The sequence below is a fragment of the Streptomyces sp. NPDC060000 genome, from assembly GCF_042737375.1.
Taxonomy (GTDB): Bacteria; Actinomycetota; Actinomycetes; order Streptomycetales; family Streptomycetaceae; genus Streptomyces.
This window is the reverse complement of sequence record NZ_JBHWUU010000043.1, coordinates 1-42,926: the sequence shown is the minus strand read 5'-3', so window position 1 is coordinate 42,926 and position 42,926 is coordinate 1. Positions and strand designations below refer to the sequence as shown.

Genomic DNA, 42,926 nt, shown 5'->3' with positions numbered 1-42,926 from the left:
GTGCTCCGCCAACTTCGCCCGACCCCCGTCGGGAGACGTCAGCACCAACGGCCCCTCCTCCGTCAACGCGACCGAATGCTCCCAGTGCGAGGACCAGGTCCCATCAGTGGTGATGACCGTCCACTCGTCCTCGAGGACTTCGGTGCGGGGAGTGCCCAGGGAGACCATCGGCTCGATGGCCAGGCAGAAGCCGGGAACCAGCTTCGGGCCCTTGCCACGCCTGCGGTCGACGTAGTTCAGCAGGTGCGGGTCCATGTGCATCTCGGTGCCGATGCCATGGCCGCCGTAGTCCTCGATGATGCCGTAGCGGCCGCCGCCGGGCTTGGGCTGACGGCGGATGTACGTCTCGATCGCGCGGGAGACGTCGACCAGGCGGTTGCCCAGCTTCATCGCGGCGATGCCGGCCCACATCGACTCCTCCGTCACCCGGGAGAGCTCGATCAGCTCCGGCGTGTGCCCCGAACCGACGAACGCCGTGTACGCCGCGTCGCCGTGCCAGCCGTCGACGATCGCGCCGCAGTCGATGGAGATGACGTCGCCGTCCTTGAGGGTGACCTCGTCGGAGGGGATGCCGTGCACCACCACGTCGTTCACCGAGGTGCAGATCGTCGCGGGGAAGCCGCCGTAGCCGAGGAAGTTGGACTTCGCGCCGTTCTCCGCCAGGACCTTGCGGGCGACGTCGTCCAGGTCCTTCGTCGTCGCCCCCGGCACCGCCGCTTCCCGCGTGGCCGCGTGGATGGCGGCGACGACCAGCCCCGCCGCCCGCATCTTGGCGATCTGCTCGGGGCTCTTGATCTGCACCATGGGGGGCCTGCGCTCTCCGTCACTCAGGTCGGTCGGGTTACGTATGTACACAACAGTACGGCCGTGGTGTCCGGAAGGACTCCACGGCCGTACGGGGAGCGACGACTACTGGTCGTCGCCCTCACGCTTCAGTGCGGCCAGCGCACGGGCGGTGACCTCTTCCACCGGGCCCATGGCCTCGATGGTCACTACCAGGCCCTGGGCCTTGTAGTAGTCGATGATCGGCTCGGTCTGCGTGTGGTAGACCTCGAGCCGCGTGCGGACCGTTTCCTCGGAGTCGTCGTCCCGCTGGTACAGCTCGCCGCCGCAGACGTCACAGACGCCTTCCTCGGCGGCCTTCTTGTACGTCACGTGGAAGACGTGCGAGGAGTCGTTACGGCAGATGCGCCGGCCGGCGATCCGCTTGACGACCTCCTCCTCCGGGGCCTCCAGGTCCAGTACCGCGTCCAGCTTGATGCCCTCGATGGTGAGGAGCTCGTCGAGCGCCTCGGCCTGCGAGACGTTGCGCGGGAAACCGTCCAGCAGGAAACCGCGCTCGGCGTCCGGCTGCTCCATGCGGTCCTTGGCCATGGCGATGGTGACCTCGTCGGGGACGAGGTTGCCGGCGTCCATGTAGGACTTCGCGAGTTTCCCGAGCTCCGTCTGCTGGCTGATGTTGGCGCGGAACAGGTCGCCCGTGGAGATGTGGGGAACGCGCAGCTTCTCGGCCAGACGTGTGGCCTGCGTTCCCTTTCCGGCGCCCGGCGGCCCGACGAGGACGATACGCATCAGCGGAGGAACCCTTCGTAATTGCGCTGCTGGAGCTGGCTCTCAATTTGCTTCACCGTCTCGAGACCGACACCCACGATGATCAGGATGCTGGTACCACCGAACGGGAAGTTCTGGCTTGCCCCGAAGCCAACCAACGCCATCGTCGGTACAAGAGCGATCAGACCCAGATACAGCGAACCCGGCCAGGTGATCCGGTTGAGCACGTACGAGAGGTACTCAGCGGTCGGTCGGCCAGCCCGGATGCCCGGGATGAAGCCACCATACTTCTTCATGTTGTCGGCTACTTCCTCGGGGTTGAAGGAGATAGCCACGTAGAAGAACGCGAAGAAAACGATCAGCAGGAAGTACATGCTGATGTAGATCGGGTGGTCGCCCTTGGTCAGGTTGGTCTCGATCCAGGTCTTCCAGCTGGAGGTTCCGCTGGAGAACTGGGCGACGAGAGCCGGGATGTAGAGCAGCGACGAGGCGAAGATGACCGGGATCACACCGGCCTGGTTCACCTTCAGCGGGATGTACGTCGAGGTACCGCCGTAGGACCGGCGGCCGATCATGCGCTTCGCGTACTGCACGGGGATACGGCGCTGGGCCTGCTCGACGAAGACCACCAGACCGACCATGACCAGGCCGACCAGGATGACGGTGCCGAACTCGATCCAGCCGCCCGCGAGCGTGCCCTGCTTCTTGATGGCCCACAGGGCCGAGGGGAAGGTCGCCGCGATCGAGATGAACATCAGGATCGACATGCCGTTGCCGATGCCGCGGTCGGTGATGAGCTCACCGAGCCACATGACCATGGCCGTACCGGCGGTCATGCAGATGACCATCGTGATGGTGGTGAAGATCGCCTGGTCCGGGACGATGCTCGAGGCGACCGAGCAACCGGAGAACAGGGCGCCGCTGCGGGCCGTGGCCACCAGGCCGGTGCCCTGGAGAATGGCGAGCGCCACCGTCAGGTAGCGGGTGTACTGCGTGATCTTCGCGGTGCCGGCCTGGCCCTCCTTCTTGAGGGCTTCGAGACGCGGGATGACCACGGTCAGCAGCTGAAGGATGATGCTCGCCGTGATGTACGGCATGATGCCCAGCGCGAAGATGGTGATCTGCAGCAGAGCGCCGCCGCTGAACATGTTCACCAGACCGAAGAGGCCCTGGTTGCCGGACGCCTCGTCCACACAGCGCTGAACGGATGTGTAGTCGACACCGGGGATCGGAATGTGGGTACCGAGCCGGTAGATCACGATGATGGCGAGCGTGAAGAGCAGCTTCTTGCGCAGGTCGGGCGTCCTGAACGCCCGGGCGAACGCGGTGAGCACGGTGCCTCCTGCGACCCCCGCGCATCTGCGTCAAGGGTGACGGTCTTGAGGGTCCAATAAGAACGACGACAACGACATGTGTAACGGTCGACCGCCACTCAAGGTGCCCCATGGGAAGCATCTTGTGAAAGTAGGCAGTGGAGGTCACCTTACCGGCGAGAGTACCGCCCTAGGAACGACCAACCGGGGATACCCCATATGTGGGATATCCCCGGTCGGGATCGCTCAGGTCATCGAGACGCCTGTGGTGTTCAGACGAGCTCGGTGACGGTACCGCCGGCGGCGGTGATCTTCTCCTTGGCGGAGCCGGAGACGGCGTCGACCGTCACCTGCAGTGCCACGGAGATCTCGCCCTGGCCGAGCACCTTGACGAGGCTGTTCTTGCGAACGGCACCCTTGGCGACGAGACCCTCGACGGTGACCTCGCCACCCTCCGGGTACAGCGCGCCCAGCTTGTCGAGGTTCACGACCTGGAACTCGGTCTTGAACGGGTTCCTGAAGCCCTTGAGCTTCGGAAGACGCATGTGGAGGGGCATCTGCCCACCCTCGAAGCGCTCCGGAACCTGGTAACGGGCCTTCGTGCCCTTGGTACCACGACCGGCCGTCTTACCCTTCGACGCCTCACCACGACCGACACGGGTCTTCGCGGTCTTGGCGCCCGGGGCGGGACGGAGGTTGTGGATCTTGAGCGGGTTGTTCTCCGCCATGATCAGTCGACCTCCTCAACCGTCACGAGGTGGCGGACGGTGTGCACCATTCCGCGGAACTCGGGGCGGTCCTCCTTGACGACCACGTCGTTCAGGCGCTTGAGCCCGAGCGAACGCAGAGTGTCACGGTGGTTCTGCTTGCTGCCGATGTACGACTTCGTCTGCGTGATCTTGAGGCGAGCCATTACGCACCAGCCCCGGCACGCGCACGAAGCAGAGCCGCGGGGGCGACGTCCTCGAGGGGCAGACCACGGCGAGCCGCGATCTCCTCGGGACGCTGCAGGCCCTTGAGGGCCGCCACGGTCGCGTGCACGATGTTGATCGCGTTCGACGAGCCGAGCGACTTCGACAGGATGTCGTGAACGCCGGCGCACTCGAGCACTGCACGCACCGGGCCACCGGCGATAACGCCGGTACCGGGGGAAGCAGGCTTGAGCAGGACGACGCCCGCGGCCTTCTCGCCCGTGATCGGGTGCGGGATGGTGCCCTGGATACGCGGGACCTTGAAGAAGTGCTTCTTGGCCTCTTCAACACCCTTGGCGATCGCGGCCGGCACCTCCTTGGCCTTGCCGTAACCGACACCGACGGTGCCGTCACCATCGCCCACCACGACCAGCGCGGTGAAGCTGAAGCGACGACCACCCTTCACAACCTTGGCGACGCGGTTGATCGCGACGACGCGCTCAACGTACGCGGTCTTCTCGGCAGCGCTGGCGCCACCGTCACGGCCCTTCCGGTCCCGCCGCTCGCCGCCACCGGCACCGCTTCCGCGGCGCTGGGGTCCAGCCATTGGATTACCTCTCTCTTTTTCCGCTAGCTACGCAGCGACCTAGGTCGCTAGCGCGACGGGCGACTCAGAACTTGAGTCCGGCTTCGCGGGCGGCGTCCGCCAGGGCGGCGATGCGCCCGGCGTACTGATTGCCGCCACGGTCGAACACGACAGCCTCGACTCCGGCGGCCTTGGCGCGCTCGGCGACCAGGGCGCCGACCGACTTGGCCTGCGCGGACTTGTCGCCCTCGCCGCCGCGGATCGTCGTGTCCAGGGTCGACGCCGACGCCAGGGTGTGACCCTTGATGTCGTCGATGACCTGGGCCACGATGTGGCGGTTCGAACGCGTCACGACCAGACGCGGACGCTCAGCCGTACCCGAGATGTGCTTACGGATCCGGATGTGGCGACGCTTGATCGCGGCACGCTTGTAAGCGTCGCCCTTGAGGATCTTCTGTCCGTATGCCATGGCTTACTTACCCGCCTTTCCGACCTTGCGGCGGATGACTTCGCCCTCGTACTTGACGCCCTTGGCCTTGTACGGGTCGGGCTTGCGCAGCTTGCGGATGTTGGCCGCAACCTCGCCGACCTTCTGCTTGTCGATGCCCTCGACCGAGAACCGGGTGGGGTTCTCGACCTTGAAGGAGATTCCCTCGGGGGCCTCGACGGTGATCGGGTGGCTGTAACCGAGCGCGAACTCGAGGTTCGAGCCCTTCGCGGTCACGCGGTAACCGACACCACTGATCTCGAGCTTCTTCACGTAACCCTGGGTCACGCCGGTGATCATGTTCGCCACCAGCGTGCGGGACAGGCCGTGCAGGGCCTTGCTCTGACGCTCGTCGTTGGGGCGGGTGACGTTCAGAACGCCGTCCTCACCCTTGGCGATCTCGATCGGCGAAACGACGGTGTGGGTCAGCGCGCCCTTGGGGCCCTTGACCGAAACCGTCTGGCCGTCGATGGTGACGTCCACACCGGCGGGAACCGTGATAGGGAGCTTGCCAATACGCGACATAGCTGTTTCCTCCGTTCCCTTCCGCTACCAGACGTAGGCGAGAACTTCTCCGCCTACGCCCTTCTTGCCGGCCTGCTTGTCGGTGAGGAGACCGTGCGACGTGGAGATGATCGCCACGCCGAGGCCGCCCAGCACCTTGGGCAGGGAGGTGGACTTCGCGTAAACCCGGAGACCGGGCTTGGAGATCCGCTTGATGCCCGCGATGGAGCGTTCACGGTTCGGGCCGAACTTGAGCTCGAGGGTGAGGTTCTTGCCGACCTCGGCGTCCTCGACCTTCCAGCCCGTGATGAAGCCCTCCTGCTGGAGGATCTCCGCGATGTGAGACTTGATCTTGGACGCCGGCATCGTCACGGAATCGTGGTACGCCGAGTTCGCGTTCCGCAGACGCGTCAGCATGTCTGCGATCGGATCAGTCATGGTCATGAGTTGGCCTGTGGCCTCTCTCGCCGGGGTTTCCTGGTGCGCCATCCCTCTCCCCGATCCGAGACGGGGCGGGTGCGGCGCGGTGGACCTACGGCGTAGTAAGTCGTACGGGCTACCGTCAGGCGCCCAACCCTCCAAGCCTAAGCCATGAAGGGGTGGGCACCTGACACGCCCATTGCTTACCGAGAGCCTCTGGAACCCCTAAAAAGGGGGTTTACCAGGAGCTCTTGGTCACGCCCGGCAGTTCTCCACGGTGAGCCATCTCACGAAGGCACACACGGCAGAGGCCGAACTTGCGGTACACGGAGTGGGGACGGCCGCAACGCTGGCAGCGGTTGTACGCGCGCACAGCGAACTTAGGCTTACGAGCAGCCTTTGCGATCAGAGCCTTCTTCGCCATCTCGCTCACGCCTCCTTGAAGGGGAAGCCGAGGTGACGAAGGAGCGCACGGCCCTCAGCGTCGTTGGTCGCCGTGGTGACCACGGTGATGTCCATACCCCGGACACGGTCGATCTTGTCCTGGTCGATCTCGTGGAACATGACCTGCTCCGTGAGACCGAAGGTGTAGTTGCCACGGCCGTCGAACTGCTTGGGGGACAGACCACGGAAGTCGCGGATGCGCGGGAGCGCGAGCGACAGGGTGCGGTCCAGGAACTCCCACATGCGGTCGCCACGAAGCGTGACGTGGGCACCGATCGGCTGACCTTCACGCAGCTTGAACTGCGCGATGGACTTACGGGCCTTGGTGACGGCCGGCTTCTGACCGGTGATGGTGGTCAGGTCACGGACGGCACCGTCCATGAGCTTCGAGTCACGGGCGGCGTCGCCGACACCCATGTTGACCACGATCTTGACGAGACCGGGGATCTGCATGACGTTCTCGTAGGAGAACTCCTCACGCAGCTTGCCCGCGATCTCCTCGCGGTACTTCGTCTTGAGACGCGGAGTCGTGGTGGTAGTCATCAGATGTCCTCACCCGTCCGCTTGGCAACGCGGATCTTGTTGCCCTCGTCGTCGAAGCGGTAACCGACACGCGTGACGACCTTGTTGCCGTCCTTCTCCACGACCAGCTGGACGTTGGAGACGTGGATCGGCGCCTCGGTGGTGACGATGCCACCGGCCTGCGAACCGCTGGCGGTCGGGCCGGCCTTGGTGTGCTTCTTGACCCGGTTGACACCCTCGACCAGGACGCGGTCCTCGCGGGGGAAGGCCGCGATGACCTTGCCCTGCTTGCCCCTGTCCTTACCCGTGATGACCTGGACCAGGTCGCCCTTCTTGATCTTCATGCTTACAGCACCTCCGGAGCCAGCGAGATGATCTTCATGAACTTCTTCTCGCGCAGCTCCCGGCCGACCGGGCCGAAGATGCGGGTACCACGAGGGTCGCCGTCGTTCTTCAGAATGACAGCGGCGTTCTCGTCGAAGCGGATGTACGAGCCGTCCGGACGGCGGCGCTCCTTGACGGTGCGAACGATGACCGCCTTGATGACGTCACCCTTCTTCACGTTGCCGCCGGGGATCGCGTCCTTGACGGTGGCGACGATGACGTCACCGATGCCCGCGTAGCGGCGACCGGAGCCACCGAGCACACGGATGCAAAGGATTTCCTTCGCACCAGTGTTGTCGGCGACACGAAGTCGCGACTCCTGCTGGATCACGTCTATCTCCTGTGTGTCTGCCGGTTCCCGGCGAGCTCCGTAAGTGACTTACGGAGCTCGCCGAGCCTGGCGGAACTGTCCTGCGGGGATGCCCGCAGGAGAATTACTTGGCCTTCTCGAGGATCTCGACGACGCGCCAGCGCTTCGTCGCGGACAGCGGCCGGGTCTCCGCGAGGAGGACACGGTCGCCGACGCCCGCGGCGTTCTGCTCGTCGTGAGCCTTGAGCTTGTTCGTACGGCGGATGACCTTGCCGTACAGCGCGTGCTTCACACGGTCTTCGACAGCGACGACGACGGTCTTGTCCATCTTGTCGCTGACGACCAGACCCTCACGGGTCTTGCGGAAACCGCGCGCCTCGGGGGTGTTCTCAGTCACGTTGCTCTCGCTCATCAGGCGCTCTCCACCGTCTCGATGCCCAGCTCGCGCTCACGCATCAGGGTGTAGATCCGCGCGATGTCCTTACGGACGGCCTTGAGCCGACCGTGGTTCTCGAGCTGACCTGTCGCCGCCTGGAAGCGGAGGTTGAACAGCTCTTCCTTGGCTTCGCGGAGCTTGTTGAGAAGCTCCTCGTCACCCAGTTCGCGCAGCTCGGACGCCTTGGTACCGGCCGACATCACGCTTCACCTGCCTCGCGCTTGACGATCCGGCACTTCATCGGCAGCTTGTGGGCTGCGCGAGTGAGGGCCTCACGGGCGATCTTCTCGTTGGGGTAGGACAGTTCGAACATGACCCGGCCCGGGTGCACGTTCGCGATCCACCACTCCGGAGAACCCTTACCGGAACCCATGCGGGTCTCGGCAGGCTTCTTCGTGAGCGGGCGGTCCGGATAGATGTTGATCCAGACCTTGCCACCACGCTTGATGTGGCGGGTCATCGCGATACGGGCCGCCTCGATCTGGCGGTTGGTCACGTACGCCGGCGTGAGGGCCTGAATGCCGTACTCGCCGAACGAGACCGTCGTACCGCCCTTGGCCTGACCACGGCGCTTCGGGTGGTGCTGCTTGCGGTGCTTGACCCTACGGGGGATCAGCATTTCGGTCAGGCCTCCGTTCCGGTGCTCTCAGCCGGAGCGGCCGCCGGAGCCTCGGCCTTGGGGGCCTCGGCAGCGGGAGCCTGCTGCGGCTTGCGACCGCGACCGCCGCGCTCGCCACCACGGCCACCACGGGCCGGGCGGTCGGCGCCGCCGCCACCACCACGGGCCGGGCGGTTGCCGGCGCGGGCAGCGGCGTTCTCGGCGCGGACCTCGGCGATGTTCTTGACATCGCCCTTGTAGATCCAGACCTTCACGCCGATGCGGCCGAAGGTCGTCTTGGCCTCGAAGAAGCCGTAGTCCACGTTCGCGCGGAGCGTGTGCAGGGGCACACGGCCCTCGCGGTAGAACTCCGAGCGGGACATCTCGGCGCCACCGAGGCGGCCACCGCACTGGATCTTGATGCCCTTGGCGCCCGCCTTCATCGCCGACTGCATGCTCTTACGCATGGCACGACGGAAGGAGACGCGGGAGGAGAGCTGCTCGGCGACGGCCTGAGCCACCAGCTGAGCGTCGACCTCGGGGTTCTTGACCTCGAGGATGTTCAGCTGGACCTGCTTCTTGGTCAGCTTCTCCAGGTCGCCGCGGATACGGTCGGCCTCGGCGCCGCGGCGGCCGATGACGATGCCCGGGCGAGCGGTGTGGATGTCCACACGCACGCGGTCACGGGTGCGCTCGATCTCAACCTTCGAGATGCCGGCGCGCTCCATGCCGGACGTCATCATCCGACGGATGGCGACGTCTTCCCCGACGTATTCCTTGTACGACTTGTCGGCGTACCAACGGGACTTGAAGTCCGTGGTGATGCCGAGCCGGAACCCATGCGGGTTAACCTTCTGGCCCATTACCGGGATCCTTCCTTGCTGCTGAGGACCACGGTGATGTGGCTGGTCCGCTTGCGGATCCGGTATGCGCGGCCCTGGGCACGCGGACGGAACCGCTTCAGGGTCGGACCCTCGTCGACGTACGCCTCGGAGATGAAGAGGCTGTCGGCGTCAGTGTGGTCGTAGTTGTGCGCGGCGTTGGCGATGGCGCTGTCAAGCACCTTGCCGACCGGCACGCTCGCGGCCTGCGGGGCGAAACGCAGGACCGCCTGAGCCTCCGTGGCGTCCATGCCACGGATAAGGTCCACCACCCGGCGGGCCTTCATGGGCGTGACGCGGATGTACCGCGCCTGGGCCCTGGCTTCCATGGTTGTCCTTCCAGTGTCTGTCATGGTCATTCCACCCCGCGTTAGCGGCGCTTCGACTTCCGGTCGTCCTTGACGTGACCCCGGAAGGTGCGCGTCGGCGAGAACTCGCCGAGCTTGTGGCCGACCATCGACTCGGTGACAAACACCGGAATGTGGGTCTTGCCGTTGTGCACCGCGATCGTGTGACCCAGCATGGCCGGGATGATCATCGAGCGACGGGACCAGGTCTTGATGACGTTCTTGGAACCGGCTTCGTTCTGGGCGTCCACCTTCTTTACGAGGTGTCCGTCGACGAAGGGCCCCTTCTTGAGACTGCGCGGCATCTAAACCCGCTCCTAGCGCTTCTTGTTCGTCTTGCGGCGGCGGACGATGTACTTGTTCGAAGCCTTCTTCGGCGAACGAGTACGACCCTCCTTCTGACCCCAGGGGCTGACCGGGTGGCGACCACCGGAGGTCTTGCCCTCACCACCACCGTGGGGGTGGTCAACCGGGTTCATCGCCACACCGCGAACGGTCGGGCGGACGCCCAGCCAGCGCTTGCGCCCGGCCTTGCCCCAGTTGATGTTGCTCTGCTCGGCGTTGCCGACCTCGCCGACCGTGGCGCGGCAGCGCTGGTCGACCAGACGGATCTCACCGGACGGCATACGAAGGTGGGCCATCGTGCCCTCCTTCGCGAGCAGCTGCACGGAGGCACCGGCGGAGCGGGCGAACTTGGCGCCGCCACCCGGACGGATCTCGATCGCGTGGATCGTGGTACCGACCGGGATGTTGCGGAGCGCCAGGTTGTTGCCCGGCTTGATGTCGGCCCCGGGACCGTTCTCGACGCGGTCGCCCTGCTGCAGGTTGCGCGGGGCGAGGATGTAGCGCTTCTCGCCGTCCGCGTAGTGCAGCAGCGCGATGCGCGCGGTGCGGTTGGGGTCGTACTCGATGTGCGCGACCTTCGCCGGCACGCCGTCCTTGTCGTGACGACGGAAGTCGATCACTCGGTAGGCGCGCTTGTGTCCGCCACCTTGGTGGCGAACGGTCACACGACCGGCGTTGTTACGGCCGCCCTTGCTGTGCAGCGGGCGGACCAGCGACTTCTCCGGCGTGGACCGCGTGACCTCGACGAAGTCGGCGACGCTGGAGCCACGACGGCCCGGCGTAGTCGGCTTGTACTTGCGGATTCCCATTATTCAGTCCTCGTCCGATATCGGACGATCCGGACCGCCCTCAGGCGGTCGGACCGCCGAAGATGTCGATACGGTCGCCCTCGGCAAGGGTCACGATCGCGCGCTTCGTGCCGGCGCGCTGACCGAAACCGGTCTTGGTGCGCTTGCGCTTGCCGATGCGGTTGATCGTGTTGACCCCGGTGACCTTGACCGAGAAGACCGCCTGGACGGCCTGCTTGATCTGGGTCTTGTTGGCGTTCGGGGCGACGATGAACGTGTACTTGTTCTCGTCGAGGAGCGCGTAGCTCTTCTCCGACACGACCGGCTTCAGCAGAACGTCACGGAGGTCCGTGAACGCCTTGCTGGGCGCGGTGACGACGGTGTTCTTGCCTTCGGTGGCGTGGCGCTTCGCCTTGGCGACGCGCGCTGCCTTGGCGACCTTGGCCGCCTTGGAGGCGATGCTCGGGTGACGCGTAGCCATCAGGCGTCACTCCCTTCGGTGTCGTTGGCCTGCGGGCCGGCGACGAAGGACTCGAAAGCGGCCTGGGTGAAGACCACGTCGTCCGAGACGATCACGTCGTACGTGTTCAGCTGGCCCGGCTCCAGGATGTGCACCTGGGGCAGGTTGCGGGCGGACAGCCACGCGGCCTCGTCGGCGCGGTCGACGACCAGGAGCAGGTTCTTGCGCTCCGAGATCTTGCCGAACAGCGTGCGAGCGGCCTTCGTGGAGGGAGCCTCGCCCTCGATCACGCCGGTGACGACGTGGATGCGGTTGTGGCGGGCCCGGTCGGTGAGGGCGTGACGCAGAGCGGCAGCCTTCATCTTCTTCGGGGTCCGCTGCGAGTAGTCACGCGGCTGCGGGCCGTGGACGACGCCGCCGCCGACGAACTGCGGTGCGCGGGTCGAGCCCTGGCGTGCGCGGCCGGTGCCCTTCTGACGGTAAGGCTTCTTACCGCCACCGCGGACTTCACCGCGGCGCTTGGTCTTGTGCGTGCCCTGACGGGCAGCCGCGTTCTGCGCGACGACGACCTGGTGGATCAGCGGGATGCTGATCTTCTCCACGCCGAAGATCTCCGCGGGGAGCTCGACGCTACCGGTCTTCTCGCCTGCAGGCGAAAGGATGTCAACAGTGCTCATCGGTACCTCAGGCCCCCTTGGCCGCGGTGCGGACCAGGACGAGGCCGCCGTTCGGACCGGGGACAGCGCCCTTGATGAGCAGCAGACCCTTCTCCGCGTCAACGGCGTGGACGGTCAGGTTCTGGGTGGTGACACGCTCGTTGCCCATGCGACCCGCCATGCGGAGGCCCTTGAACACACGGCCCGGGGTGGCGCAGCCACCGATCGAACCGGGCGAGCGGTGCTTGCGCTGGGTGCCGTGTCCGGCGCCGAGGCCCTTGAAGTTGTGACGCTTCATGACACCGGCGAAGCCCTTGCCCTTGCTCTTGCCGGTCACGTCGACCTTCACGCCGGCCTCGAACACCTCAGCGGTGATCTCCTGGCCCAGCGTGTACTCGGAGGCGTCCGCGGTGCGGATCTCGACGAGGTGGCGACGGGGGGTGACGTCGGCCTTGGCGAAGTGACCCTTGAGGGGCTTGTTCACCTTGCGCGGGTCGATCTCGCCGAAGGCGATCTGGACCGACTCGTAGCCGTCACTGTCGTTCGTACGGACCTGGGTCACGACGTTGGGGCCGGCCTTGACGACGGTGACCGGAACAACACGGTTGTTCTCGTCCCACACCTGCGTCATGCCGAGCTTCTCGCCCAGGATGCCCTTGATCTGCTTAGCCATTCTTCAGATCACCGGCCCCTAGAGCTTGATCTCGATGTCGACACCGGCCGGAAGGTCGAGTCGCATCAGGGAGTCAACGGTCTTGGGCGTCGGGTCGAGAATGTCGATCAGACGCTTGTGCGTGCGCATCTCGAAGTGCTCGCGCGAGTCCTTGTACTTGTGCGGCGACTTGATGACGCAGTACACGTTCTTCTCAGTGGGCAGCGGCACCGGGCCCGCGACCGACGCACCAGTGCGCGTCACCGTCTCGACGATCTTCTTCGCCGAGGAGTCGATGACCTCGTGGTCGTAGGCCTTGAGCCGGATGCGGATCTTCTGTCCCGCCATGGCTACTCAGTAGTCCTGTCTCTTCTAACGCTCTGGAACCAAGTGGTCCGTTTACTTCGCTCCTCCGACCCACGCGGTCGGGTGTGTCGCGCTCCCGCCGACACAGATGCCCCTTGTTCGAACATCCCTGCCGGGAAAACACGGCCCTTCCGGAACCGCAAGCCGGGGACGAAAGGCCCACCGGGTGCCTGGTCGGCGCTGCACTGAAACTTCCCGAAAGATTCCCGTACGTCCGCCCCAGCGCTGCCATCAGGCAGTTAGGGCGACGAGTACTGTGGGACTCGCTTCCGGTCCTCCCGGCGGGAGGCGCACAGCATCAACACTCGACCGAGCAACTCCGACAGTCTGCCATATGGGGCACGTCCTCCGCCAATCGAGCCGGAGACAATACCCCGGGAGTGACGCAGGTCAAACGCCGAGCCGGTCGGACCCGGGCTTTCCCGGGCCGCGAGGTGAGGTCGGTCACCGTGAACCCGTTCGAGGGCTACGGGTAACAACGGGTGTACCCGACCGACGGCAGACCCGGAGACCGCGTGAACAGCCCCCCTGGCAGACATGACGAGGACGCCTCCGTCATAGCCCGCTCCCTGACCCGGCCCGAGCTCTTCGGCGAGGTCTACCACCGGTACGCGGCGGTGATCCACCGGTACGCGGCCCGGCGGCTGGGTGAGGACGCGGCCGAGGACCTCACCGCCGAGACCTTCCTGACCGCGTTCCGCACCCGGGGACGCTACGACGTGTCGCGCGCCAGTGCCCGGCCCTGGCTGTACGGAATCGCCGCCAACCTCATCGGCAAGCAGCGCCGTGCCGAGGTGCGGGCGCTCAGGGCCCTGGCCCGCACCGGTCACGACCCGGTGGCCGACTCCTGGGCCGACCGCAGCGACAGCCGGGTCACCGCCCAGGCCGCGCAGGGCCGCCTGGCCGGCGCGCTGGCCGGTCTCTCGCGCGGCGACCGGGACGTCCTGCTGCTGGTCGCCTGGGCGGACCTCGGCTACCAGGAGGTCGCCGAGGCGCTGTCCATCCCGGTGGGCACGGTGCGCTCCCGCCTCAACCGGGCCCGCAGGAAGGTCCGCCTCGCACTCGGCGGCGTGGACCCCATGTTCGTACCCGACGCCCCGGAGGTGATCAATCATGGCTGAACCGGCGATGGACGAGATGACAGCGGTCCGGCTGCTGCGCGCCGACGTTCCCGTGCCGGACCACGCCCGGCTCACCCCGGCCCGTCAGCGGCTGCTGGACGAGATCGCCGGGCAGCCCCGGCACGGACGGGCCGGATGGAAGCTCAGAACGGCCGGAGCGGTCGCCGCGGTGACGGCCGCGGCGCTCCTCTCCACCCTGACGCTGCGCGAGGACGACAGGACACCGACGCAGCCGGCCCCGACGGCGACCGCCCGGCCGACCTCCTGGGTGTACCACCATGTCCAGCTGGACGCTCTGGACTGCGGCGTCGGCAGGAGCACGCTCGACGGCGAGACCGGCCGGGTCAACCTGTCGCCCGGACAGGGACCGTGCGAAACGACCACGACGAGGCGGCTCGACGCGGACCGATGGATCCGCTACGACGGCATGTCCACGGCCATGCCGGACCAGAACACCAGCGATCCGGACGACGTGCAGGTGTGGAACGAGCCGGTTCAGCAGACCCTGGAGACGCTCCCGCCCCGGCAGGCGGACGCCCTGCTGGCCGCCCTGCCCGACGACCCGGACTCCGCGCTGCGGGCGATCCTCGAGAAGTCGGTGCCCACCCGCGTCACCAGCGCGTACCGGCTGACCCCGGCCCAGCGCGACTTCGACGAGGTGGTCGAGGTGCTCTCCGGAGCCTCCGCCGTCCCGGCCGACAAGGCCCGGACGATCTACCGGATCATCACGGGCCTGGAGGGAGCGACCGAGCCGGTGCAGGTGACCGACGGCGCCGGACGGGAGGTCCTGGCGATCGGTGTCGACGGCAACTTCCGTGACTACGCCTGGGAGCGCAACAGCCTGCAGGTGCTGCTCGACCCGCACACCTTCGCCTATCGCGGAGTCCGCTGGGTCGCCGGACTGGGCTACTACGTGGGCGGCAAGGCCTCCGGGGGCCCGTTCCTGACGAAGGGGACGGTCCTCGCCACGGCCACCCGCGTCGCCACGGTCGTCGTAGACAAGGCGGGCGAGCGCGACTGAGCCTCCCGGCCCCCTGACACGGGGGGCATACGAAAGGGCCCGTACGACCGAAGTCGTACGGGCCCTCTCAGGTGCTCAGCTCAAGCTGGAGCTACGGTGCTCAGCTCAAGCTGGAGCTACCAGGTCGATCAGCAAGAACTACTTGGTGATCTTGGTGACCTGGCCGGCGCCCACCGTACGACCACCCTCACGGATGGCGAACTTCAGGCCCTCTTCCATGGCGATGGGCTGGATGAGCTCCACCTTCATCTCGGTGTTGTCACCCGGCATCACCATCTCGGTGCCCTCGGGGAGGGTCACAACGCCCGTCACGTCCGTCGTACGGAAGTAGAACTGCGGACGGTAGTTGTTGAAGAACGGCGTGTGGCGGCCACCCTCGTCCTTGGACAGGATGTAGGCCTGGGCCTCGAAGTCGGTGTGCGGCGTGACCGAACCCGGCTTGATGATGACCTGGCCGCGCTCGACGTCCTCGCGCTTGATGCCGCGGAGCAGCAGACCGACGTTCTCACCGGCCTGGCCCTCGTCGAGCAGCTTGCGGAACATCTCGATGCCGGTGACCGTGGTGGTGGTCTTCTCCTGCTTGATGCCGATGATGTCAACGGTCTCGTTGACCTTCAGGACACCACGCTCGATACGGCCGGTGACGACCGTACCGCGACCGGTGATCGTGAAGACGTCCTCGACGGGCATGAGGAACGGCTTGTCGACGTCACGCTCGGGGGTCGGGATCGCCTCGTCGACGGCGGCCATGAGGTCGAGAACCGACTGACCCCACTCGGCGTCGCCCTCGAGCGCCTTGAGCGCCGAGACCTTGACGACCGGCAGGTCGTCGCCCGGGAACTCGTACTCGGAGAGGAGCTCACGCACCTCGAGCTCGACGAGCTCCAGGATCTCCTCGTCGTCCACCATGTCGGCCTTGTTCAGGGCGACGACGATGTACGGAACGCCGACCTGGCGGGCCAGGAGCACGTGCTCCTTGGTCTGCGGCATCGGGCCGTCGGTGGCGGCGACCACGAGGATCGCGCCGTCCATCTGCGCGGCACCGGTGATCATGTTCTTGATGTAGTCCGCGTGACCCGGGCAGTCGACGTGGGCGTAGTGACGGCCCTCCGTCTGGTACTCGACGTGCGCGATGGAGATGGTGATACCGCGCTGACGCTCTTCGGGAGCCTTGTCGATCTGGTCGAAGGCCGAGGCCTCGTTCAGGTCCGGGTACTTGTCGTGCAGCACCTTGGTAATGGCGGCCGTGAGGGTCGTCTTACCGTGGTCGATGTGACCGATGGTGCCGATGTTGACGTGCGGCTTAGTCCGCTCGAACTTCGCCTTCGCCACGGGGGTCCTCCTGGGAGTGGTTCTGGAACGCCTTGCTTCATCGGCGCCAGGTGATCTTTGCTGGAAAGCCCGGGTCCAGGGGGCAAACATCCGGCAATGCGGCTGTTTGCCCCTTGAGGCTCCGGAGTCAAGCCTACGGCGTGCAAACGGAGTGCGTTACTCGCCCTTGGCCTTCGCGATGATCTCCTCGGCGACGTTCCGCGGAACCTCGGCGTAGGAGTCGAACTGCATCGAGTAGCTTGCGCGACCCGACGTCTTGCTGCGGAGGTCGCCGACGTAGCCGAACATCTCCGACAGGGGCACCAGGCCCTTGACGACGCGGGCACCGGCCCGCTCCTCCATGGCCTGGATCTGGCCACGGCGGGAGTTGATGTCGCCGATGACCTCGCCCATGTAGTCCTCGGGCGTGGTGACCTCGACGGCCATCATCGGCTCGAGCAGCACGGGGCTGGCCTTGCGCGCGGCCTCCTTGAAGGCCTGCGAGCCGGCGATCTTGAACGCGAGCTCGGAGGAGTCCACCTCGTGGTAGCCACCGTCGAGCAGGGTGACGCGCACGCCGGTCATCTCGTAACCGGCGAGGATGCCGAACTGCATGGCCTCCTGCGCACCGGCGTCGACCGAAGGGATGTACTCCTTCGGGATACGACCACCGGTCACCTTGTTCACGAACTCGTACGAGGCGTCGCCGCCCTCGATCGGCTCGATCGCGATCTGCACCTTCGCGAACTGGCCGGTACCACCAGTCTGCTTCTTGTGCGTGTAGTCGACCCGGTCGACCGCCTTGCGGATGGTCTCGCGGTACGCGACCTGCGGCTTGCCGACGTTGGCCTCGACCTTGAACTCACGGCGCATACGGTCGACCAGCACCTCGAGGTGCAGCTCGCCCATGCCACCGATGATGGTCTGGCCGGTCTCCTCGTCCGAGTGGACCTGGAACGACGGGTCCTCCTCGGCCAGGCGCTGGATCGCGATGCCCAGCTTCTCCTGGTCGCCCTTCGACTTGGGCTCGATGGCGACCTGGATGACCGGGGCCGGGAAGTCCATGGACTCCAGGATCACCGGCTGCTTGTCGTCGCACAGCGTCTCACCGGTCGTGGTCTGCTTCAGACCCATGACGGCCACGATGTCGCCGGCGCCGACCGCCTCGATCTCCTCACGCTTGTTCGCGTGCATGCGGTAGATCTTGCCGATGCGCTCCTTCTTGCCCTTGACGGAGTTCAGCACGGCAGTGCCGGACACCAGGCGGCCCGAGTAGACCCGGACGAAGGTGAGCTTACCGAGGTGCGGGTCGCTCATGATCTTGAACGCAAGGGCGGACAGCGGCTCGTCGTCGGACGGCTTGCGCTTGACGACCAGCTCCGCGTCCTTGACGTCGTGGCCCTCGATGGCCTCGACGTCCAGGGGGGAGGGCAGGTAGCGCACGACCGCGTCGAGCAGGGGCTGGACGCCCTTGTTCTTGAACGCGGTGCCACAGAACACCGGGGTGACCGTGATGTCGTTGGACTTGCCGGACGCGATGGTGATGCGACGGATCGCGGCGTACAGCTGCTCCACCGAGGGCTCCTGGCCCTCCAGGTACAGCTCCATGATCTCGTCGTCGTTCTCCGCGACGGTCTCGACGAGCTTGCCGCGGTACTCCTCGGCAGCCTCGGTGTGGGTGGCCGGGATGTCGACAACGTCGTACATCTCGCCCTTCTCCGCCTCGGCGGACCACACGAAGGCCTTCATCGTGACCAGGTCGACGACGCCCTTGAAGTCGGCCTCGGCACCGATCGGGAGCTGCATGACGATCGGCGTCGCGCCAAGGCGGCTGCTGATCATGTCGACGCAGCGGTGGAACTCGGCACCGGTCCGGTCGAGCTTGTTGACGAAGCAGATACGCGGGACGCCGTAGCGGTCCGCCTGACGCCACACGGTCTCGGACTGGGGCTCCACACCCGCGACGCCGTCGAACACCGTCACGGCACCGTCGAGCACGCGAAGCGAACGCTCCACCTCGACGGTGAAGTCGACGTGGCCCGGGGTGTCGATGATGTTGATGGTGTGGTCGACGTCGGCCAGCGGCCAGTGACAGGTGGTGGCAGCAGAGGTGATCGTGATGCCACGCTCCTGCTCCTGCTCCATCCAGTCCATGGTCGCGGCGCCGTCGTGGACCTCACCGATCTTGTAGGAGACGCCGGTGTAGAACAGGATCCGCTCGGTGGTGGTCGTCTTGCCCGCGTCGATGTGGGCCATGATCCCGATGTTGCGGACCTTGGCCAGGTCAAGTGAAGTGGTAGCCATAAGGCCTTCGTCTTCTCTCGGTCTCGATGTGGGTAGCGACTACCAGCGGTAGTGCGCGAAGGCCTTGTTCGACTCGGCCATCTTGTGGGTGTCCTCGCGCTTCTTCACAGCGGCGCCGAGGCCGTTGGACGCGTCGAGAAGTTCGTTGAGGAGGCGCTCGGTCATGGTCTTCTCGCGACGGGCGCGGGAGTAACCGACGAGCCAGCGCAGCGCCAGGGTGCTCGCGCGACCCGGCTTGACCTCGATCGGGACCTGGTAGGTCGCGCCACCGACACGGCGGGACTTGACCTCGATGGTCGGCTTGATGTTCTCGAGAGCGCGCTTCAGCGTGATGACCGGGTCGTTGCCGGTCTTCTCGCGCAGGCCCTCCATGGCACCGTAGACGATGCGCTCGGCGGTGGAGCGCTTGCCGTTCAGCAGCACCTTGTTGATGAGCGACGTGACAAGAGGAGAACCGTAGACCGGGTCGATGATGACCGGGCGCTTCGGGGCAGGGCCCTTACGAGGCATTGTTTACTTCTCCTTCTTGGCGCCGTAGCGGCTGCGGGCCTGCTTGCGGTTCTTGACACCCTGGGTGTCAAGGGAACCGCGGATGATCTTGTAGCGAACACCGGGCAGGTCCTTCACACGGCCACCACGCACGAGCACGATGGAGTGCTCCTGCAGGTTGTGTCCCTCACCCGGAATGTAAGCAGTGACCTCGATCCCGCTGGTCAGACGCACACGCGCGACCTTACGCAGGGCCGAGTTCGGCTTCTTCGGGGTGGTCGTGAACACACGCGTGCAGACGCCGCGACGCTGGGGCGAACCCTCGAGTGCGGGCGTCTTGTTCTTCTCGACCTTGTCCTGCCGGCCCTTCCGGACCAGCTGCTGGATCGTAGGCACTACTTCTCCGGTTTCTGTGTGCCGAATGGTGAAGCTAACCTGGAACTTCGCCGACCCACGCGGTCGGGTGTGTCGGATCCGGCGGACTTCCGCCGCGAGGCGGGAAGAAGCACAGATCACAGCGGCCGCTTACTAGGCCCGTGTGCGGTTGAAGACACGCACGAGGGCCAGGGCACACCCCAGGCACAAGGTCTGAGCGTACCTAGCGCATTCACTCCGGTCAAAACAGAAGCCCCGCCCCCCGACACGCCGGAGGTTTACGAGCGCTGCCCCAGCCCCTGCGATACCGGCGCCGCAGGGTCCGCGGAGGCGCCCGGAGGCGACGCCGGGGACGGCACGGTCGGGTCGCCGCCGGCCCGGAACGGCCCCTTCGCGGCGTCCGCCGCCGTGTCGTGACCGATGAAGTACGTCGGACGGTTCTGTACGGCCGTGTAGATCCGGCCGACGTACTCGCCGAGCAGGCCGACGCAGACCAGCTGGACCGCGCCGATGAACAGCACGCCGATGAAGAGGGACGTCCAGCCGGGGACGGTGTGCTGGAAGGCGTGGGCGCTCAGGGTGTAGACCATCAGGCCCAGGCAGACCAGGAACGCGAAGCCGCCCAGCCAGGTGGCGATACGCAGCGGGGCCGCCGAGAAGCCCGTCACGCTGTCGACGGCCAGGCGGATCATCCGGCCGAGGGGGTACTTGCTCTGGCCGGCCGGCCGCGGGGCACGCTCATAGGTGACCTCGCCGCTGGGAAAGCCCAGCCAGGGCACGAGGAGGCGGTACACGCGCTGCTGGTCCGGCAGGGCCCTCAGGGCGTCCACGGCGGCCCGGCTCAGCAGCCGGAAGTCACCGGCCTGGGCCGGGACCGACGGTCCGGCGAGACGGCGCACGAGCCGGTAGTACAGACCCGCCGTCCACCGCTTGAAGCCGGTGTCGCTCGCCCGGTCGGCGCGGATGCCGTAGACGATGTCGAGACTCTCCGCACGGGCCAGCCCGACCATCTCGGGGATCTTCTCGGGCGGGTCCTGGAGATCGGCGTCGATGCTGACGACGTACGCACCGTGCGCCCGGTCCAGACCCGCGGTCAGGGCGGCCTGGTGTCCGGAGTTCCGGCGCAGACCGATGACCCGCAGCTGCGGCCAGCCGAGCCGGAAGGCGGCCAGCAGCTCGGCCGTGCGGTCGGTGCTGCCGTCGTCGACCGCCACGACCTCGTAGCCGACGCCGAGGTCCGCGAGGACCGGCCGCAGCCGGCTGACCAGCGCGGGCAGGACCTCTTCCTCGTTGTACATGGGTATGACGACCGACAAGACGGTCGCCGCCGCCGTGGTGTCCGGGGCTTCTGTCACCCGTCCTCCCCCAAGCTGTGGCCGCACATGTGCGACGCTGTTGCGATCTTATGACCGCACTCTTATGAGCAACTTCACGATCATCCGGACAGCGGTGCCGCCCTCAGGTGTCCGGCGATCGGCCGAGGGGGACCCCAGCCATGAGCACGGCTTCCAGCGACACGGCGACGGACCCCGCCGTGCCCGGCGAACACGCGCGCGGACCGCGCCGTCTCACCCTGCCCGACGGTGTACGACCGTACCTCGCCCCGCTGCTCCTGTACGGCGTCACGAAGCTCGTCGGCCTGAGTGTGTTCGGCTGGCTGCTGGAGTGGGCCGACGACTACCAGAAGAAGAACCCGCGCTTCGGCGGCGGCGCCCACTGGTGGGACGTCCTGGCCACCTGGGACGGCTGGTGGTACCTCCAGGTCGCCGAGAAGGGGTACGACCCCCGCCCGCTGGAGCAGCTCGCCCCGGGCGGACTCTTCACCGTCAAGCAGAACTCGGTCGCCTTCTTCCCGCTCTACCCGGGCCTGATCCGGGGCGTCTCCGAGACCACCGGGCTGGGGCTGTACGGCTCCGGGATGCTGGTCTCGGTCGTGGCCTCGTTCGTCGCGGCCGCCGGTGTCTACGCCGTGATCGCGATGCTCGCAGGGGTGCGGGCGGGCACGATCGCGGCCGGGCTGTGGGCGGTGGTGCCCGGCGCGGGCGTGGAGTGGGCGCTCTACTCGGAGTCGCTGTTCGTCGCCATCGCCTCCTGGTGCTGCTACTGCGTGATGAAGCGGCGGTGGGTCGCGGCGGGGCTGCTCGCCTTCGTGGCCGGGCTCAACCGGCCGACCTCCGCGGCGCTCATCGGCGCGGTCGGGCTCGCCGCCATCGTGACCCTGGCCCGGCGGGAGAGCAGGCGCGAGCACGGGGTGTCGGGGCCCCTGTACGCCATGTTCGCCGCGCCGCTCGGCCTGCTCACCTATGTCACCTGGGTCGGCCTCAGCATGGGCGACCTCACCGCGTACTTCACGCTCCAGCGCGAGGGGTGGGCGCACTACTTCGACTTCGGTTCGTACACCTTCGACGTGCTGGCTGACACGGCGGTCGGTCGCCACGACTATCTCTTCGCCTTCTCCGTCCCCGACCTCCTGGGCGTGCAGCTGGTGCTGGCGCTGCCCTTCCTGATCGCGCTGATGCTGCGCAGGAAGCCGCCGCTGGTGCTGGTCGCGTACACGCTGGCCAGCGTGATCACCGTGCTGGGCACCCAGCAGATGTTCGGCAACACGGGCCGGTACCTGCTGCCGGTCTTCCCGCTGCTGCTGGCCCCGGCGGCGGCGCTGAGCCGGCTGAAGTGGCCGAGCCTGGCGGTGTTCTTCGGGACGGCGGCCCTCGCGTCGGGGTGGTACGCGCATTACGTGATCTTCGAGTTGGGCATTCCGTAGGCCCGGTGCGGCGGTCCGGTGCGGCGGTCCGGTGCGGCGAAGGGGCCGGAGATCACCGGGCCCGGCGGGTTGCGCGTTCGGCGGCGAACACGTCCTCCAGCCGGAAGAGCTGGGCCCGCCCCGCCTTTCCGGCCGGTTCGAGATGCCCCAGCTGGACCCACTTGCGAATGGTGGCGGGGGCCACACCGACCTCCTGGGCCGCGAGAAGGCCGGGAATCAGGGTCGGGCGCCCGGCGGTGCGTCGGTCGGGGGTGCGTCGATCCGCGGTGCGTCGGTCGGCGGTGTGTCGGTCGGCGGTGCTCATGCGCGCGCCCACTCCCCCTCGTCCCAGGTGTGCCGGTAGGCCGGGTCGTCGTGGCAGCCGCAGTCCGGTTCCGGGCAGCGGCAGGCCGGATTGACGCAGAGGACGGCCGCGCGGTCGGGGAACGCGCGCAGGGAGACGGAGTCGCACCAGGGACAGCGGCCTGCGACCCGAACGACGGTCTCGGTGTCGCCCAGCGCGCGGGCGCAGCGGCGGGCCATCCGGCGGGTCTCGTCGCGCACATGCGCGGCCAGGACGGTGTCGGCGGCCACGCGGTCGAGGAGGGACGCGATCCGGCGCAGCCGCTCGGGCACGGAGGCGCGGCGCGGACGGGACAGTCCGAGCCGGTCGCGCACCGCCTCCTCCAGTTCGAGCACGCCGTCGGTGATGTCACGGATGGCGTCGGAGACATGCAGGCGGAGCGGGGCCGCGCCGTGGCCGGGCGCCACGAGGCCGTGCCGCTGCTGGAGCAGCAGCTGCTCCTCGCGCTCCTCGCGCAGGCGGGCGCCGAGATCGGCGGGAGGCCGCGACGCGGCGGGGCGGTGGGCGGGGGTCGTGCGGCCGGGGACCAGTTCCGTGGACAGTTCGGGGAACTGCTGGAGAAGGGTGCCGATCCAGAGGGCGGCCTGGGCGGTGGGGCGGTCCTCGCAGGCCTCAGCCACGGGTGCCGCCCTGGGCCGGGAGGTGGGCGAGGCCGACGGCCGGGGCGGGGGCCGACGGAAGGGGATGCGCGGGCACGGGGACCGGGCGGCCGGAGCGCCAGAGGCGGCCGCCGCAGACGCCGTCGAACCAGTTGTCGGCCGGTGCCACCGCCTCCTCGCAGGCCCGCCGCACGCGACAGTCGGCACAGGCCCGCAGCGCGGGGGCGGCGACCTTGGCCTTCTTGGAGAAGACGACCCGCGGGGAGAGCCCGGTACAGGCGGCCGCGGACTGCCAACCGGGAGCTGACGGGCAGGAACTCGTTTCGGGCATGGACATGGGACCCCCCTGGGTTCGTGAATGAGCCGTACTGGGTGAACGCCCCCCAGACTACAGATTGCGTGCGCGCCCGCAACGAAATTCGGGCGGGCCAGGGCGCGCGGCGTCCCCTCAATCTCCATGAACCGCACAAATTTTCCTCACTGCTTGCTCGAGAGCACGTAATTCCGCGCGCGCAAGCAAGCTAAACTCTTGCCCACCCCCGAAGGAAGAGAGAAAGACATGACCAACCAGGGCTTGGACGCATTCGCCGCGTGGGTCGAAGACCTCATGCGCGAACGCGGCTACGACATCGACAGTCCACGCGGCGGCGGCAAGTCGAGAATCGCGGACGAGGCCGGCGTGCATCGCGCCGCGGTCACCCGTCTGCTCCAGCGGCAGAGCATGCCGGACCTCGAGACCACCCGCAGGCTCGCCCGCGTGCTCGGGGTGCCGGTCCGCGACATGCTCATCCGCTCCGGCCGGCTGACCGCGGAGGAGCTGGCCGACCCGCACGACTACCTGGCCTCGCCCGCGCCCAGCGCGGATTTCGGCCGCCGCCCCACGCTGGAGGAGGTCGCGGACCTGCTGGGCGTGCCCGCCGACCGGCGCGAGATGTTCGTCAGGGTGGTGGAGCAGTTCCTGCCGAGCGAGGCCGAGGCCGAGGTGACGCAGGTGCGTGAGGGCCGGCGGGTCCTGGTGGAGTCGGCCGCGGCCGCACCCACCGCCGACTGACCGAGCCGGAACCACCGGTCACGCATGCCGTGCCGGTTCCGATCGAAGGGCGCCCGTGGGCCGACGGGAGCTCCGGTCGACGGCACTACGACTCGCACCCGCCCGCGCGACGACTGACGCCGGCACCACCCACGCACGACGGCTTGGCCCCGCAGCACCCATGCGCGACGGCTTGGCGCCGCACGACACCCGCACGAAGGCTTGGCCGGCACCGCGCCCGCGCGACGACTGACGTCGGCACCACCCCCGCACGACAGCTTGGCCTGCACCGCGCCTGCGCGACGACTTGAGCCCGCACCACAGCTCGCGCCCGCGCGAGGGCTGGCGCCCGCAGCACCCATGCGCGACGGCTTCCGTCCGCACCGCGCCCGCACCGCAGCTCCCGCCCGCACCACGCCTGCGCGACGACTGACGCCCGCACCTGCGCCTGCGCCACAGCTCGCGCCCGCAGCGGGGCTGGGGCCCGCACACGCACTCCCACTCGTGCCCGCGCCTCAGCTGCACCACGAGTGCCCTCCGCTCCCTCTCCCCTCTCCTCTCCGCTCCCTCTCCCCTCCCCTCTCCTCCCCCTCCTGACCTGCCCTCGCCCCTGCACCCCCCGCCCCTCCCGCACCTCGCCTCACATCTCCCCCGCCGATTTAGTTGCGTGCGCGCACGCTCGTCTGTCACAGTTGGTGCAGCGGCGGAGCTGTGACCGCGAGCCCCGAGCGGGCCGCACCCGCCGCCGTACGCCGGGCCGAGGCGCCGCGCGCCTCCCCTTCCCCGCCCCCGCGCGGCGCCCGCCCGGCGACTTCCCCTTCTTCCGGCGAGGTGACCCGGCATGACCACACCCACCCCACCGAGCGCCTTCCCCGACGTCGAGGCCCTAGTCGTCGACATCCTGGAGGCCGACTCGGCGCTCTCCACGGCGCTCGTCGCCGTCGAACCGCCCGCGAACTTCGACGGCACGACCGCCGCCGTCCTCGTCAACCGGCGCGGCGGCGCGTGGATCGGCGAACTGCACGTCGACCAGCCGCTGATCGAGCTGGAGGTGTACGGCCCGACCAAGCAGGCCGCGCACGTCCTGGCCAACTCGGCCCGCCGCGCGCTGCTGGCCGCGGCCGGCAACCGGTACGGCACCAACCTCATCACCGAGGTGGAGGAGCAGGACGGCCCGCGCTGGCTGCCCGACTACCTCTACCGCGCGGCCAACCGCTACGTGACCGTGATCAAGGTGTACCTGGACGTCTACTGACGGGCCCGCGCGGGCAGCCCGCCCGCCACCGCACCCCCACAGACCGAAGGCCCCGCCCTCGCATCCGCGAGACGGCGGGGCCTTCGCCGTACCCGGAACGGCCGGGAACGGCCCCCGCATCACCCCCTAGATAAGGAGATCCACCCATGGCAGGCACCAACTCCTCCGAGATCCGCATCGCCGGCGTCGGCCGCCTCTACGTCGGCGCCGCCGACACCAAGGTTCCGACGACCTTCTCCACCGACCCGTCCACCGACTGGGCCACCGGCTGGAAGAACCTCGGCTTCACCACCGGCGACGGCGTCACCTTCAGCAAGAAGGACAAGCTGGAGCCGGTCGACGTGTGGCAGGCCGTCAGCCCGGTGCACTTCGTGTACTCGGACCGCGACCTGACCCTGAAGTTCTCGCTGATGCAGTTCAACGAGGACACGCTGCCGCTCTTCATGGGCGGCGGCGCGGTCGAGGCCGTCACCGGCTCCACGGGCGTCTACAAGTACGAGATCGCCGACCGTCCGTACGCCGACGTGCGTGCCCTCGGCCTGGAGTTCACCGACGTCCGCGCGAGCGACGGGACCGCCGTGACCTACCGCTTCGGCATCCCGCGCGGCCAGGTCACGGCGGCGGACGACATCAAGCTGGCCCGCAAGTCGCCGGCCCAGCTCGGCATCACCTACACGGCGATGGCCGCCGCCGACGGTTCGGCGCTGGCCAGCTTCGTGATGAAGGACACCGCGTACGCCGCGTCCTGACGCGCCGGGGTGGGGCGGGCTCCCCGCCTGCCCCACCCCGGAGCCCCGTTCCTCTTCTCATCACGCTGCACGGACCCAAGGAGCACCCATCACCATGGCCCGTTTCGACGTCAACGCCGCCCGCGCCCAGCGCCTCGAAGCCCTCGGACGCACCTGGTCGTTCGAGCTCGACGGCGAGAGCTTCACCCTGCCCACGGAGCTGACCCGCGCCACCGCGAAGGCGCTGCGCAAGCTCGACGACAACGACGTGGACGGGCTGCTCGGCCTGCTCATGGGCGAGCAGCAGTTCGCCCGCTTCGAGCGGTACGAGGTGACCATGCAGGACATCGCCGCCATCCTGGAGGCCTACGGCTCGGAGACCGGGCTCGGCCTGGGGGAAGGCTGAGCCTCGTCGGGTTCGTCGACGAACACGCCGAGGCCCTCGAGGCGGACCTGCTCCGCTACTACAGCATCGACCTGCTCGACTGGCACCGCGACCACCTCTCGGCGCGGCGGCTCGCGGTGCTCATCAAGCATCTGCCGCGCGACAGCGCGCTCAACCGGGAGCTGCACGGCGAGGCCGCCGACTGGTCCGTGACCGACCATCTGCTGGCCGCCACCGTGGACCATCTGGCGGCCGCCAACTGGATGTTCGCCTGCGTCAACTCGGAGGAGGGGGACCAGCCGGACGCTCCGGCACCGGTACCTCGTCCGACGGAACGGGCCGAGAACGGCACCTACGGCGCGGGCGACGCGTACGAGGAGCTGGAGGATCACGAGGAGCACGAGGGAGCCGGCGAGCGTTCCGGGGGCGTCGGGCGGCCGGCCCCGGGGTCGGTCCCCACGGCGGACGGGTCGCGGGCGCCCGCGCCGGACGAGGCGCCGTCGGCGTTCCAACTGGCCCGCTTCTTCGGCTGATCCGCCCGGTCGCCCGGTTTCCCCGGTTCCCGGTCGCCCGCCGGACGGCCGGTCACGGCGTGTCCGTCGGCTCCGCTCAGCGGGAGCCCGACGGGCCGCTCTGCTCGTCCCGGCGCCGGCTGCCGGCCCGGCCCTCCAGTTCGTCCGCGAGGGCCCGGGCTTTGTCCGAAAGCAGCCGGGGCCGGGGTTCGTCGCGCACGCTCCGCGGCTCGACCGGCTCGTCGACCGGCTCGACCGGATCGACCGGTTCCGGCCGCTCGACGTCGTCTGTCTGGTTTGTCTGCTCGGGTCGCTCAGCCTGCTCGGGTCGCTCAGCCTGCTCGGGTCGCTCAGCCTGCTCGGGCCGCTCAGCCTGCTCGGGCCGCTCAGTCCGCTCCGGCCGCTCCCGCAGTGGCCTTTCCGCGGTCCCGGCGCCGTCCGGCCTGCGCGCCCTCTCCCGTCCGGTGGCTCCGATCTCGCCGGGCAGGGCCAGTGGGGGCACGCTCGGCCGGCCGTTGCGCCGGACCACCGGCCGCCGGTCGGAGGGCATGACGCGCTTCCCCCGCACCTCACGTGCGGAGAGCAGGATGTCCCCCTCGGCACCGGAGCCGGCCTTGGCCCCACCGCCCCCACCGGCCTCGCCCGCACCGCCGGCCTCGTCCTCGACGTCCCCGTCCTCCTCGTGCGGCCCACCGGCCGGGCTGCTCGCGCTCGTCGTCCCGGTCGCGCTCGTCGTCCCGACAACGTCGGCCGCGTCCGGATCGCCGTACGGAGTCTCCTCGCTCCCGTCCGTCTCCCCCGCCGGGGGAGGCGACGGCACCGGGGTCCCGTCCGCCACCGATCGTTCCCGTTCGCCGCGTTCCTCCACGCGCGTCCATGCGGAGGGAGGGCGCAGCAGTTCGACATAGGGAAGCGGAATGACCTCGCCGCCGCGCTCCCCCTCGGCCCGTCGGGCCCGGCGGGGGCGGTGGCCGGTGCGGGCGTCCTCCTGGCCCTGGAGGTAGGCGGCGGTGATCCGTTCTTCGTACGCGCGGCGGATCGCGGGCAGCTGTTCGTCGACCACGTCGGCCCAGCCCGCGCTGTACGCGGCCAGTTCCCGCCGGTCGAGTTCGCTGCGGGGAAGGACCACCAGGTCGTCCGGTTCATGGCCGAGCAGCAGGACCAGCTCTGAGACACGGGCGATGAGATGCGGCAGATCGGAGGCCTGTTCGAGCCAATCGATCACATGCTCGCGCCGCACGTTGCTCGCGTCCCCGTCCACCCCGTAGGCCTTGCTCTCGTCCCCTGGCCCCATCGCGCCCCCGCGCGAGGACGGCTGCCCGTCGCCGTCCACCGTCGTCTGGCGGTCACTCAGTTCCCTTGTGGAGCGCCGCTGTTCACCTTTTCGAATCCGACGGGAGAACGGCCGGATCCTACTCCACGAACCTGGGCGGCACTTCGGCCGCACCCCGGCATCACCGCAGGTCCCGACCGCTGAACGACGGGTGCTCCTCGCCAAACACGGAACGGCACCACAGGATTACTCGTACACTAGTTCGAACATACGCGTTTTCGAACGCCCCAGAGGCGCCACCTGTACCACAGCCCAGCGGACAGACCGGAAAGCAGGCCGACATGGTGACTGGCACGAGCAACTCCCCGAAGCAGCCGATCGACACCTACGCCCGCCTCGCCCACCTCCTGCACACCACGCCCCCCGACCGCGAGGCCCTGCTCGACCAGGTGTACGAGGAACTGCTCGCCCGGGAGTCCCGCGCCTACGCGGCCGGCTGGTCGGACGCCCTGACGGAGGCGCGGCGGGGGCGTACCGGGCGCCGCCCGTAAGGCCGCGCCGCCCCAGCCCGCAGGGGCTCGCGCGAGGCCCGTGCCGTCAGAGGCTCTTCTCCCAGCGTGAGAATCCCCGCAGGACGGCCCGGGTGCTCCACCGCAGGCCGAAGTGGAATCCGAGCTGGGGCAGCACCTTGCCCTGATGCATCCCCTGCCTGCTCCAGAACGAGTAGTAGACGTCGTCGGGGTCCCCGAAGAACTGCCAGAACGTACGTGAGGCGTCGTACCGGCCGATGTACCGTGCCATCTCCTCGGCCTGGGTCATCCTGTCGAGCCAGAAGATCACGAGTGTCGTGCCGCCGTACCCGGCGTTCCATTCACCGACCGCGCGTACCGCCGGCAGCGGCCGGCCGTACCAAGGGGCCTCCCCGACGCCGAGACGTCGCTCCACCTCGCTCGCGGGGACATGGTCCTCGAAGAGCCCCCGCTCCATGTTCGGCCTGACCGCCCAGTCGCCGATCCACTCGGACAGGGAATCCCGCTCCAGCCGAGTACGGATCACCTCGGTACCGGCGTCTTCGTGATGCGGCCTCTTCGATGCGTCCGACTCTTTCGCTTCACCGTAGAGGAAGACATCCAGGCCGCGACCCGGCTGGAATTTATCGGCAATCGCCAGGACTCGTTCCGCATACCAGGCGATCGAGCCTTTTTTTTTCGGCTCGAAATACCAATTCCAACTGGTGGGGACGGCGAGCACTACGCGCACATCGTCAGAAAGCATGCGGGAACGCTAGCACAGGAGGGCAACCATGGGACGAGATCTCAAAGAAGTCGACGAGGCTCTCAAAGCCCTCAAGAGCGATACCGAAACCAGTTTCGCCGGGATAAGGACCACACTCGGCACGCACACCACGGATATTTCCGGGATCAACACCAAGCTCGGTACGCAGTCCAAGGACATCGTCAAGCTCCAGCAGTCCTACAAGGGACTCCGCACGACCCACAGCGGTATCTCCACGTCTCTCTCGTGGATGAGCAACTCCATCGCTACGCACACCAACGGCCTCACCGGCCTTGCCGCCAGTCTCACCCTGCTGACCGTCGGCCTGTCGATCTTCAAGGTCGACGAGAAGGGGATAACGATTCTGGGCGCTACCCGGGAATTCCCCTGGAAGAAGAAGATCGACGAGCTCCAGAAAAAGATCGAGTCGCGGACACAGGGAAGTGATCGCGTCAAGAAGGAAACCCGCGACAAGCTCATCGATGACAACTTCCAGCACATCGAAAAACTCAAAGAGACCGAGCAGACGGTCGAGAAACTGAAGCAGCGACTCGAGGTTGTACGAAACGCCGCGGACGCGGAACGCCGACGGCTGGAGGCAAATCCCAGGATGCGGACCGACCGGGGAATCGACGACCCGGTTCCCCTGGTCCGCGGTGTCGCCAGCGAGGTGACCGTTCTGCGCAGGGCTCTCCGCGAACTCACCGCAGCACTCTAAGGAGACATCCATGTCGTTGTCCTCAGCAGCGAGCCGGGCCGCCAACTCACTGCAACAGTTCAAGGCACAGGCCACCGGGGTCGCGACGGCGACCCAGAACCTCAGTCGCGCGGCACAGAGTGGAAAGGGCGAGATCGGCAAGCTCCGCTCCGCCTCCCAGGAGACGGCCAAGCAGCTGAAGGACCTCAAGACCGCCTCCGACCAGGCCGAGAAGTCGCTCGGCAAGGCCGGGAAAACCGGGTCCAGTGCCGGTACGAACCTCGGCAAGTACGAGTCCGGGGCGGGCAAGGCGGCCAAGGGCCAGGACAAGATGAACAAGTCGATGAAGGGCAACTTCTTCGGCATGCTCATGAGCCTGCTCCAGCCGCTGATCGAGAAGGTCGTCGACATGGCGGCCAACTCCAAGACCATGCAGAAGGTCCTGAAGACGGCCTTCGAGGTCATCAAGTCCGTGATCGGCAACGTCATGAAGGCCATCGGGCCGATCATGAAGAACGCGGCCAAGCTCATCAAGTCGGTCTGGACCGGCATCAAGACGGCGATCTCGGCCGTCGTCAAGGCCGTGGCCACGGTGATCAAGACCTACGTCGCCATCTGGAAGAAGGTCATCACCACCGCGCTGAACGCGATCAAGACGGTCGTCTCCGGCGTCTGGAAGGGCATCAAGGCCGTCATCTCGCCGGTCGTCAACTGGGTCAAGTCCGCGATCCCGAACGCCTTCAGGGCCGTCAAGGACAAGCTGTCCAGCATCTGGGGCGGCCTCAAGGGCATCGCCGGCCGCGCCTTCGACGGCATCAAGAGCGCGGTGAAGGGCCCGATCAACGCGGTCATCGGCATCATCAACCGCGCGATCGGCGCCCTCAACGGCATCAAGGTGTCGATCCCGGGCTGGGTCCCGGGCGTCGGCGGCAAGACCTTCGGCGTCAGCCTGCCGAGGATCCCGATGCTGGCCACCGGCGGTGTCGTCATGCCCCGCTCCGGCGGTGTCCCCGCGATCCTCGCCGAGGCCGGTGAGGCGGAGGCCGTCCTGCCGCTGAGCAAGCTGGACCGGCTGCTGCGACGGGCCGCCGCCCAGGGCCCGGCATACGCCGGGGCCGCCGGTTCGGGCGGCGCGCTGCACATCGAGCACTACTACGCGGCCGAGAGCAGCAGCCCGCAGCGGACAGCCGACGCGCTGATGTTCCTGGCGAAGGCACGCGGATGAGCGCCGCCGCGCTGCCTGCGGGAGGCGGGGCGGCCGACCTGTTCGCCGGGGTGGCACCGGCCCTGCGGGCCTTCCGGTCCCGGGTGGAGCAGAGCGACACCACGGTGCGTTCCCTCGCAGGCCTGATCAAGAGTGCCGCCACCGGCGTCGACGCCGTCCGTTCCGCCGCTTCCCAGGGCGCCACCGCCGTGCGTCAGGTCAAGACCGGCGCCGACGCCGCGAGCCGCTCCGTCGCCAAGACCGGACAGACCGCCACCGTCGCCGCCTCCGGCATCAAGTCGGCCGGGACCCGGGCCAAGGGCGCCGGCAAGTCGCTCGGCACCCTGAACTCCGCGTTCGGCGGTGTCCTCGCCATCGTCGGCGCGCTGATCGAGGCCTCCGGCGTGCTCGGCGACCTCATGGGCGCCTTCGGCACCGCCATGACCATCGGCTCCGGCGTGATGCTGGTCATCAACGCCCTCACCCGTGCCAACCCCATCGGGTTCGTCACCGGTCTCCTCCTGCCCGTCGCCGGCTGGCTGATCGACCTCGCGCTGAACTCCGAGACCGGGCAACGGCTGATGGAGCAGCTCGCCACCCTCGTACTGAAGTACGTCGAGGGCTGTCTGACCGTCATGACGCCGCTGCTCAAGGGCATCGCGAGCGCGGTGAACACGTACGTCACCGGATACCTGGCCGTCATCACCACCGCGCTCACCGCCATCGGCACGCTCCTCGGTACCGGCTTCGCCGTCATGAAGGCGCTGACCACCGGGGACACCCGGGCGCTCAGCGGCAAGGTGTCATCGGTCTGGCGGGGGTTCAAGGACGCGGTGCGGCCGGCGCTGGAGTGGATCACCAGGGACGTCCCCAGGATGTTCACCCGGATCAAGGAGGCGACCTCCCGCACCCTCGACGCGATGGGCAGGTTCGTGACGACCGGCGCCCAGACCGTCGCCGGTGTGGTCAAGGGGCCGATCCAGGGACTCATCGCCTTCGCCAACTGGGTCATCGACGGGCTCAACTCCCTGAGCTTCTCGATCCTCGGCAAGAAGTTCGGCATCCACCTGGACAAGATCCCGATGCTCGCGGAGGGCGGCATCGCCGTCCCCGGCGCCGCCCGGGGCGCGGGCCGGGTGCTGCCGCTGACCACCCTGGAGCGGCAGCGGGCGCTCGCCCGGCGCAACGGGGCGCCGACGTCCCGACCGGCTCACCGGGTCAAGGAGTTCCACGAGAGCGCGGGCACGGGCGCCCGCGGCACCGCGGAAGACCTGCTCTTCCTCGCCTCCGCCCACGCCTGCACATGAGAGTGAGGTGACGGCCACCATGGCCGAGATCACGACAACCGCATACACAGACGATGTGGCCCCCGGCTCACTCATCACCCGCGACGGGCAGATGCAGTGGGCCGGACTGCTGATGGGCCCCGGCACCTCCTACGAGATCGACCGCGGCGGCCTCAGCGGCTGGGAGGACCTGCCGGAGTACGACTCCTCCGACGCCGACCACCCCACCGCGCACGGCGCCTGGCCGGGCGCCCGCTACGCCAAGCCGCGCAAGGTCGGCGGCACGGTGTGGACCGTCCCGGCGCAGGACGACGCCGCCTCCTCGCTCGCCGCCACCCGTGTCCTGCGCCAGGCGCTGCTGCTCGGCGACGCGGAGCGCTGGCTGGCGGTGCGGCTGCACGGCGAGACGCTGGCCGTACGGGCCCGGGTCAGCCAGCGGGTGCTGGCCGCCGACCGGACGTACACCACGCAGGGCGTCTCCCGGGCGTCCGTGCAGTGGTACGCCACCGACCCGCGCCGCTACTCGGTCACCGAACAGACCGCCGTCACCGGCGCCCCGCAGCCGGAGAGCGGTCTGACCTGGCCGCTGACCTGGCCGCTGTACTGGGGGCAGGCGGCCTCCACCGGTGACGTCAACGCCGACAACGGCGGCTCCGCACCCACCCACCCGGTGATCACCTTCACCGGCCCGTGCGCCAACCCGACGGTGACCGACCGGACTTCGGCGCAGCGGCTGCGCTACGAGATCGCGCTGGCCTCGGGCGACGAGCTCGTCGTCGACACCGCCGCCGGCACGGTCACCCTCAACAGCACCGCCTCCCGCCGGCACACCGCGGCCGCGGACAGCAGCCCCGAGGAACTCTTCGCGTTCGCCCCCGGCCGGGCGCAACTGGCCTTCCGACCCGACACCTACGGCTCCGGCGCCCAGATGACGGTGCGCTGGCGAGAAGCGGAGTGGTGACCCCATGACCGTGCGAGCCGCCTGGCTCACGGAGACCGGCCAGACCCGGGAGGACACCCGGGTCACCCTGTCCGGACTCCTCACCCCGAACGCCCTGGTCGCGGAGAACATCCCGCTCAAGGCCCGCGGCGGTATCGTCCCCGGCGGCTTCGCGCTCAGCGGCGCCACCGGGGGCATGACCCTCACGATCGGCACCGGCCGCGCCTTCGTCCAGGGCGGCCGGACCAACCAGGGCACCTACGCCGTGGCGGTGACCGAACCCGAGAGCCTGACGATCGAGGACGGCGACCCCACGCACCAGCGGATCGACCTGGTCGAACTCGTCGTCCAGGACCGCACCTACGACGGCACCGCCGACACCGTGGCACGCGTCCGCCTGGTCAGGGGCACCCCCGCGGCCACGCCCCAGCAGCCGGTCGGTCCCGACGGCAGCACCCTGTCGCTCTACCGGATCCTGGTGCCCGCCGGGGCGTCGGCCGGCTCCGGCGGACTGGCCTGGGACTCCGCCGTCACCAACCTGCGCTACGCCACGGTCGCCCTCGGCGGCATCGTCCCCGCCGCCGGCTTCAGCGGCGCGTACGCCGGCCAGTACCGCGACAACGCCGGCGTCCTGGAGCGCTGGGACGGCACCGCCTGGGTCGCGTACCCCAAGGGCGTCGGCGGGATCCCGCCGGCCGGCACCCTGGCCGCGGGCAGCTACGCCGGCCAGTACCAGGAGGACCCCACCGGTCCGCTCCAGCGCTGGAACGGCAGTGCCTGGGTCGCGTACCCGAAGTCCGTCGGCGGCATCGCCCCCTCCGGCGCCGTCGCCACCGGCGGCTACCCCGGCCAGTACCGCGAGGACTCCGCCGGTCTGCTTCAGCGCTGGAACGGCAGTGCCTGGACCTACGCGGAGGGTCGCACGACCCTGCTGCTCAGCGTCTCGCAGACCAGCGAGCAGTCCGTGGTCCCCAACACGTGGACGCAGATGACCCTGCAGAGCACCGACGTGGACGACGCGGCCGGCTGGTCGGGGTCCAACACCTACACGGTGCCGAGGGCCGGCTGGTGGCGGGTGTCGGGGTCCGTCACCTGGCTCCAGCAGCCCTCGACAGCCTCGCGCGGCGCACGGATCTACCTCAACGGCAGCGGTGTCTCGCGCGCCACGTGGCTGATCGGCGCGGGCCCCGGCGCGACCTCGGTCGGCGGCAGCGCCCTGATCAGGTGCGCCGTCGGCGACAAGCTCGCGCTCTACGGGCTTCAGAGCTCCAGCGTGACCATCAACACCCTCGGCGGCTCCGGCTACTACACCAACTTCACCGCCGAATGGCTCAGGTCCTGACGTGTCCTGACGGGCCCTCACCTCACCCACGCACAGCCGGAGTTCGCCTCCGAAGACCACAGGAGACCAGCAGATGAACCTGCGCAGCTCATGGGTGGCCGAGACCGGCCAGACCCGCGAGGACACCCGCCTCACCCAGCTCGGCGCGACCACCCCGGCCAACCCGCTGGACGTCCGCTCCGGCATCCTGCCCGGCTCCTACGACGGCCAGTACCGCCTCTCGGGCTTCTGGATGGAGGGCGGCGCGGGCACCATGACCGCCACCGTCCACGAGGGCCGGGCCGTCGTCCAGGCCGACAGCAACCAGGGCGCCTACCCGGTCACGCTGGCCGAGCCGATCACCCTCACCTTCGCCGACGGCGACGCCTCCTACGGCCGGATCGACGTCGTCGTCCTGCGCGTCTACGACGACCTGTACGACGACTCGGGCTTCACCAAGGCCGCCGTGGAGATCGTCCGGGGCACTCCGGCGACCACCCCCGTCGTGCCCGCGCTCCCGGAGGTCGCGCTGCCGGTCTACCAGGTGGCCGTCCGAGCCGGCATCAGCGCCGGGAAGGGCGGCGTCAACTGGAGCACCGACGTGACCGACCTGCGCACGCCCACCGTCGCGGTCGGCGGCATTCTGCCCGTCTACGGCGAGACGGGCAACGGCGCCTACCCGGGCCAGTACCGCGACTCCGGCGGCGCCCTCCAGCGCTGGGACGGCTCCGCCTGGGTGTCCTACCCCAGCGCCCTGGGCGGCATCGCCCCCTCGGGCACGGTCACCACGGCCAGTTACACCGGCCAGTACCGCGACACCCCCGCCGGGCTCCAGCGCTGGAACGGCACCGCCTGGGTGACGTACCAGCCGGTCCCGACCTGGACGAACTACACGCCGGTCTGGCGCTGCGAGACCGGCGTGGCGCCCGCCCTCGGCAACGGCACGCTGGCCGGGGCGTACGTGAAGACGGGCACCGTCGTCACCTTCCGGATCTACCTCAAGATCGGTTCGACGACCAACCTGTCCGCCCAGTCCGCCGACGGCGACTGGACCTTCTCGCTGCCGGCCGCGCCGGTCTCCACCGCCTGGAAGCTGGACGGGCGGGTGCTGAGCGCGGAGGCCTTCGACGACTCCGGCCCCTTCCTCTACCAGGGCAGCGGGCTCCTCGCGGTGGCCAACGGCGGAGTCGTCCGCTCGCTGCGCGACACCCTCAAGACCGGCACCAGCCCGTGGGACAGGTCCGCGCCGTTCGCCTGGGCCGTCAACGACATCCTCTCCATCCACGGCACCTACGAGTCGGCCTCCTGACGAAAGGACACCCCATGTCCGTACGTTCCGCCTGGCTGTCGGCCGACGGCCAGACCCGGGAGGACACCCGGGTCACCCAGATCGGGGCGGTCACCCCGGTCACCGACATCAAGGGGCGCTCCGGGGTCCTGCCCGGCTCCGAGAACGGCCTGTACCGGGTCACCGGACTCTGGCTGAACGGCACCGTCGGCGGCATGACCGCCACCGTCGGGGTGGGCCGGGCCGTCATCCAGACGTCCGTCGCCCGCGGCGCCTACCCGGTCGCCGTCACCGAACCGGTCCCGCTCACCTTCGACGCGGGCGACCCCCAGTTCGGCCGCGTCGACCTCGTCGTCCTGCGGATCTACGACGACGACTACGACGGCTCCGACCGCACCGAGGCCGCCGTCGAGATCGTCAAGGGCACCGCGGCCGCCACCCCGGTCGCCCCCGCCGCCCCGGACGCCTCCCTCGCCCTGTTCACCGTCGCCGTGGCCAAGAACGCCGGGGCCGGCAGCGGCGGAATCGACTGGGACAACGCCCGCGTCGATCTGCGCCCCACCACCGTCCCGCTCGGCGGCATCCTGCCGACCCGCTCCGACGACACCGCTCCGGGCGGCTACCCCGGCCACTACCGGGACGTCAACGACACGCTCCAGCGCTGGAGTTCGACGGCCTGGGTGCCCTACCCCAAGGGCGTCGGCGGGGTCGTCCCGGCCGGGCTGCTGACCACCGGCGGCTATGTCGGCCAGTACCGGGACTCCTCGCTCGGCCAGCTCCAGCGCTGGAACGGCGGCGCCTGGCAGCCGGCCGTTCCTGGGCCCGCCTTCGTGCAGTCGCTGGACGCCGGGACCACCGCCTCGACGACGTACACGGCCGCGCTGGCCTCCACTACCGTCACGGCGCTGTGGCTCAACTTCACCGCTCCGCCGTCCGGCTCCGTGATCATCGGCCTGGGCGCCCGGATGTCCTCGGGCGGCGAGACCGCGCAGGCGCACATGTCCCCGCAGGTCACGCTGGGCTCCACGGTGATCTGGGCGGCGGACGACGAGCGGGCCGCGTCCGGTTCGGGCGCGGTGTCCAAGTCGACGTCGACCCAGCTGCGCCTGAACTCCCTCACCGCCGGCTCGACCTACACCGTCACCGTGATGCACCGGTCGAGCAACGCGAGCTTCACCTGCGCGTTCGACAACATCTTCCTGCGCGTCGACCCGATCGCCTGAACCACCGTCCCGTTCCCGCCCGTTCTCCCGAAAGGAGTCGACCATGCCCGTGCGCTCCGGATGGCTCTCCCCCGACGGCCAGTCCCGTGAGGACACCCGCCTCGTCTCGCTCGGCGCCCTGACCCCCACCTCGCCCGTCGCCACCCGCTCCGGCATCCTGCCGGGCTCCTCCGACGGCGCCTCCCGCATCTCCGGCTTCACGCTCACCGGCACCGCGAACAGCATGTCCGCCACGGTCAGCCCCGGCCGCGCCGTGCTCCAGGGCACCGACGCCAGGGGCGCCTACCCGGTCGCCCTCACCGAGTACCTGCCCGTGACGTTCGCGGACGGCAACGCCCAGTACAACCGCATCGACCTGCTCGTCCTGCGGATCCACGACGACGCCTACGACGGTCTCGGCCGCACCGAGGCCGTCGTCGAGATCGTCCCGGGCACCCCGGCCGCGGCCCCGACGGTACCGGCGGCGCCCGGCCTGTCGCTTCCGCTGTACGAGGTCACCGTGCCGGCCAACGCGAGCGCGGGCACCGGCGGCATCGCCTGGGCCTCGGCGCTGGTCGGCCGCCGCACCGCCACGGTAGGCCTCGGCGGCATCCTCCCGGTGACCACGGACACCTCCAACGGCGCCTACCCCGGCCAGTACCGGGACCTCGGCGGTCAGCTCCAGCGCTGGAGCGGCACCGCCTGGACCGACTACCCGGTCCTGCCCACCTGGCAGAGCTGGACGCCGACGTGGACGACCAGCACCGGCCTCGCGACGCCGTCCTACGGCAACGCCACCGTGAGCTGCCGGTACGTGAAGTCCGGCCGGACCGTGCACTGCAACTTCACCATCGTCTTCGGCAACACCACCACCTTCGGCACCGGCTCCGCGACGACCGACAACTGGCGGTTCTCCCTGCCGGTGCCGGCCTCGGGCGGACAGTCGGTCGTCGGGTTCGCCGAACTCGGCGTGGACAACGCCAGCCGGATCGTCTCGCGTGTGCAGATCCCCACCTCCACCACATTCGAACTGGTGATCTCCACCGGCCGTTCCAGCGGGACCGCGCTCGCCAACACCGGTGTCGTGGACGCCACCTCGCCATGGGCCTGGGCGAGCACGAACTCCATCCTCGGCACCGCCACCTACGAGGCGGCCTCATGAGCGTCACCACCCCCTACCGCGCGATCTTCTGCGATCTGCGCACCGACGACACCATCGACATCCTGCCCCTGCGGGACGTCACCGTCGACGACTACATCGGTAAGGCCGGATCCCTCTCCGGCACCGTCCCCATCCCCAACGCGCAGGTGGCCGCCCGCGTCCGCCGCATCGAGGAGGGCCGCACCGCGGTCTACCTCCAGCGGGGCAACGACCTGTGGTGGGGCGGCATCATCTGGACGTCCACCCTGCAGAGCGACGACCGGGGCGTGCTCACCCTCGGCATCCAGGCGGCCACCTTCGAGTCGTACGCCGGCCGCCGCCGTATCCGCCAGGACCTCACCTTCTCCGGGAGCAACGACCAGCTGGAGGTGGCGCGGCGGCTGTGGCGCCACCTCCAGACCGGCGAGCTCGTCGACGACGGCACGCCTCCGCTGCCGACCGGCGGCGACATCGGCGTCACCTTCGGGCAGGAGCTCTCCGGGGTGACGCGCTCGGTGTCGTACCGCGACGGCGACGAGACCGTCTACCTGGAGGCGATCGACGCCCTGGCCGCCCTGGAGAACGGCTTCGAGCACTACATCGCCGTCTACCGCGACCCGGTCACCGGCACCCGGGTCCGCCGGCTGCGGCTGGGCGGCCCGAAGATCACCACCGGCAGCACCGACCTGGTGATGGACCGGCCCGGCACGATCCTGTCGTACACCTTCCCGCGCGACGCCACCCGCGGCGGGACCACCGCCCGGGCCCGCGGCGCCACGGACAACACCAACCAGGCCGTCGAGTCCCGTCCGCTGTTCGCCGACGCCGACATCCCCGACGGCGAAGCCCTGATCAAGGTCGGCTACCCGCGGGTCGACCTCGCCTCGGACCACAACGACATCGCGAGCACGACGATCCTGCGGTCCCTGGCCAACGCCGAACTCGCCGAGGGCACCGGGGCCGTGGTGATCCCCGAGATCAGCGTCCGCCTCGACGACCTGGTGCCGTCCGCGCTGCTGGGCCGCACCGTCCGCCTCCGGATCACCGACGAGTGGTGGACCGAGGGCCTGGACGCCCGCTACCGGATCATCGGCGTCAAGGTCAGCCCGGCCCAGCGCGGCCGCCCCGACACCGCCGAGCTCTACCTGGAGGACGCCTGATGCCACAGCTCCCCGAAGACATCATCGACCGGCTCACCCAGATGGAACGCCGCATCCAGCAGCTGTCCACCGCCGTCAACACCCGCCCCGCCCTCAACACGATCACCGGCGGCGAGGTGGAGATCAAGGACGGCACCCTGAAGGTCACCGACGGCGGCACCCTGCTGGTCCAGCGGCCCGGCAGCACCGACACGATGTTCCGGGTCGGCTCGTGGAAGGACGCCGAGTACGGCCTGGAGATCCACCGCCAGACCGGCAGCCTCGCCATGACCCTGTTCAACGGGGACGGCAGCGCCAATTCGCTCCAGCCGCTGCGGATCTACGACAACGGCAACCGGGAGATCTTCTCCGACGACGTCAACAGCGGCGGCCTGGCCCGGCCCTGGCTGGCCATGCTGCCCCCGCAGGACACGGCGCAGACGCGCTGGCCACAGACCACCTCGACGTCCTGGGCGACGATCGCGACGTCGTACAACCCGGTCTGGCAGCCGAAGATACGGCTGAGGCTGAGCACCGCGGCGAGTTCCGGCGCGGCCGGTCAGGTCCGGGTGCTCGTGAACAGCGCCCAGTGGGGCCCCACGGTCACCGCCGGCACCGAGTTCGACTACACGGACCTGATCAGCACCACCTTCTCCTCCGTGTACACGACCGCGGTCAAGGTCGATATCCAGGCCATCGTCACCTCCACCTCCGGCACCGTCTACGCCACCCCGGTCCTCATGCACGGCCGCCAGAGCTGATCCCCGACACCACAGGAAGGCAGCGCGTCCATGGACATCGACCCCACCCAGCCCTGGGGCCTCGCGATCGACTACGCGGGCCGGGCCACCCTCACCGAGAGCGGCCACACGATCCACGTCAACGTCTCCGACACCAGCCTCAGCTCGGCCATCGGCCCCGACTCCATCAGCGGCACCTACTCGCCGGTCAACGTCACCGCCCAGTTCACCGAGACCGGCGAGGGCGGCGCGGTCCTGCGCGGCACCGGCCGCATCACGATCATGCCCGTCGGCACGGACCCGGTCGTCCCCGACCCGGCGGCATTCCAGCGAGCGGTCGCCGAGTCCCTGACCGACTTCGCGACCAACGCGGCTGCCTACGTCGCCCTGTGCGCCCGCTGGCAGCCGGACGGCGGCGCCGAGGACGGCGACGGCACCACCCCGGACCCCGGGACCGAACCGGCCCCGGACACGGAGGCCGATCCCGAGACCTCCGACGGTACGGCCGCCGAAACAGGCACCGACGCCGGCACCGATGGCGACCCCGCCATGGTCTGAGGCAACCGCACCGACAGAAGAACCACCCCCGCCACCCCGAGCCGCTCCCCCGCCGGCCGGGGTTTTCTCATGCCCGAACATTCCCCAGGGAGGCACCACCATGGCCAACCCCCTCTCCGCCGACGCCCTCGTGTCCGTACTGCGGGCCGAGGGCGTCACCGTCGTCGAGCACTCCGGCTGGCGCACCAACAACCGCAACCACAAGGGAAGTTGGGGCCCGGTCAACGGAGTGATCGTGCACCACACAGTCACCTCCGGCACCGGCAACAGCGTGAGCCTGTGCTTCGACGGCCACTCCGCCCTGCCCGGCCCCCTCTGCCACGGCGTGATCGCCAAGGACGGCACGGTCCACCTCGTCGGCAACGGCCGCGCCAACCACGCGGGCAGCGGCGACGGTGACGTCCTGAGGGCCGTCATCGCCGAGAAGGCGCTGCCCGCGCCCAACGAGAACGACACCGACGGCAACGTCCACTTCTACGGCTTCGAGTGCGTCAACCTCGGCGACGGCAAGGACCCGTGGCCGGCGGTCCAGCTGGAAGCCATGGTCCGCGCCTCGGCCGCGCTGTGCCGGGCGCACGGCTGGTCCGCCGCCTCCGTGATCGGCCACAAGGAGTGGACCAGCACGAAGATCGACCCGCGCGGCTTCACCATGGCCGACTTCCGCGCCAGGGTCGCGACCCGGCTGGGCAGGCCGACCACCCCGGGCACCGGCACCGGCACCGGCACGAGCAACCCGCAGTACCAGCCCTTCCCCGGCGCCGCCTGGTTCCGGAAGAACCCGAACTCGGCGATCGTCACCGCGCTGGGCAAGCGCCTGGTCGCCGTCGGCTGCTCCGCCTACACCTCCGGCCCCGGCCCGCAGTGGACCGAGGCCGACCGTCTCTCCTACGCCAAGTGGCAGCGCAAGCTCGGCTACACCGGCTCCTCCGCCGACGGCTGGCCGGGCGCCAAGTCCTGGGCGGCGCTGAAGGTCCCGTACAGCTCCTGAGAATCGAGGATCCCGATGTCAGAGGCCGCCAAGCGCACCCTCCGTACCGTTCTCCAGACCGCTGTCGGCCTGTGCGTCCTGCTGCCGACGGCCGTCGACGCCGCCGGCCTCCCAGGCACCCTGCCCTGGGCCGCCGCGGCGCTCACCGTCGCCGCCGGCGTGACCAGGGTCATGGCCCTGCCCGCCGTACAGACCCTGCTGCCCGCGTGGCTGCGCACGGACACCCCGGCCGGCGGAAGGCCCAGCGAAACGAGCGACGCGTGAACGAACCCTTCTCCGACCCTGCCTCCGTGGCCCTGGAACTGGAGCGGCTGCGCGGCACCGTCGAGGCCGGCTTCGCCCGCGTCGACGGCTCGCTCGCCCTGCTGGTCCAGCGCAGCGACCAGACCGACAAACAGATCGCCGACCACGAACAGCGCCTCGACGCCCTGGAACGCTCCCGCTGGCCGCTCGCCAGCATCGGCGCCCTGGCCGCCCTGGCGACGGTCGCCGTCACCGCCTGGGAGCTGACCGGCCGCTAGTGCCCGTCTCCGGACACGCCGAAGGGGGGGGGCCCCCCGCCCCAACGGGGGGGCCGCCCGCCAGTGATGAGACCGAGCCCGTTATGGTTTGTAGGGGCGGGGTGGGGGTGCCTCACCGGGAAGGCCCGGGCCGGGCCCCGGGCCGACCGCGCGGG

Annotated in this window: 57 protein-coding genes; 23 read left to right on the top strand and 34 right to left on the bottom strand. The window is 69.0% G+C overall.

Translation table 11 applies throughout. The annotated features are described in order from the left end of the window. The 24 genes from map to rpsJ all read right to left on the bottom strand — a co-directional run. Window positions 1-804 (bottom strand): type I methionyl aminopeptidase (gene map, locus ACFWBB_RS22650; protein WP_385275286.1); only part of this gene is annotated, 804 nt, incomplete at its 3' end. Between the two features lie 105 nt (window positions 805-909). Then, on the bottom strand, window positions 910-1,572 hold the full coding sequence (locus ACFWBB_RS22645; RefSeq protein ID WP_385275283.1) for an adenylate kinase: 663 nt from the start codon (window positions 1,570-1,572) through the stop codon (window positions 910-912). Next, on the bottom strand, window positions 1,572-2,885 hold the full coding sequence (secY, locus tag ACFWBB_RS22640; RefSeq protein ID WP_385275280.1) for a preprotein translocase subunit SecY: 1,314 nt from the start codon (window positions 2,883-2,885) through the stop codon (window positions 1,572-1,574). The genes ACFWBB_RS22645 and secY overlap by 1 nt, the downstream gene beginning before the upstream one ends. Window positions 2,886-3,136: 251 nt before the next feature. Further along, the gene (rplO, locus tag ACFWBB_RS22635; RefSeq protein ID WP_189190330.1) at window positions 3,137-3,592 is read right to left on the bottom strand and encodes a 50S ribosomal protein L15; all 456 of its coding nucleotides are present in this window, start codon (window positions 3,590-3,592) and stop codon (window positions 3,137-3,139) included. Window positions 3,593-3,594: 2 nt separating this feature from the next. Continuing rightward, on the bottom strand, window positions 3,595-3,777 hold the full coding sequence (rpmD, locus tag ACFWBB_RS22630; RefSeq protein WP_005313525.1) for a 50S ribosomal protein L30: 183 nt from the start codon (window positions 3,775-3,777) through the stop codon (window positions 3,595-3,597). After that, window positions 3,777-4,382: a 30S ribosomal protein S5 gene (rpsE, locus tag ACFWBB_RS22625; RefSeq protein WP_383678741.1), complete on the bottom strand. Its 606-nt coding sequence runs from the start codon at window positions 4,380-4,382 to the stop codon at window positions 3,777-3,779. Before rpsE ends, rpmD begins: the two co-directional genes overlap by 1 nt. Before the next feature lie 64 nt (window positions 4,383-4,446). Continuing rightward, complete coding sequence (gene rplR, locus ACFWBB_RS22620; protein ID WP_020132625.1) at window positions 4,447-4,830, bottom strand: 50S ribosomal protein L18; 384 nt, start codon at window positions 4,828-4,830, stop codon at window positions 4,447-4,449. A gap of 3 nt (window positions 4,831-4,833) precedes the next feature. Further along, window positions 4,834-5,373, bottom strand: coding sequence for a 50S ribosomal protein L6 (gene rplF / locus ACFWBB_RS22615; protein ID WP_385275274.1), 540 nt, complete (start codon window positions 5,371-5,373; stop codon window positions 4,834-4,836). 24 nt (window positions 5,374-5,397) lie between these two features. Beyond that, window positions 5,398-5,796: a 30S ribosomal protein S8 gene (rpsH, locus tag ACFWBB_RS22610; RefSeq protein ID WP_030788259.1), complete on the bottom strand. Its 399-nt coding sequence runs from the start codon at window positions 5,794-5,796 to the stop codon at window positions 5,398-5,400. Window positions 5,797-6,010: 214 nt separating this feature from the next. Continuing rightward, window positions 6,011-6,196, bottom strand: coding sequence for a type Z 30S ribosomal protein S14 (locus tag ACFWBB_RS22605; protein ID WP_030890724.1), 186 nt, complete (start codon window positions 6,194-6,196; stop codon window positions 6,011-6,013). Between the two features lie 5 nt (window positions 6,197-6,201). Further along, window positions 6,202-6,759 carry a 50S ribosomal protein L5 gene (gene rplE / locus ACFWBB_RS22600; protein WP_385275270.1) on the bottom strand — a complete coding sequence of 186 codons (558 nt, stop codon included), beginning with the start codon at window positions 6,757-6,759 and terminating at the stop codon, window positions 6,202-6,204. Further along, complete coding sequence (rplX, locus tag ACFWBB_RS22595) at window positions 6,759-7,082, bottom strand: 50S ribosomal protein L24 (RefSeq protein ID WP_073491922.1); 324 nt, start codon at window positions 7,080-7,082, stop codon at window positions 6,759-6,761. The genes rplE and rplX overlap by 1 nt, the downstream gene beginning before the upstream one ends. A gap of 2 nt (window positions 7,083-7,084) precedes the next feature. Then, window positions 7,085-7,453 carry a 50S ribosomal protein L14 gene (rplN, locus tag ACFWBB_RS22590; protein WP_003992364.1) on the bottom strand — a complete coding sequence of 123 codons (369 nt, stop codon included), beginning with the start codon at window positions 7,451-7,453 and terminating at the stop codon, window positions 7,085-7,087. Between the two features lie 103 nt (window positions 7,454-7,556). After that, window positions 7,557-7,844: a 30S ribosomal protein S17 gene (gene rpsQ, locus ACFWBB_RS22585; protein WP_020132629.1), complete on the bottom strand. Its 288-nt coding sequence runs from the start codon at window positions 7,842-7,844 to the stop codon at window positions 7,557-7,559. Continuing rightward, the gene (rpmC, locus tag ACFWBB_RS22580) at window positions 7,844-8,068 is read right to left on the bottom strand and encodes a 50S ribosomal protein L29 (RefSeq protein WP_005481220.1); all 225 of its coding nucleotides are present in this window, start codon (window positions 8,066-8,068) and stop codon (window positions 7,844-7,846) included. Before rpmC ends, rpsQ begins: the two co-directional genes overlap by 1 nt. Then, on the bottom strand, window positions 8,068-8,487 hold the full coding sequence (rplP, locus tag ACFWBB_RS22575; RefSeq protein WP_006140905.1) for a 50S ribosomal protein L16: 420 nt from the start codon (window positions 8,485-8,487) through the stop codon (window positions 8,068-8,070). Before rplP ends, rpmC begins: the two co-directional genes overlap by 1 nt. 5 nt (window positions 8,488-8,492) lie before the next feature. Further along, window positions 8,493-9,329, bottom strand: coding sequence for a 30S ribosomal protein S3 (gene rpsC, locus ACFWBB_RS22570; protein WP_385275264.1), 837 nt, complete (start codon window positions 9,327-9,329; stop codon window positions 8,493-8,495). Further along, window positions 9,329-9,676, bottom strand: a complete 348-nt coding sequence (gene rplV, locus ACFWBB_RS22565; RefSeq protein ID WP_054238783.1) for a 50S ribosomal protein L22 — start codon at window positions 9,674-9,676, stop codon at window positions 9,329-9,331. The genes rpsC and rplV overlap by 1 nt, the downstream gene beginning before the upstream one ends. A 41-nt stretch (window positions 9,677-9,717) precedes the next feature. Then, entirely contained in the window at window positions 9,718-9,999 is a 282-nt protein-coding gene (rpsS, locus tag ACFWBB_RS22560) for a 30S ribosomal protein S19 (protein WP_020132632.1), read from the bottom strand. A 12-nt stretch (window positions 10,000-10,011) separates the two neighbouring features. Further along, window positions 10,012-10,848 (bottom strand): 50S ribosomal protein L2, encoded by an 837-nt coding sequence (rplB, locus tag ACFWBB_RS22555; RefSeq protein WP_030039757.1) that lies wholly within the window; start codon window positions 10,846-10,848, stop codon window positions 10,012-10,014. Between the two features lie 40 nt (window positions 10,849-10,888). After that, window positions 10,889-11,308, bottom strand: coding sequence for a 50S ribosomal protein L23 (gene rplW / locus ACFWBB_RS22550; RefSeq protein ID WP_020132634.1), 420 nt, complete (start codon window positions 11,306-11,308; stop codon window positions 10,889-10,891). After that, on the bottom strand, window positions 11,308-11,964 hold the full coding sequence (gene rplD / locus ACFWBB_RS22545; protein ID WP_385275259.1) for a 50S ribosomal protein L4: 657 nt from the start codon (window positions 11,962-11,964) through the stop codon (window positions 11,308-11,310). The genes rplW and rplD overlap by 1 nt, the downstream gene beginning before the upstream one ends. 7 nt (window positions 11,965-11,971) lie before the next feature. Then, window positions 11,972-12,616: a 50S ribosomal protein L3 gene (gene rplC, locus ACFWBB_RS22540; RefSeq protein ID WP_356249902.1), complete on the bottom strand. Its 645-nt coding sequence runs from the start codon at window positions 12,614-12,616 to the stop codon at window positions 11,972-11,974. Between the two features lie 18 nt (window positions 12,617-12,634). Beyond that, window positions 12,635-12,943, bottom strand: coding sequence for a 30S ribosomal protein S10 (rpsJ, locus tag ACFWBB_RS22535; protein WP_003948644.1), 309 nt, complete (start codon window positions 12,941-12,943; stop codon window positions 12,635-12,637). Window positions 12,944-13,476: 533 nt separating this feature from the next. Here rpsJ and ACFWBB_RS22530 point away from each other — a divergent pair. Together ACFWBB_RS22530 and ACFWBB_RS22525 are read left to right on the top strand one after the other, a co-directional pair. Next, a complete protein-coding gene (locus ACFWBB_RS22530) occupies window positions 13,477-14,082 on the top strand; it encodes an RNA polymerase sigma factor (RefSeq protein ID WP_385275256.1) in 606 nt (201 codons plus the stop codon). Next, the gene (locus ACFWBB_RS22525; RefSeq protein WP_385275253.1) at window positions 14,075-15,103 is read left to right on the top strand and encodes a hypothetical protein; all 1,029 of its coding nucleotides are present in this window, start codon (window positions 14,075-14,077) and stop codon (window positions 15,101-15,103) included. Before ACFWBB_RS22530 ends, ACFWBB_RS22525 begins: the two co-directional genes overlap by 8 nt. A 138-nt stretch (window positions 15,104-15,241) precedes the next feature. On the opposite strand, the gene tuf is transcribed toward ACFWBB_RS22525, so the two are convergent. The 5 genes from tuf to ACFWBB_RS22500 all read right to left on the bottom strand — a co-directional run bounded on the left by tuf (window position 15,242) and on the right by ACFWBB_RS22500 (window position 20,880). Further along, window positions 15,242-16,435: an elongation factor Tu gene (gene tuf, locus ACFWBB_RS22520; protein WP_351757707.1), complete on the bottom strand. Its 1,194-nt coding sequence runs from the start codon at window positions 16,433-16,435 to the stop codon at window positions 15,242-15,244. A gap of 156 nt (window positions 16,436-16,591) precedes the next feature. Then, window positions 16,592-18,718, bottom strand: coding sequence for an elongation factor G (gene fusA / locus ACFWBB_RS22515; RefSeq protein ID WP_385275249.1), 2,127 nt, complete (start codon window positions 18,716-18,718; stop codon window positions 16,592-16,594). A 39-nt stretch (window positions 18,719-18,757) separates the two neighbouring features. Continuing rightward, window positions 18,758-19,228 (bottom strand): 30S ribosomal protein S7, encoded by a 471-nt coding sequence (gene rpsG, locus ACFWBB_RS22510; protein WP_020132641.1) that lies wholly within the window; start codon window positions 19,226-19,228, stop codon window positions 18,758-18,760. A 3-nt stretch (window positions 19,229-19,231) separates the two neighbouring features. Then, a complete protein-coding gene (gene rpsL, locus ACFWBB_RS22505) occupies window positions 19,232-19,603 on the bottom strand; it encodes a 30S ribosomal protein S12 (protein ID WP_003948652.1) in 372 nt (123 codons plus the stop codon). Window positions 19,604-19,860: 257 nt separating this feature from the next. Continuing rightward, entirely contained in the window at window positions 19,861-20,880 is a 1,020-nt protein-coding gene (locus tag ACFWBB_RS22500; RefSeq protein ID WP_385275370.1) for a glycosyltransferase family 2 protein, read from the bottom strand. Window positions 20,881-21,077: 197 nt separating this feature from the next. On the opposite strand from ACFWBB_RS22500, the gene ACFWBB_RS22495 reads away from it, so the two are divergent. Beyond that, complete coding sequence (locus ACFWBB_RS22495) at window positions 21,078-22,346, top strand: hypothetical protein (RefSeq protein ID WP_385275245.1); 1,269 nt, start codon at window positions 21,078-21,080, stop codon at window positions 22,344-22,346. A 52-nt stretch (window positions 22,347-22,398) separates the two neighbouring features. Here the strand turns inward: ACFWBB_RS22495 and ACFWBB_RS22490 are convergent, their stop codons facing one another. The 3 genes from ACFWBB_RS22490 to ACFWBB_RS22480 are packed head-to-tail and all read right to left on the bottom strand — an operon-like array spanning window position 22,399 to window position 23,625. Beyond that, window positions 22,399-22,650, bottom strand: coding sequence for a hypothetical protein (locus ACFWBB_RS22490; RefSeq protein WP_385275384.1), 252 nt, complete (start codon window positions 22,648-22,650; stop codon window positions 22,399-22,401). Then, window positions 22,647-23,309, bottom strand: coding sequence for a hypothetical protein (locus tag ACFWBB_RS22485; RefSeq protein ID WP_385275242.1), 663 nt, complete (start codon window positions 23,307-23,309; stop codon window positions 22,647-22,649). Before ACFWBB_RS22485 ends, ACFWBB_RS22490 begins: the two co-directional genes overlap by 4 nt. Further along, entirely contained in the window at window positions 23,302-23,625 is a 324-nt protein-coding gene (locus ACFWBB_RS22480; RefSeq protein WP_385275239.1) for a WhiB family transcriptional regulator, read from the bottom strand. The genes ACFWBB_RS22485 and ACFWBB_RS22480 overlap by 8 nt, the downstream gene beginning before the upstream one ends. A gap of 222 nt (window positions 23,626-23,847) precedes the next feature. On the opposite strand from ACFWBB_RS22480, the gene ACFWBB_RS22475 reads away from it, so the two are divergent. The 5 genes from ACFWBB_RS22475 (at window position 23,848) to ACFWBB_RS22455 (ending at window position 27,219) form a co-directional block, all read left to right on the top strand. Beyond that, entirely contained in the window at window positions 23,848-24,339 is a 492-nt protein-coding gene (locus ACFWBB_RS22475) for a helix-turn-helix domain-containing protein (RefSeq protein ID WP_385275235.1), read from the top strand. Window positions 24,340-25,159: 820 nt separating this feature from the next. Next, window positions 25,160-25,573 (top strand): hypothetical protein, encoded by a 414-nt coding sequence (locus tag ACFWBB_RS22470; RefSeq protein WP_384110768.1) that lies wholly within the window; start codon window positions 25,160-25,162, stop codon window positions 25,571-25,573. A gap of 146 nt (window positions 25,574-25,719) precedes the next feature. Further along, window positions 25,720-26,322 (top strand): phage tail protein, encoded by a 603-nt coding sequence (locus ACFWBB_RS22465; RefSeq protein WP_384110765.1) that lies wholly within the window; start codon window positions 25,720-25,722, stop codon window positions 26,320-26,322. Between the two features lie 94 nt (window positions 26,323-26,416). Beyond that, a complete protein-coding gene (locus ACFWBB_RS22460) occupies window positions 26,417-26,707 on the top strand; it encodes a hypothetical protein (protein WP_384110762.1) in 291 nt (96 codons plus the stop codon). 116 nt (window positions 26,708-26,823) lie between these two features. After that, window positions 26,824-27,219, top strand: coding sequence for a hypothetical protein (locus tag ACFWBB_RS22455; RefSeq protein WP_385275230.1), 396 nt, complete (start codon window positions 26,824-26,826; stop codon window positions 27,217-27,219). A gap of 76 nt (window positions 27,220-27,295) precedes the next feature. Here the strand turns inward: ACFWBB_RS22455 and ACFWBB_RS22450 are convergent, their stop codons facing one another. Next, window positions 27,296-28,492, bottom strand: a complete 1,197-nt coding sequence (locus ACFWBB_RS22450; RefSeq protein ID WP_385275227.1) for a hypothetical protein — start codon at window positions 28,490-28,492, stop codon at window positions 27,296-27,298. 320 nt (window positions 28,493-28,812) lie between these two features. Between ACFWBB_RS22450 and ACFWBB_RS22445 the strand changes: the two genes are divergently transcribed. After that, window positions 28,813-29,022 carry a hypothetical protein gene (locus tag ACFWBB_RS22445; protein WP_385275224.1) on the top strand — a complete coding sequence of 70 codons (210 nt, stop codon included), beginning with the start codon at window positions 28,813-28,815 and terminating at the stop codon, window positions 29,020-29,022. A gap of 46 nt (window positions 29,023-29,068) precedes the next feature. On the opposite strand, the gene ACFWBB_RS22440 is transcribed toward ACFWBB_RS22445, so the two are convergent. Then, window positions 29,069-29,746 carry a hypothetical protein gene (locus ACFWBB_RS22440; RefSeq protein ID WP_385275221.1) on the bottom strand — a complete coding sequence of 226 codons (678 nt, stop codon included), beginning with the start codon at window positions 29,744-29,746 and terminating at the stop codon, window positions 29,069-29,071. A gap of 28 nt (window positions 29,747-29,774) precedes the next feature. On the opposite strand from ACFWBB_RS22440, the gene ACFWBB_RS22435 reads away from it, so the two are divergent. The 14 genes from ACFWBB_RS22435 (at window position 29,775) to ACFWBB_RS22370 (ending at window position 42,771) form a co-directional block, all read left to right on the top strand. Further along, window positions 29,775-30,464, top strand: coding sequence for a hypothetical protein (locus ACFWBB_RS22435; protein WP_385275219.1), 690 nt, complete (start codon window positions 29,775-29,777; stop codon window positions 30,462-30,464). Between the two features lie 10 nt (window positions 30,465-30,474). Continuing rightward, window positions 30,475-31,668 carry a phage tail protein gene (locus ACFWBB_RS22430; RefSeq protein WP_385275216.1) on the top strand — a complete coding sequence of 398 codons (1,194 nt, stop codon included), beginning with the start codon at window positions 30,475-30,477 and terminating at the stop codon, window positions 31,666-31,668. Beyond that, window positions 31,665-32,954 carry a tape-measure protein gene (locus ACFWBB_RS22425; protein ID WP_385275213.1) on the top strand — a complete coding sequence of 430 codons (1,290 nt, stop codon included), beginning with the start codon at window positions 31,665-31,667 and terminating at the stop codon, window positions 32,952-32,954. Before ACFWBB_RS22430 ends, ACFWBB_RS22425 begins: the two co-directional genes overlap by 4 nt. Before the next feature lie 19 nt (window positions 32,955-32,973). Further along, window positions 32,974-33,894 carry a phage distal tail protein gene (locus ACFWBB_RS22420; RefSeq protein WP_385275210.1) on the top strand — a complete coding sequence of 307 codons (921 nt, stop codon included), beginning with the start codon at window positions 32,974-32,976 and terminating at the stop codon, window positions 33,892-33,894. A 4-nt stretch (window positions 33,895-33,898) separates the two neighbouring features. Next, the gene (locus ACFWBB_RS22415) at window positions 33,899-35,215 is read left to right on the top strand and encodes a hypothetical protein (RefSeq protein ID WP_385275207.1); all 1,317 of its coding nucleotides are present in this window, start codon (window positions 33,899-33,901) and stop codon (window positions 35,213-35,215) included. A 73-nt stretch (window positions 35,216-35,288) separates the two neighbouring features. Next, the gene (locus ACFWBB_RS22410; RefSeq protein ID WP_385275204.1) at window positions 35,289-36,503 is read left to right on the top strand and encodes a hypothetical protein; all 1,215 of its coding nucleotides are present in this window, start codon (window positions 35,289-35,291) and stop codon (window positions 36,501-36,503) included. A 14-nt stretch (window positions 36,504-36,517) separates the two neighbouring features. Next, entirely contained in the window at window positions 36,518-37,705 is a 1,188-nt protein-coding gene (locus ACFWBB_RS22405) for a hypothetical protein (protein ID WP_385275201.1), read from the top strand. 43 nt (window positions 37,706-37,748) lie between these two features. Then, entirely contained in the window at window positions 37,749-38,846 is a 1,098-nt protein-coding gene (locus ACFWBB_RS22400) for a hypothetical protein (RefSeq protein ID WP_385275198.1), read from the top strand. Next, entirely contained in the window at window positions 38,843-39,985 is a 1,143-nt protein-coding gene (locus ACFWBB_RS22395) for a hypothetical protein (protein WP_385275195.1), read from the top strand. The genes ACFWBB_RS22400 and ACFWBB_RS22395 overlap by 4 nt, the downstream gene beginning before the upstream one ends. Continuing rightward, on the top strand, window positions 39,985-40,725 hold the full coding sequence (locus tag ACFWBB_RS22390) for a hypothetical protein (protein ID WP_385275192.1): 741 nt from the start codon (window positions 39,985-39,987) through the stop codon (window positions 40,723-40,725). The genes ACFWBB_RS22395 and ACFWBB_RS22390 overlap by 1 nt, the downstream gene beginning before the upstream one ends. A 30-nt stretch (window positions 40,726-40,755) precedes the next feature. Beyond that, window positions 40,756-41,262, top strand: a complete 507-nt coding sequence (locus ACFWBB_RS22385; RefSeq protein ID WP_385275189.1) for an ATP-binding protein — start codon at window positions 40,756-40,758, stop codon at window positions 41,260-41,262. 100 nt (window positions 41,263-41,362) lie between these two features. After that, complete coding sequence (locus ACFWBB_RS22380; RefSeq protein ID WP_385275186.1) at window positions 41,363-42,250, top strand: peptidoglycan-binding protein; 888 nt, start codon at window positions 41,363-41,365, stop codon at window positions 42,248-42,250. A gap of 15 nt (window positions 42,251-42,265) precedes the next feature. Continuing rightward, entirely contained in the window at window positions 42,266-42,514 is a 249-nt protein-coding gene (locus ACFWBB_RS22375) for a hypothetical protein (RefSeq protein ID WP_385275183.1), read from the top strand. Further along, entirely contained in the window at window positions 42,511-42,771 is a 261-nt protein-coding gene (locus tag ACFWBB_RS22370) for a hypothetical protein (protein WP_385275180.1), read from the top strand. The genes ACFWBB_RS22375 and ACFWBB_RS22370 overlap by 4 nt, the downstream gene beginning before the upstream one ends. Window positions 42,772-42,926 lie beyond the last annotated feature (155 nt).

Bases quoted from the DNA above. Each gene is read 5' to 3' on its own strand.
- ACFWBB_RS22380 (WP_385275186.1), top strand. From the start codon at position 41,363: ATGGCCAACCCCCTCTCCGCCGACGCCCTCGTGTCCGTACTGCGGGCC.
- ACFWBB_RS22445 (WP_385275224.1), top strand. From the start codon at position 28,813: ATGGTGACTGGCACGAGCAACTCCCCGAAGCAGCCGATCGACACCTAC.
- ACFWBB_RS22605 (WP_030890724.1), bottom strand. From the start codon at position 6,196: ATGGCGAAGAAGGCTCTGATCGCAAAGGCTGCTCGTAAGCCTAAGTTC.
- rplF (WP_385275274.1), bottom strand. From the start codon at position 5,373: ATGTCGCGTATTGGCAAGCTCCCTATCACGGTTCCCGCCGGTGTGGAC.
- ACFWBB_RS22395 (WP_385275195.1), top strand. From the start codon at position 38,843: ATGAGCGTCACCACCCCCTACCGCGCGATCTTCTGCGATCTGCGCACC.
- ACFWBB_RS22390 (WP_385275192.1), top strand. From the start codon at position 39,985: ATGCCACAGCTCCCCGAAGACATCATCGACCGGCTCACCCAGATGGAA.
- ACFWBB_RS22525 (WP_385275253.1), top strand. From the start codon at position 14,075: ATGGCTGAACCGGCGATGGACGAGATGACAGCGGTCCGGCTGCTGCGC.
- ACFWBB_RS22460 (WP_384110762.1), top strand. From the start codon at position 26,417: ATGGCCCGTTTCGACGTCAACGCCGCCCGCGCCCAGCGCCTCGAAGCC.
- rplW (WP_020132634.1), bottom strand. From the start codon at position 11,308: ATGGCTACGCGTCACCCGAGCATCGCCTCCAAGGCGGCCAAGGTCGCC.
- ACFWBB_RS22400 (WP_385275198.1), top strand. From the start codon at position 37,749: ATGCCCGTGCGCTCCGGATGGCTCTCCCCCGACGGCCAGTCCCGTGAG.
- ACFWBB_RS22480 (WP_385275239.1), bottom strand. From the start codon at position 23,625: ATGTCCATGCCCGAAACGAGTTCCTGCCCGTCAGCTCCCGGTTGGCAG.
- ACFWBB_RS22420 (WP_385275210.1), top strand. From the start codon at position 32,974: ATGGCCGAGATCACGACAACCGCATACACAGACGATGTGGCCCCCGGC.
- ACFWBB_RS22465 (WP_384110765.1), top strand. From the start codon at position 25,720: ATGGCAGGCACCAACTCCTCCGAGATCCGCATCGCCGGCGTCGGCCGC.
- ACFWBB_RS22475 (WP_385275235.1), top strand. From the start codon at position 23,848: ATGACCAACCAGGGCTTGGACGCATTCGCCGCGTGGGTCGAAGACCTC.
- rpsC (WP_385275264.1), bottom strand. From the start codon at position 9,329: ATGGGCCAGAAGGTTAACCCGCATGGGTTCCGGCTCGGCATCACCACG.
- rpsE (WP_383678741.1), bottom strand. From the start codon at position 4,382: ATGGCTGGACCCCAGCGCCGCGGAAGCGGTGCCGGTGGCGGCGAGCGG.
- ACFWBB_RS22450 (WP_385275227.1), bottom strand. From the start codon at position 28,492: ATGGGGCCAGGGGACGAGAGCAAGGCCTACGGGGTGGACGGGGACGCG.
- ACFWBB_RS22645 (WP_385275283.1), bottom strand. From the start codon at position 1,572: ATGCGTATCGTCCTCGTCGGGCCGCCGGGCGCCGGAAAGGGAACGCAG.
- rplV (WP_054238783.1), bottom strand. From the start codon at position 9,676: ATGGAAGCCAGGGCCCAGGCGCGGTACATCCGCGTCACGCCCATGAAG.
- rplC (WP_356249902.1), bottom strand. From the start codon at position 12,616: ATGGCTAAGCAGATCAAGGGCATCCTGGGCGAGAAGCTCGGCATGACG.
- rpmD (WP_005313525.1), bottom strand. From the start codon at position 3,777: ATGGCTCGCCTCAAGATCACGCAGACGAAGTCGTACATCGGCAGCAAG.
- ACFWBB_RS22495 (WP_385275245.1), top strand. From the start codon at position 21,078: ATGAGCACGGCTTCCAGCGACACGGCGACGGACCCCGCCGTGCCCGGC.
- rplO (WP_189190330.1), bottom strand. From the start codon at position 3,592: ATGGCGGAGAACAACCCGCTCAAGATCCACAACCTCCGTCCCGCCCCG.
- ACFWBB_RS22410 (WP_385275204.1), top strand. From the start codon at position 35,289: ATGAACCTGCGCAGCTCATGGGTGGCCGAGACCGGCCAGACCCGCGAG.
- fusA (WP_385275249.1), bottom strand. From the start codon at position 18,718: ATGGCTACCACTTCACTTGACCTGGCCAAGGTCCGCAACATCGGGATC.
- ACFWBB_RS22470 (WP_384110768.1), top strand. From the start codon at position 25,160: ATGACCACACCCACCCCACCGAGCGCCTTCCCCGACGTCGAGGCCCTA.
- rplX (WP_073491922.1), bottom strand. From the start codon at position 7,082: ATGAAGATCAAGAAGGGCGACCTGGTCCAGGTCATCACGGGTAAGGAC.
- ACFWBB_RS22415 (WP_385275207.1), top strand. From the start codon at position 33,899: ATGACCGTGCGAGCCGCCTGGCTCACGGAGACCGGCCAGACCCGGGAG.
- rpsJ (WP_003948644.1), bottom strand. From the start codon at position 12,943: ATGGCGGGACAGAAGATCCGCATCCGGCTCAAGGCCTACGACCACGAG.
- rpsH (WP_030788259.1), bottom strand. From the start codon at position 5,796: ATGACCATGACTGATCCGATCGCAGACATGCTGACGCGTCTGCGGAAC.
- ACFWBB_RS22405 (WP_385275201.1), top strand. From the start codon at position 36,518: ATGTCCGTACGTTCCGCCTGGCTGTCGGCCGACGGCCAGACCCGGGAG.
- rplR (WP_020132625.1), bottom strand. From the start codon at position 4,830: ATGGCATACGGACAGAAGATCCTCAAGGGCGACGCTTACAAGCGTGCC.
- ACFWBB_RS22435 (WP_385275219.1), top strand. From the start codon at position 29,775: ATGGGACGAGATCTCAAAGAAGTCGACGAGGCTCTCAAAGCCCTCAAG.
- rpsS (WP_020132632.1), bottom strand. From the start codon at position 9,999: ATGCCGCGCAGTCTCAAGAAGGGGCCCTTCGTCGACGGACACCTCGTA.
- rpsQ (WP_020132629.1), bottom strand. From the start codon at position 7,844: ATGAGCGAGAGCAACGTGACTGAGAACACCCCCGAGGCGCGCGGTTTC.
- rplD (WP_385275259.1), bottom strand. From the start codon at position 11,964: ATGAGCACTGTTGACATCCTTTCGCCTGCAGGCGAGAAGACCGGTAGC.
- rpsG (WP_020132641.1), bottom strand. From the start codon at position 19,228: ATGCCTCGTAAGGGCCCTGCCCCGAAGCGCCCGGTCATCATCGACCCG.
- rplP (WP_006140905.1), bottom strand. From the start codon at position 8,487: ATGCTGATCCCCCGTAGGGTCAAGCACCGCAAGCAGCACCACCCGAAG.
- ACFWBB_RS22430 (WP_385275216.1), top strand. From the start codon at position 30,475: ATGTCGTTGTCCTCAGCAGCGAGCCGGGCCGCCAACTCACTGCAACAG.
- ACFWBB_RS22385 (WP_385275189.1), top strand. From the start codon at position 40,756: ATGGACATCGACCCCACCCAGCCCTGGGGCCTCGCGATCGACTACGCG.
- rplB (WP_030039757.1), bottom strand. From the start codon at position 10,848: ATGGGAATCCGCAAGTACAAGCCGACTACGCCGGGCCGTCGTGGCTCC.
- ACFWBB_RS22500 (WP_385275370.1), bottom strand. From the start codon at position 20,880: ATGTACAACGAGGAAGAGGTCCTGCCCGCGCTGGTCAGCCGGCTGCGG.
- ACFWBB_RS22490 (WP_385275384.1), bottom strand. From the start codon at position 22,650: ATGAGCACCGCCGACCGACACACCGCCGACCGACGCACCGCGGATCGA.
- rplE (WP_385275270.1), bottom strand. From the start codon at position 6,759: ATGACTACCACCACGACTCCGCGTCTCAAGACGAAGTACCGCGAGGAG.
- ACFWBB_RS22375 (WP_385275183.1), top strand. From the start codon at position 42,266: ATGTCAGAGGCCGCCAAGCGCACCCTCCGTACCGTTCTCCAGACCGCT.
- ACFWBB_RS22440 (WP_385275221.1), bottom strand. From the start codon at position 29,746: ATGCTTTCTGACGATGTGCGCGTAGTGCTCGCCGTCCCCACCAGTTGG.
- rpmC (WP_005481220.1), bottom strand. From the start codon at position 8,068: ATGTCGGCCGGTACCAAGGCGTCCGAGCTGCGCGAACTGGGTGACGAG.
- ACFWBB_RS22425 (WP_385275213.1), top strand. From the start codon at position 31,665: ATGAGCGCCGCCGCGCTGCCTGCGGGAGGCGGGGCGGCCGACCTGTTC.